Here is a 57671-nt window from a genome sequence, read left to right on the forward strand (position 1 = left end):
ATTGCTCATATCACTCAATTGTTGAGAAATATGTGCTTGTGAATACAGCTTCTAAGGGTTTATACTACTAATCGTTAAACCACTAATTTTTCAACTGCTAATCGTTATACTAGCATTTTTTTGGCGATACACACTGGTACACATTGAGGCAATCAAAATGATGTTTCTTGAACTTCATGAAGGCACGATTGGTTTGGACGATATAAAGCGTATCGTCCACAAGTTACTTGAGAACAAGGCGGTGTTTAGACAGTTAAGCCCCGAGCTTTACAGCGATTTGGCTTATATCATCACCCCGACGCTTGCAAGCGACCACAATGAAGCCAATATCCGTGCCAAATTTCGCGAAGTTGTACAAAATTTTGTGATTCAAGGCGACAATGGTCAGCCCATGCGGTTTTATCGTGATGAACAATTTAATCGCTTGTACTTTGGTGATGAAGCAGGCTGGAGAGAAGCGCAGGGTTTTGAAGCGCGGGAAATGGATGCAAGCCTGCTTCAAAAACAATTACCTAAGCTTTAAAATCAGCTTTAAAAAAAGCTGTTAACAAGAGGTTAGCAAAAGGACGGGCAAAGTGCACAAACACTTAACATCCGTCCTTCTGTTTGCTACGGTCAACTAAGTACGCTCTCGCACAATGAAGGGACGAGTCAGCAAGTCTTCATACGTGCCTTTGATGAGAATATCTTTGCTCACCTGTTGGATATTGGTATAGCCACCAAATGCCATACTGATGTCCATCTCGTTGTAGATAATTTCAAGCGCGCGGCGCACACCGTCCTCGCCATACGCCCCCAAGCCATACAAAAATGCCCGACCAATCATGGCGGCTTTTGCACCAAGGGCAATGGCTTTGAGCACCTCTTGACCTGAGCGTACGCCACTGCCCAAGAAAATCTCGCAGCTAGTGGCATGGCGTTGATGATAAAAAAATCTGCCAAGACATAATGAATTAAATTTTTAATAGTATGCCAATAATCTATATTGGCTTTTCAGCTTAACGCCATAATATCCATGATGGAAAAAGGATAATATAACGTCTTGGTAGCGGTAACTAGCACAGGTATTTTATCAGCAAATTCCAGCATCTCTTGTTCTGGTAAATCGGCAATATCAATCGACTGCCAGCGTATATCGGCAACGGCTTGTGCTTGCAGCAATAAGCTTTCAGCGATTTCACACAGATGACAGCCCACTGTGCCATATAATCGCCAAGTAGTCGGGTTAGCCATAATTTTATCGTGCGGGTTTGTCATGTTTTGCGCGTCGAAGTCGGACATATTCTGCCTTAGCATATAGCCAAAAATGCCATAATACGTTATATTTTTAGCTTAAGCCATCGCTGCTTTTGCCCCGCCGCTAGGAATACATCGTGCCTAAATCCAAACCAACTACCAAAAAAACTGCTACCAAAATGTCGTTAAAGCCCAAACGTGTCAACACAGCTTTACCACCCACCAACCGCGGTATCGGTGTTGGCGGCTGGTTCAAGCGTATTTTGCTCATTGTTATTGCCTGTTTTGTTGCGTTTCATGTCATAGTTGCCGCCTTATTGGTTGTCTGGAAAACCCAGCCTATCAACAACAGCATGTTCATGATACTGTATCGCTTGGGCAATTTTGCCCCTGTCAGTCAGACCTGGGTGGATGATAATCAAATTTCGGTGAATGTAAAACGCGCGGCGATTGCCAGCGAAGATGCCAACTTTGTCAATCACGCTGGCTTTGATGTGCAGGGCATTGAGAATGCGATTAAGAAAAATGAAAAAGCGGGAGCTATAAGCGCGGGCGGCTCAACCATTAGCCAACAGCTTGCCAAGAATTTATTTTTATACCCCAATCGCTCGTATTTTCGCAAAGGCGAAGAAGCGTTAATTACCTTGATGATTGAAAACCTGTGGACCAAAGAGCGGATTTTGCTTGCTTATCTCAATGTCGCAGAGTTTGGCAAAGGCGTGTATGGCATTGAAGCAGCCGCTCAGCACTACTACCATAAGTCGGCAGCGCATTTGACCAAGCGACAAGCCGCATCTTTGATTGCTATGCTACCTAATCCCAAATATTTTGAAGGCAACCGTAACGACCGACGTCTGCTTAACAAAACCCAAATCATTCTACGGCGCATGGGTGCGGCAGATTTGCCTGACACTGAGTAGTCAAGAAACTCATTTATCATTACACGCTTATCATTACATTGTTAACTTTACACTGTTAAAAATGCTTGACCATAAAAGGACTGTGCTATGCCAAACACTGCTAAACAAGATAGACCCAGCGAAGAGTATGTATCAGAAATTAATCCGATACTAGGCTTTAACAGTATTTGCTACCCAAACGTGTTTGAATACCAACAAAACGATAGCGAGCTGTATTTTAATCGTGAATTGTCACTGTTACAGTTCCATCAGCGGGTACTCGCCCAAGCCACCAATCCCCGCCACCCACTGCTTGAAAGACTATTTTTCTTGATCATTTTTTCATCCAATTTAGATGAATTCTTTGAAATCCGTGTCGCAGGCTTGATGCAAAAAGTACAAATGGGCGATGTGGTGAGCAGTATCGATGGTATGCGTCCCAGTAAGGTTTTGTCATATATCTCTGAAATCGCCCATCATGCGGTAGATGAGCAATACCGTATTTTGAACGATGAAATTTTGCCTGCACTGGCGGAGCAAGACATTCGCTACTTAAAACGTGATGAATTGACCCAAGAGCAAGCCGCATGGGTAAAAAAATACTTTGCCGAACAAGTCGCGCCGGTGCTGACGCCGATTAGTATTGACCCTGCGCATCCTTTTCCTAGATTGGTCAATAAAAGCTTGAATTTTATGGTGGGCTTAGAGGGCAAAGATGGCTTTGGTCGCGATATTAACATGGCAATTGTCCCTGCACCCCGAAGCTTACCGCGGGTTATTCGCTTACCCAATGAACTGACAGGCGGTAAAGAACATCATATCATGCTCACCGCAGTGATTCACGGGCATATCGAAGACTTGTTCCCTGGCATGACGGTCACTGGCTGCCACCAATTTCGTTTGACCCGTAACGCCGATTTAGATTTATCCGATGATGTCGAAGACTTGGCGAAAGCGTTGGAAGGTGAGTTAGAGAACCGACGATTTGGTGCCAAAGTGCGCTTAGAAGTGACGACCTATTGCCCACAGCCGATGGTGGATTATCTACTTGATGAGTTTGGTTTAAGCCAAGAGCAGCTATACCGTGTCAATGGTCCTGTCAATTTGACGCGCTTGTTGTTTGATTTTAAAATCCCAAATTTGCGTTATCAGTCGTTTAATCATGCCATTCCCAAAGCGTTTCGCCGTGATAGCTTGGACAAAAATGAAAATGTGTTCCATGCCATTCGTAAGCAAGATGTATTGGTGCATCACCCGTTTCATTCGTTTTCACCTGTGGTCAACATTTTGCGCCAAGCCGCCAATGACCCGCATGTATTAGCCATCAAACAAACCCTTTATCGCTCGGGGACAAATTCTGAAATTGTCCAAGCGCTGGCGGAAGCTGCGCGTAAAGGCAAAGAAGTCACCGCGGTGATTGAGCTACGCGCGCGCTTTGATGAAAAATCCAACATCGAAGTAGCAAACTTTCTGCAGCAGGCTGGGGCAGTGGTGGTGTATGGCATCGTCGGCTACAAGACCCACGCCAAGCTGATGATGATTGTACGCCGTGAGGAAGACAAAATTCGCCGCTATGTGCATGTGGGCACGGGTAACTACCATGCGGGCAATGCCAAAGCTTATACCGACTATGGTTTATTCACCGCCAATGAAGCAATCACCGAAGATGTGCATAAAATCTTTAACGAACTCACAGGCATGGGCAAGCCAGCCAAAGTGCAAAAACTACTGCATGCCCCCTTCACCTTACATGACAGACTCATGGGCTTTATTGACAACGAAATTGCCCATGCCAAAGCAGGCAAAGAGGCGCACATTATCATCAAGGTCAATGCGATGACCGAAAAATTACTGATTGACAAGCTATATGAAGCATCGCAAGCAGGCGTTAAAATCAATCTGATTATACGGTCTATGTGTTGTATTCGTCCGCAATTACCCGGCGTATCTGACAACATCACCGTGCGCTCTATCGTTGGGCGTTTTTTGGAGCACACCCGCGTGTATTATTTTGCCAATGGGCATCAAAATCCCAATGCTAATGGCAAACGCACCTACCGTTTATATTGCGCCAGTGCAGACTGGATGGAACGCAATTTGTTTAGCCGTGTTGAAGTGGCTTTCCCCATTGAAGACCCCATCGTCTTTAAACGCATTATGGAAGATTTGCACAATTACCTCAAAGACAACGTCAATGCATGGGAGCTTGATGCCAAAGGCACATGGCGAGCGATTACCCCTCGTGAAGGTGAAGCAGCATTCTCGGCACAAGATTATTTATTGACCAAAATTACCAGAAAAAGCTAATTTTGCTAGTCACGAGTTTTGAGTTAATTGCACCGCTATCTACAGAAGATGGCGGTTTTTTTGTTGATGACCGCGTTGATTTACACGCAGCGTTCAAAATTTACCGAATAGTAATAAATCTGCCAAAATTTCACACAGCTAAACACTTATCACATAGTGATAACAGCTTGTTACGCGAATACTTATCACTAACCGCCTTTATTTGCTACTATCGAACTTATAAAAGCAAAAGTATGAAAGCGATTGAATTGGCTATTTTTTTACATAAAAATTTAATCGCGCTCTGTTTAAAAGTCTTTGATTAAAATCTTTGACTTGAATTGGTACTAAAAAATCATAAGGAAAATTACCATGTCACAGAATCAAGCACAAAATCAATCACAGAATCAGTCAAGCAACCAAACCGAGATTCAAAAAGCGACAGAAAATGTGGATCCCAGTCAATTATCAGAAAATTTGGACAAGCAAAATAGCGTGAAAGGTGAGCCACAAGACTTAGACAAAAGTGAAAATACCCCGTTTATTGACGACTCATTGCGTACTGACAACCATTAAAATTTTAATTGTTAAACTTTTAAATACTAAGCTTTTAATCATTCAGTTTTGATTGACTAATTTATGCAGATCAACTGATAAAAATAATAACTTATTGAGCGATAACAATTAATTAAAGGAATAAAAAATGCAAAATCAAAATAACGTAGAAATTGTAGACCCAAAAACGGGTGTTGCTGTGACCCCGCAAGCCGTCACAGTAGAAGACAGTGTCACCCACCAATCAGGGGATGGTGTCACAACAGGCATGTCACCCTCAATGGAAACGCCTGATATTTTTGATAATACCCCACAAGCGGCGGTGAAAGTCCAATCAGCAGAAGACGTGGCGAATGGCGAATTATCGGATGAGAATGTGGCACGTATTTCTGATGAAGAAGCGCAGAAATTACAGCAAACTGCCGAAGCTAACCTCAATGCAGAAAATTCACTTCATACGTTATCAGATGGTAGTGTAGATACCGACCGAGATCACTAATTTTCGATGTGACTAAGTTAGGTCTAAGCATTTTATTGCGTTGATACCCAAAAAGGAATGACCATGAATTCACCAGAAGCACAAACCAAACACGTTAACTTAGGCGATAAGTCTGCCGAGTTCGTCGATCGTCGTAACCAACCGGGACAAGCGTTTGACGATAATGTCAATGAACATACCCTTGGTAGGGACGCGGTTGGTAATGAACAGCTAAAAAGCGACACCATTAATGAGCGCAATCTTTATGCTACCCCGGAAAATGCCCAAAAACGCACTATCAATCCTGATGGCTCTATTCCAAGCGTTGGTAGTGAGTGACAGTAAGTTGCAGTGAGTCAGTTTAAGGATTAAATTCTAATAGCTAACCATAACAGCTAACCATCCACCCCATTTGATGGTTAGCTTTTTTTTATCGTTACAGTCTACAAAAACCTCACGCAATCCAACCTTACGCAATCCAACTGGGTACCCCACTATGAAAGCGTAATTCATCATCTGGTTCATCGATAAGCTGCGCCTCTACTTGACGAAAAAACGCCACCCGCGCATCAATCGGCTCGTCACTGATACTTTGTGCCAATGCCAGATAATCTTCAAAATGACGACTTTCTGATTTTAGCAAATAGCGATAATATTTTGCCAAACGCTCATCCTCAATCACTTGTGACAGTGCCCAGAAACGTTCACACGATCGGGCTTCGATGAAAGCACCAATAATTAACGTGTCTATCATCGCTTGCGGCTCATAAGTGCGTTTATGTTTGAGCATACCTGCAGCATAGCGACCTGCAGCAATATGTTGCCATGCTTGTCCACGCTCTGCCATCAATCCCATCACTTGCTCATAATGGAGCATTTCTTCTCGAATCAGCTGAGCAAGCTTTAATTGCAGCTCAGTATGCGACATATAGCGAAAAATCAAATTCATCGCAGTGCCTGCGGCTTTTTTTTCACAATTGGCATGATCTTGGATGATAGTCGGCAAATCTGCCATCGCAGCTTTTAGCCATTTATCCGACGTCGTACTACCCAAAAACGCCAAAACAGGGGTGATATCAATGGGTTTTGGCTGATAGACAGAGTTATCGTTATCCAAGTCGATGACGGCTAATTCATCAAAACTGCCGTCCGTTTGTACTGGGTTGTTGATAAGAGCGGAATTTGACAAAGAATTACTCACTTATTGACACGTTAATAAAGTGATATTTTACCAAAAATCAGTAATAAAACCCTTGGCACAAAAATTTATATATAACGATTATTTAAAAAATAAATAGTTTTTATTTCTTTATTTTTATAAATGATGTTCGTATAATCAAATGTGAATTTTTTGCTATTTTAGACCAAAACATAAGGAAAAATGCCATGTCAGAACGCGTTCAGAAGGGTAGTCTAGCGATTGATACACAGCTTTATAACTTCATTGCCAATGAAGTTACGCCAGTCGTGGGCATCGATAACGAAAAATATTGGCAAGAATTTGAAAAAATTGTCCAAACATTCCAACCCCGTAATAAAGCATTGTTGGCAAAACGTGACGAGATTCAAACCCAAATCGATGACTGGCATGACAAAAACCCCGCTAGCAACGGTCAAATCGACAAAGCCGCTTATACCCAATTTTTAAAAGACATCAACTACATCGTCCCAGAAGGCGATGACTTTTTGGTTGAGACCCAAAACGTGGATGACGAAATCGCCCATATCGCAGGCCCACAGTTGGTGGTACCTGTACGCAATGCCCGTTATGCGCTAAACGCAGCAAATGCGCGTTGGGGCAGCTTGTATGATGCGCTATATGGTACCGATGTCATCGATGAAACCAATGGTGCAGAAAAAGGCAAAGGCTACAACCCTGTTCGTGGTGCCGAAGTGGTAAAATACGCCAAAAACTTCTTGGATGCCAACTTTGCCTTAGCTGAGGGTCAATATGCTGACGTCACCGGTTTTAAGGTTGAAGACGGTAAATTAGTGATACGCCAAGGTGACAAAACTACCTCATTAGCCCAGCCAGAAAAATTTGCAGGTTTCCTAGGCGATGCGGCAAATCCAACGGGTATTTTACTGAAAAACAACGGCCTACATGCCGAAATCCAAATCGACCCATCAGGCCATGTGGGTAAAGATGACCCTGCAGGCATCAAAGATGTCTTGATGGAAGCTGCGGTTACCACCATTCAAGACTGTGAAGACTCAGTCGCTGCCGTTGACGCTGAAGAGAAAGTAGAAGTATATCGCAACTGGTTTGGGTTGATGAAAGGCGACCTGAAAGACAGCTTTGAAAAAAATGGCAAACAAACCACTCGTACCATGAACCCCGACCGTGAATACACCGCGCCAGATGGTGGCAAAGTTACCCTGCACGGCCGTTCAGTGATGCTGATTCGTAACGTCGGTCACTTGATGACCAACCCCGCGATTTTAGTCGATTTTGACGGCCAACAAGAAGAAATTTATGAAGGTATTATGGATGCGCTAATCACCCCCCTGTGTAGCCTGCCAGATATCTTGGGTAAAAACAGCTTAAGCAATTCACGTACAGGTTCAATGTATATCGTAAAACCAAAAATGCACGGTCCAGAAGAAGTGCAATTTACAGTGGATTTATTCTCAGCGGTAGAAAAAGCGTTAGACCTACCCGAGAATACCTTAAAAGTCGGTATCATGGATGAAGAGCGCCGTACTACCGTTAACCTAAAAGAATGTATCCGTGTTGCTAAAAACCGCGTTATCTTTATTAACACAGGCTTTATGGATCGTACCGGTGATGAGATGCACACCAGTATGAAGGCGGGTCCCTTTGTCCGTAAAAACGACATGAAGAATACCGATTGGCTCAATGCTTATGAGCGTTGGAACGTAGACATGGGCGTCAAATTAGGTCTACCTGGTAAAGCGCAAATCGGTAAAGGCATGTGGGCAAAACCTGATAACATGAAAGAAATGGTTGCCACCAAGTCCAATCATCCAAAGTCAGGCGCGACTTGTGCTTGGGTACCATCGCCGACGGGCGCGACGCTTCACGCCATGCACTACCATGAAACCAACGTCATGGACGTGTTAGATAGTATCAAAGACCGCGAGCCTGCCAAGCTTGATGACATTTTGACCGTGCCACTTGCTACGGATACCAACTGGACAGATGAGCAAAAAACTGCCGAGCTTGAAAACAATATTCAAGGTATTTTAGGATATGTAGCGCGCTGGGTTGACCAAGGCGTTGGCTGTTCTAAGGTACTGGATATTGACGACGTTGCCTTGATGGAAGACCGCGCTACCTTGCGTATTTCTAGCCAGCACGTTGCCAACTGGCTAGCGCATGGGGTTGTGACGCCACAACAAGTGGATGACGTACTCAAACGTATGGCAAAAATGGTCGATGAGCAAAGCAAAGACGATCCAGCCTATATCCCAATGGCAAATGACTACAATACTTGGGCATACAATGCAGCGCGTGATCTTATCTTTAAAGGTACCGTACAACCCAGCGGATATACTGAGCCATTGTTACATCAAGCCCGTCTTAATCTCAAAGCTAACTAGATTTTAGCCATTCAAACCTATCAATCATTCAAAAAACCATCAGATTTGTAACTGGTGGTTTTTTTATGGCATAAAAATATTGCAAAATGTTTCAGAGTGAATTACTCTAATTTCACAATTAAATTTAGATTCTGTTAACTTTTTCATTGTTTTGTAACAAATTGTTGGCAAAATCTATCTATACAAAAGAATTGCTACGCATCTGTGTAGTTTCACCTAGGATACTGTGGAGAAATCCTTATGAAAAAAATCGCAATCGCTTCAGCCATCGCTTTAGCTTCAATCACTGCTGCCCATGCTGCACCAACTGTATATGGTAAAGCATTTTTAACTTTAGATTATGTTAGTACAGACTACGACGCATCTAATAAAAAAGATGAAGATACATTTAAACTTACCTCTAATCAATCACGTATCGGTTTTAAAGGTGACGACGATTTAACTGACACCACTAAACTTATTTATCAATTAGAATATCAAATCAACCCTGATGACGATAGCCAACAGTTTAAATCACGTAATACTTATGTAGGTTTAGCCCACAACACGCTCGGTACTGTACTAGCGGGTCGTCATGATACCCCATTAAAACTTGTACAAAACAAAGTTGACGTATTTAATGACACCTTATTTGATATGGCGAATGCGGGCGTTTCAGGTGAAAATCGCGCTAACAACGTATTAGCTTATCAATCACCTGCACTTGTCGGTATGCCAGTTACTTTTATGGTAGCCACTGCATTATCTGAAAATGATACAGATGGCGACGTTTTAGTGACAGCTGCGACTGATGTTGTCAAAAATGCTGACGGTACTGTTAAAACGCCTGCAAAACCTGCTGTATATCGCGATAGAAAAACTAAAGACAATGGTTATTCTGCATCATTAGCCTATGACCAAAATGGTATTTATTTAGCCGGTGCCTATGATAAAGATATGGGGGCTAACAATGTAAACACTGGCGTTATCGATAATACTTGGCGTTTGGTTGCTGGTGTAGACATGGGCAAAATGAATATGGTACAAGGTTTAACTTTGGGTGCTCTATACCAACAAAGCCAATACTACGATCAGTATAGCATCGTTAACAACAACCGTGTTAACAAAAAAGCCAGTGAAGATGAAAAATCATGGCTGATTAGTGGTAAGTATAAAATCGCTAACACACCTTGGGCAGTTAAAGCGCAGTATGTTAATACCACTGACGAAAAAGGCGTAAAAGATGCCGATGCCGATGAAATCGCAGTCGGTGGCGAATATGCATTCAATAAAGCCACAACCGGTCATATTTACGCTGGTCAAATCAGCCGTGACAATAACAAAGATGAAACTATCGTAGGTACGGGTATTGAATACAAGTTCTAATATATCTAGCTCTTAGTTTATCGTAAAAGCTAACTAATTATTTAGTTAGCTTTTTTATTTTCATTAACGCTAAAAAATTAATTAAAAAAAATATGATTTAATACTAGAAAGAATATTATGTCACTAAGATTAAAAATAAACTTACAATCACGTAAAAATTAACAAAACTATTGCAAAATATTTCAGAATTGATATTCTATAAGGGAGAAGTATGAATTTAGTAACAAAAATGATGGTAATGTAATTTATTGCTAGGATTGTTGCTAGATTTATACAATTAATAGTGCAAGCTATTAACTCAAATAAGACAATTAATTGCCTTAGTTGTCATTTTTGAGAGGTAGTGGTGCTGACAAGTCACCAGTTATCTATAATTTGTTTTTACTGATAGAGAGGACCTATGAAAAAATTACTTTTAGCCACAGCCGTCGCTACACTTTCAGTTTCTGCTGCCCATGCTGCACCTACTGTATATGGTAAAGTATTTTTGACAGCTGACTACACTGATACGAATTACGATGATAACTACCGTGCCAGTGCTACTGCAACTTCAGCACCTAATGACGAAAGTACAGTCAAACTAAACTCAAACGCATCACGTATTGGGTTTAAAGGTAGCGAGGAGTTAACTGACACTGTCAACTTGGTTTATCAGTTAGAATACGGTGTAAGCCCAGATGATGACCGTACCCAGTTTACTTCACGTAACACTTATATCGGCTTAGCACACAATACTTTAGGTACTTTAATTGCGGGTCGTCATGACACCCCATTTAAATTGGCTAAAGGCAATGCCGACGTATTCGATGCTAATGCTGATACTTTGGGTATTTATAATGCCGGTCCACGTGGGTATACCAACCTAGGTGAATACCGTGCTAACAATATGGTGGCTTATAAATCACCGACCATTGTTGGTATGCCAGTGACTTTTACAGCGGCTGTTAGCTTGTCTGAAGTTGATAAAGATACTGACAGTCCTGCTACCGAAAAAGATGAAGGTGCGAACGGTTATTCTGCTTCATTGGTTTATGATCAAAATGGTGTTTATTTAGCCGCAGGTTATGACAATAACATGGGTGTTGAAGATACAGCATGGCGTTTAGCGGGCACCGTAGACATGGGCAAAATGAACATGGTGCAGGGTCTGACCTTGGGTGCGTTATACCAAAATGCTGATTTATTCAACGAGAATGATGATGCTAAAACTTGGTTAATCTCTGGTAAATATGCTATTGCTAATACACCATGGACTGCGAAAGCGCAATATATCAACACTGATTTCGGTAATAATGATAGTTCAGAAGTTGCGGTAGGCGGCGAATACGCATTCAATAAAGCGACCACGGGTCACATTTACGCGGGTCAAATCAGCCGTGACAACTATAAAGATGACACTATCGTAGGTACGGGTATCGAATACAAATTCTAATATATCTAACTTTTAGATTGCTGTAAAAGCTAACTAATTCTTTAGTTAGCTTTTTTATTGGAAAAATGACGTTCGCTATTATCTTGACAAAAATCAACAATTATCAATTTGATTAAAAATAAATCACAAATGATATAAAAATTGTAAAAACTATTGCAAAATATTGCAAAATATTTCAAAATATTTCAAAATTGTTATCCTAGTAGTTAGAAGTATGTTTTTAGTAATTAGTAAGAAGAAATTGTAAATATATTCAAACTTTATTGCTAGATTTATACAATTAATAGTTGACGCTATTAATAGTAATCAAAGTAATAGTTTTCTTGCTTTGGTTATTCGGAGAGGTAGTGGTGCTGACAAGTCACCAGTTATCTAAAATTTGTTTTTACTGATAGAGATGTCCTATGAAAAAATTACTTTTAGCCACAGCTGTCGCTGCACTTTCAGTTTCTGCTGCCAATGCTGCTCCAACAGTTTACGGTAACGTTCTGTTAACTACTGACTATGTTGATGGTAACTTAACAGTAAAAAAAGATGGTGATAAATTAATCGATGAAGATTATAGTACCACCCAACTAAATTCTACAGGTTCAAGTAATTTGACAGGTTCACGTATCGGTTTTAAAGGTGCGGAAGCATTAACAGCTAATACTGACCTAGTGTATCAATTAGAATATGGTATTGATGTTGATGCGGACAAAGGTAAAAACTTCCGTTCACGCGATACTTATATTGGTCTATCAAACAAACAATATGGTACTTTAGTTGCTGGTCGTTTGTCTGCAATCGATGATAATATCAATTACGCAGGTCAAACTGTAAGTCTATATGACACCTATAGCACAGGTTTCAGCGTCGAAGCTGCTGATGAAGAAACAGCAGATATTTTAGGTGTTGACGAAGGCGAGACAGTAAAATTCTTGGCATTTTGGGACGGTAATCGCGCTAATAATTCCCTTGCTTACTTCTCTCCATCATATAATGGTCTTCAGTTCATGGGCATGTATGTTATGGAAGAAAAAAATTCAACTGATTTATGGACTGAATCAGAAGCATTCGGTGCAGGCTTAAAATATGAGCCAACTAACCAACCTTTCCGTGCAGGTGCTACTTATATCAAATCTAGCGACTTCAGCACTGCGCGCGTAAGTGGAGCATTTGATGTAAATGCTGCTACTACATTAGGCGCACTATATCAAGTTACAGATTTAGATGAAGATAAAAATGAGAACTTATTTACTCTAAGCGGCTCATACGCGATTCCTGCTACAAAATGGAAAGCTTACGCACAAGGCGATATGGTAAAAAACATGAGTGGTCTTGATGGCTTAGATGGTTCACGTTTTGTAGTTGGTGGTAAATATGGTTTTAATGCTGCAACAACTGGTCACCTATATACTGGTTACAGCAAAATTGAAGCTAGCGAAGATGGTTTTGATCTAGATGCAAGTGGTTTTGGTCTAGGTGCAGGTTTAGAATACAAATTCTAATATTTACTAGAATTTGCTATCAAAAAATCCACTCAGCGATGAGTGGATTTTTTTATGAGTGCGCGATTTATTGATAAAAATAATTTTTTGCTAAACCTAAGCATTTTCGAGTAAAATTCTTTTTTACCAACGAGCGAAATAGATAACATGACAAAATTCATCTTTGTAACTGGCGGTGTCGTTTCTTCACTTGGCAAAGGTATCACTGCTGCATCGGTAGCCGCGATTCTTGAGGCACGTGGTCTGAAAGTCACCATGACCAAAATGGACCCTTATATCAATATTGATCCAGGTACAATGAGCCCGTTTCAGCATGGTGAAGTATTTGTTACCGAAGATGGCGCAGAGACTGACCTTGATTTGGGCTATTACGAGCGTTTTTTGCGCCACTCAAAAATGACGCAACGCAACAATTTTACCAGTGGGCGTATTTATTCGGCAGTGATTGAGAAAGAACGTCGCGGTGATTATTTGGGCGGTACGGTACAGGTCATTCCGCATATTACCGATGAAATCAAAGCGCGTATCCGTGCCAGTGGCGAAGGCTACGATATTGCCATGATTGAAATCGGTGGTACTGTCGGTGATATTGAAAGCTTGCCATTCATGGAAGCGGTGCGTCAAATGCAAGTTGAACTTGGTCGCAACAATGCGATGCTGATGCATTTAACCCTCGTGCCTTATATCGCGAGTGCAGGCGAGAGCAAAACCAAACCAACCCAGCACTCAGTCAAAGAATTACGCAGCATTGGCTTGCAGCCTGATGTGTTAATTTGTCGTAGTGAACATGCGATTAGCGATGATAATCGCCTAAAAATTGCATCGTTTACCAATGTTGAGCAACGTGCCGTTATCCTTTGCCCAGATGCCAAATCCATTTATCAAATTCCAAGTATCCTGCATGCCCAGCATTTAGATGATTTGATTTGTGAACGCTTTGGGTTAGATACCCCAGAGGCGGACTTGAGTGATTGGCACCAGTTTACCCAAGCGTTGTTAAATACCCAAGAAACCGTCACTGTGGCGATGGTGGGTAAATACGTCGAACTGCCTGATGCCTATAAGTCAATCAATGAAGCCTTGCTACATGCGGGCGTGGCAAATAATGTCAAAGTCAATATTGACTATGTCGATGCCGAAAAACTTGAAAACGATGACAGCCTGTTTGAGCATATTAAAGCTGCCGATGCCGTACTCGTCCCTGGTGGATTCGGTGAGCGCGGCACCTTGGGTAAAATGAAAGCAATTCGCTATGCCCGCGAAAACAATGTGCCTTATTTAGGGATTTGTTTGGGTATGCAATTAGCCGTCATTGAGTTTGCGCGCAATGTATTGGGTCTTGACGCCAACTCAACAGAGTTTGATAAAAAAACCAAAGCGCCATTGATTGGTTTGATTACAGAATGGTTTGATGAAAAAGGTGAACTACAAGTGCGTAGTGACGCCTCAGATTTGGGCGGTACCATGCGTTTAGGCGCCCAAAAAGCCGAGCTTGTGGAAGACAGCAAACTGCGTCAAATCTATGGCAGCCCTGTGATTACTGAGCGTCATCGTCACCGCTATGAAATGAATGGTCGCTATATCGAACAGCTGGAAAATGCCGGTATGAAAATTTCTGGTTATTCAGCCAAACAGCATTTGGTCGAGTCAGTAGAGATTGCCAATCACCCTTGGTATATCGCGGTACAATTTCATCCAGAATTTACCAGCCAACCACGCGGTGGTCATCCATTGTTCAATAGCTTTGTTGCAGCCGCTAAACAAACCAAAAAATAGTATTTATGATGCACAAAAAACCATCTGTTACAGGTGGTTTTTTTGTTTTTGGCTGGCTTTGTATCTAGCCAATTATGCTATAGTGACAATCAATAAAAACTTTAACAACATACTGAGAGCCCTATGACCACTAACTTACCGACACCGCAATCTCACATTCAGCTTAATGATATCACCATCGGCAATGATCAACCGTTTGTGCTGTTTGGCGGCATGAATGTACTAGAAAGCAAAGATTTGGCATTTGAAATTGCTGAAAGCTATATTGAAATCTGTAAGCGTTTAAATATCGGCTATGTGTTTAAGGCAAGTTTTGATAAAGCCAATCGCTCAAGCTTGTATTCATTTCGTGGTCCAGGTCTGGAAAAAGGTATCGACTGGCTAAGCGATATCAAAAAAGCGTTCAATGTGCCCATTATCACTGACGTACACGAGCCGTACCAAGCTGAGCCTGTGGCAGCAGTGGCGGATATTATCCAGTTGCCCGCGTTTTTGAGCCGACAAACCGACTTGGTAGCAGCGATGGCAAAAACCGGTGCGATTATTAATGTCAAAAAAGCACAGTTTTTGGCACCCCATGAGATGAAACATATCATCAATAAATGCCTTGAAGCCGGTAATGATAAAATCATCTTGTGCGAGCGTGGCAGCGCGTTTGGCTATAACAATCTCGTTGTCGATATGCTTGGCTTTGACACTATGAAAAAAATGCAGGTTCCCGTGTTTTTTGATGTGACCCATAGCTTGCAGCAGCCGGGTGCAAGAGCAGACAGTGCAGGCGGTCGCCGAGAACAGATTACCACGTTAGCACGCGCTGGCATGGCAACAGGATTGGCAGGGTTATTTTTGGAAGCGCATCCAAATCCTGATGTTGCCAAATGCGATGGTCCTTGTGCGCTGCGGCTGAGCCAGCTTGAGCCGTTCTTAGCCCAGTTAAAACAGCTTGATACCTTAGTCAAAGGGTTTGAGGTGTTAGATACCCACTAATTTTTACTCGACCTTTTAACACAAATTTGCAACGCCTCGTTATTAAAATGTTATCAATCGATAACGAGGCTTTTTTTGGCTACGTTATAGTGCTAGGTTATAGAACTAGAACAATATTTTATAACCCACAGCATAAATACAGGAATAACCATGGCAATTCAAACAGTCGCGTACGATTTAAAAGGCATTCATGACCCTGCAGGCTATGAGGAAGTCATGAAAGCTTTAACCACCATCGGCGGGGTGCAGGCAGTACATCTTGAGCCTGAAAATCATCGCGTGATTGTCAGCTTTGATGATACACAGACGTCAGTTTTTGCCTTCAAAGCTGCGCTGACCAATGTGGACTATATCACCGAGCCGTTCCCGATTGAAGCACCTGCCAACCCTGCCAACAATCGCACTTTAGCGGGTGATTTGGCAAAAGATGGTAGACTTTCCTAAATCGCTTGTTCAGTGGCTACGCTCGGTGCGGCAAGCGTGCTTGATCACTGAGTCATTTTGTACGCCATCTTGCAAGCCCTTTAGAATACTACAGTTAGGCGAGCCATCTCCCAAACAACTATCGTGCCATCCTTGCAGGGCGGTTTTCATTGATTGTAACCGCTGTATTTTATCGCTTAGTTCATTGATGTGATTGCGGGTTAATGCTTTGACTTGGGCGTTGCTACGCTCTTTGTTGTCTTGTAGAGCCAATAACGCTTCAATTTGCGCTAATGAAAATCCCACATCACGGGCATGTTTGATAAATTTTAGACGCTGTAATTGGGTATCGCTAAAGACACGATAACCACTGTCGGTGCGCTGGATGGTCTGTAATAAACCGAGTTTTTCGTAATCACGAATTTGCCTAGGTGATAATTCAGTCAATTTAGCGACTTCATTAATATTCATTTTTTGCTTGACCTTGACCTAATGTTAAGGTTTATAGTAATACCACAGTGTGATAAATCAATCTTTTTTTTTAAAGAACGTAAAAAAGGAGCGTAGTATGACAACCCAAACCATCACCTTAAATATCCAAGGCATGACTTGTGGCGGCTGCGTCAAAAGCGTAACCAATGCCCTCAATCAATTGGCAGGGGTACAATCTGTCGATGTCAGCCTTGACCATAACAACGCAACCATCAGCTTTGATGACAGCCAAGTACAACAAAGCACGCTTAAAGAAGCGATTGAAGACGCTGGCTTTGACGTAGTATAACGACGCCACGCAAAGACACCATAAGAGAGACACTATCATGACTACCCAATCGATACACGCGTCAGACAACGCCCATACCGAGCAAATCATTCTTGATATCGATGGCATGACTTGTCAAGCCTGTGCCAGCCGCATCGAAAAAGTGCTCAATAAAAAGCCTGCGATAATGCAAGCCAATGTCAACTATGCCAATGAAGTGGCGCAGGTGCAGTTTGATGCCTCACAAACCAACGCCGAGCAGATTGTAGAATGGGTGAAAAAGACAGGCTATGAGGCAAAAGTACAGCCGCAGAACGCGCTATTTGCGCATGAAGCCCATGAGCAGAAAGTGCCCTACAACTTGATTGCGGTTTGGATTTGCTTGCTGCCTTTTTTGATTGGTATGGCAGGCATGATGATGGGCAGTCACGCGCTGATGCCGCCGCTATGGCTACAATTTGTGTTGGCAACTATCGTACAGTTTGGCTTGGCGACAGCGTTTTACAAAAGTGCCTGGGCGAGTATCAAAGGCGGTCTTGCCAATATGGACGTGTTGGTGGTGCTTGGCACACTGACAATTTGGGCGTATTCGACCTATAGTTGGTTGAGCTATCTGCAAACCACAGCCCAAATGGGACATGATGGAATGGCGCATAGTATGCCCCATGTGTATTTTGAAGCCAGCGTGATGGTGATTGCCTTTGTCAAAATGGGCAAGTACCTAGAAGCCCGTACCAAAAAACATAGCCTAAATAGCATCAATTTGCTATTAGCGCTCACCCCTGAGCAAGTGGAAGTTAAAAACCCCAATCCACAAAGCCAAGATGCGCAGTGGCAAACCCTGCCCCTTGAGCAAGTCACGGCCGGTCAAATTTTACGTGCTAAAGCAGGTAGTCGCATTGCCACCGATGGCATCGTCACCGCTGGCGAAGGCTGGTGTGATGAAAGCCATTTGACGGGTGAATCAGTGCCCCTGTCTAAACATATTGGCAGTACGGTGCTGGCAGGTGCCATGGTAGAAAACGGCAGCTTTGAATACCAAGTCACCGCCAAAGGCAGTCAAACACGGCTTGGCGATATGATACAAGCGCTCAACGACGCCCAAGGCAGTAAAGCCCATATCGCCCGTATCGCCGATAAAGTCGCGGGTATCTTTGTGCCGGTGGTGGTTGCCATCGCTTTGTTGACTTTTTTTGCCAATTATTGGTTCTTAGGCGCGTTTGACACGGCACTCATGCGCGCGGTGGCGGTGCTCGTGATTGCTTGCCCCTGTGCATTGGGACTGGCGACGCCGTCAGCCATCATGGCGGGCATGGGTGTGGCAGCACGCTCAGGGGTTTGGTTTAAAGATGCGCAAGCCTTAGAAGCGGCAGGTGCAATTGATACAGTAGTACTCGATAAGACAGGCACCATCACCCAAGGTAAACCCCAATTATCGGCATCGTACCTGATAGATGACAATCTAAAACTGTTTAACTTAGATAAAGCAGCTCTGCTGCAGCTCGTTGCCAGTGTCGAACGTCATGCGAACCACCCGCTTGCGACCACGCTAGTGAACTATGCTGAAGCCTACAATAAACAGACTGATACGCCTCAAAATCCAGCGACATTTACCATAAGCCATGTAGAGACAGTGCTCGGGCAGGGGATACAGGCACAGGTAGCAACTATTGGGCGGGTGAAAATCGGCACGCCAAGTTTTGCCAATCTTCAGTTGCCTGCAGCGACTACCCAAGCCAATCCCGTTTGGCAAATTGCCAGTCAAGTGGCAGTAAGTATCGATGACACCCCTGTGGCAGCCTTTGCGCTAGCTGACGAGCTCAAACCAGACAGTGTTAAGGTGATTGCGTCGCTGCAAGCCCATCATCTAGATGTGATAGTGATGAGTGGTGACAAGCAATCGGTGGTAGATTATGTGGGTGAGCAGATTAACGCCAGCAAGGCACTTGGCGAGCTGTCACCACGTGACAAAGCGCAGCGCATTGATGAATGGCAACAACAAGGCAAAAAAGTAGCAATGGTGGGGGATGGGGTGAATGATGCGCCTGCAATGGCAACGGCGACTGCAAGTTTTGCGGTAGAAGGCGCAACCGATATTGCCAAGCATAGCGCCACGGCAAGGCTAATGGGCGAGTCGCTCAAACATGTCGATTATGCGGTCACAATTGCCCGTGCAACCCTGCGTAATATCAAGCAAAACCTATTTTTTGCGTTTATCTATAACTGTCTTGGTATACCGTTAGCGGCGTTTGGTCTACTCAATCCAATGATAGCGGCAGCGGCGATGGCGCTGAGCTCGATTTCTGTACTACTCAATGCTTTGCGACTGACCCGCATGAAGGTCATTTCCTAACGGCTTATGGTTATTTTGACAACCTGTTGGGGCTGATTTTACTTGGCTATGCATTGTTATGCATGACCTACGGGCGATAGTGATAAGCTGCTAAAACCTGTTAAAATATGCTATGATAAAACCACCCCATTTGTATTTTAACAATCCCATTGTTGATTGTGACAGCCAAGGAAAAAGCCATGTACGCTGAAGAAACCACCACCAATAACCAAATCAAAGATATCATTGCCCGCGAAATTTTGGACTCACGCGGCAACCCAACCATTGAAGCCGATGTGATTTTAGCGGATGGTACTATCGGTCGTGCAGCCGCGCCATCGGGTGCATCGACAGGTTCACGTGAAGCGCTTGAGCTGCGTGATGGTGACGCATCACGCTATCTAGGTAAAGGGGTCAAAAAAGCCGTTGCCAACGTCAATAGTGAAATTCGTTCATCACTCGTTGATATGGACGTATCAAAACAACAAGACATTGACAACAAATTATTAGCGCTTGATGGCACAGAAAACAAAGAAAAATTGGGCGCCAATGCGACCTTAGCAGTATCTTTAGCAGCAGCCCGTGCCGCCGCACAATCACAAAAACTGCCACTTCATCAGTACATTGCTAACCTACGTGGGCAAACATCACTATCGATGCCGGTGCCGATGATGAACATCCTAAATGGCGGTGCCCACGCGGACAACACTGTTGATATCCAAGAGTTTATGATTGAGCCTGTTAATTTCACCAGCTTCGGTGAAGCGTTGCGTGCGGGTACAGAAGTGTTTCATAGCCTAAAATCTGTGCTAAAAAAACAAGGCTTGAACACCGCCGTCGGTGATGAAGGTGGCTTTGCACCAAACTTACGCTCAAACGAAGAAGCGATTACTGTCATCATGCAAGCGATTGAGCAAGCAGGATATACCGCAGGTAAAGACATTTACTTAGCGCTTGATTGTGCCTCATCAGAGTTTTACCATAAAAATGAGCAAGGGAACGGTCAATACGTACTTGAAGGCGAAGGTAATAAAGCCTTTAGTTCAGAAGGTTTTGCGGATTATTTAGCAGGTCTTGTGAGCCAATACCCAATTATCTCGATTGAAGATGGTTTAGATGAAAGCGATTGGGATGGCTGGGCGTACTTAACGCAAAAATTGGGCGACAAAGTACAGCTCGTGGGTGACGATTTGTTTGTGACCAACCCAAAAATCCTACAAGAAGGTATCGACAAACACATTGCCAATGCGATTTTGATTAAATTTAACCAAATCGGCACGTTATCAGAAACCTTAGACGCGATTTATCTAGCGAAGAAAAATGGCTATGCCACCGTCATCTCACACCGCTCAGGTGAGACTGAAGACAGCACCATCGCTGACTTAGCCGTGGGGACAGCTGCAGGTCAAATCAAAACAGGCTCACTGTGCCGTTCTGACCGTGTTGCCAAATATAACCAATTGCTTCGTATCGAGCAGATGGTCACTGCAAGCTACCACGGTGCTGACGAGTTTATCGGGTTACGCAACCCAAAAGCCTAACTTTAAAAGCTTAGCGCTAAAAGATTAACTCTAAAAGCTTAAGTATTAAAGCTTGATAAAGCATTGAAGTGATAAAAACCTTACCCCATGACATTGAATTTGCTACAATGCGTGGGGTAAGGTTTTTTTATGCCAAAAGTTTTTATTATTGAGTGCTGTCATGACTTATTTGCGTCAACTGTTTATGATTATTTTTGCGGTGATTGTGTTGGTATGTCTACAATACCAGTATTGGTTTGGCACCAATGGTCGGGGCGATTTGGCAGCATTAAATAAACAAATCAGCGAACAGCAATCCATCAATACCGATCAGCAAAAAGCCAATGAAGTATTGCTTGCCGATGTTAAAGACTTAAAAAACGGACTTGAAGCGGTGGAAGAACACGCTCGCTCTGATTTAGGTTTAATCAAACAAGGCGAAACTTTTGTGCAAATGTCGACCGCTAGCAGTGTGTATAGTACCGATGTGGTCACACCGACCGCCCACAACACCGCCACGTCTCACCCATAAAAGCATAAGAACTGCCAAAGTTATATTTGTCTCAATTTTTACTGTCAACTGTTTACTTTATTGTTGAAAAGACGCCATGTCAGAACTTAGCACAATACCTGCCAATTTATCTAACAACTTTACGATTGACACCGTGGTCGTCGCTGCAGGCGTTGGCAAACGCTTTGGTAGTCAAATGCCAAAACAGTACGCCCATATTAGCGGTCAGACGGTGCTCCAACACAGCATAGCGGCGCTAAGCAAAGTCCACCAGCTAAGCACTTGCTATTTGGTGATTTCTGAAGAAGATACGATTGCCAAAACACTTAACTTTAGCATGCCAATCGAGTGGGTGATAGGTGGCAAAGAGCGGATGAATTCGGTGTTTAACGCCGTGAAAACGATTTGGCAACAATATCAAAATCCCCTCAGTGACAAGGCCTTCAGTGATAAGGACAGTCATCATGCGTATGATAATCATTGGGTGCTTATTCATGATGCTGCGCGTCCTTGTGTCAATCCGAGCGATATAGAAAAATTGATCACGCAGACCACGCAGCAATTTTTGCAACAGTCACAGCAAGAGCATGGGCAGGAGCCAGCGGGTGGCTTATTAGCAGTACCGGTGCGCGATACGGTCAAACAAATCATCCATTCACAAGACCAAGTGTTGGCACAAAAAACGCTTGATCGCAGTCAGTTGTGGCTAGCACAAACCCCGCAGATTTTTCCATTGGCAACACTGTATGATTATCTAACCCAAGCCATTGAGCAAACGATTGCGTTTACTGATGAAGCCAGTTTATTTGAGCATTTTGGCAAACAGCCGTTATTGGTGGAAGGCAGTCATAGCAATATCAAACTGACGTTTCCAGAGGATTTGCAGTTTGCGCAGGTGTATTTGGCAAAACCTTAGCAAAAATGGCTTTGCAACAAATTGAGGTTACCGCTAAAAACCGCATAAGAAAAGAAGCCCATAACAAAAAAAGCGCACGAGCAAAAAACGGCAATGAGAATTTATAAAGCCACAAAAACAAAAAAGCCATACTAGATTAGCATGGCTTTTTAACTGTATTTTTTAGCGTTACCACTAAAAAAATTGGCGTCCCCACGGGGATTCGAACCCCGGTTACCGCCGTGAAAGGGCGATGTCCTAGGCCTCTAGACGATGGGGACACTAGCACGCTTAGTTTATAGCGTGACCTCGACCGCTTTCACCGTTAATGTCGAAGTGGAGCGTATAATATATATTTTTATTTTTGCCGTCAACTGTTTTTTATGTATTTTTTTATATTTTTAACAATTAGCCCATCATACGGTGACCCATGATGGTTAATAGAGCGGCATGACAAGCGCATTAGCCAACTAATGCGCTTAATTACAGTGTTTTCTAAAAAGTGTTGTCTAAAAATTTCACACCGTGCTTATGAGTGATTTTTCTGATGCGACTCAGATGTTGTATGAGCACGCGTCGTATGAGATTGCGGCGGCAGATTAGCGGCTTTATTTTTTAAGTGATAGCGAATCCAAAAATGGGTTACGATGCTAATCACAATCGATAAACTGATAAAACCTAAAATGGTCATCCAGATTTGACTATCTACTTGCATACTTGATCCTTGTGAGACAATCTAAGTTAACGCTGATTATCGATGCGCTGGCTATCAATACTTTGATTAGCTCCCATTGTTTGATTACGAATCGCATCATCGCGCTGTTTTTTCTTGAGTCGGAACGTTAGCCATAAATATGTTAATATGCCTAAGATTACGGCAGCAATCATATACATAATAATAGTAGTCCAAATACTGTTATCTACGCCCATGAAAGAGTCCTTTTTATTATTGTTAGCATTAGTGTAACAGGTCTTAACAGCTATTTTACGTCATTCACGTAATGATGTGTGGTAGCGATGTTACTGGCTATTTTCAAACACTGTAATAAGCGTCTACAAAAGCACTTTTTTTCACTTTTTCATATTTTTACGTTAAGATAATTGTCTAAAAAACGCTTTGGCAACTGACACGGTTGCAGCAAGGAAAATAATTATGAAAGTAGTCATCAGTGATGGCATCGAATACGCCCTAAATCTTAATTATCGTACCATCGATATTGAATCGACCGACTATACCAATATTGCAGCGATTGTGGTCACGATGACGGACTTGCCGCGTGTGTATCAAGATATTGAAGATTTGGGGTTTGCCATTCCGATATTTGTGGCGATTGAATATGGTGATGTAGTGCCTGATGAATGGCTACCCAATGTGTATGGTGTGCTAGAGCTGGCAGATGATCAAAAGTTTTATAACGGACAATTGGTCAATGCGGCAGCGGCGGATTACATCGCCACGCTCGATCCGCCTTTTTTCCAAGCCTTGATGGACTACACCGACTATGGCAATGCGGCGTTTGACTGTCCTGGGCACCAAGGCGGACAGTTTTTTCGTAAGCATCCTTCGGGCAGACGCTTTTATTTATACTTTGGGGAAACGCTGTTTCGTGCCGACTCCTGTAATGCCGATGTCCGTCTTGGCGATTTGCTAATTCATGAAGGACCAGCTTTTGAGGCACAAGCGCATGCGGCGAAAGTTTTTAATGCGGATAAAACCTACTTTGTGCTCAACGGTACTTCCTCTTCCAATAAAATTGCGATTGGTGCCTTAGTAGCGCATGGTGATTTGGTGCTGTTTGACCGTAACAATCACAAATCTGTGTACCAAGGCGCCTTAACCATGGCAGGTGGTACGCCTGTGTATTTAGAGACCGACCGCAATGCTTATGGTTTGATTGGCGGCATTCCTGCCCATTGTTTTGAGGAAGCCGAAATCCGTGAGCGTATTCGTGAAGTTGCGCCCGATAAAGCCGATGATGCCCGCCCATTTCGCTTGGCGGTAATTCAGCTGGGCACGTATGATGGCACTATCTATAACGCCCGCCAAGTAGTAGATCGCATCGGGCATCTGTGTGACTATATTTTGTTTGACAGTGCCTGGGTGGGTTATGAGCAGTTTATCCCGATGATGCGTGATTGCTCGCCTCTGCTGCTTGAGCTCGGTGAAAATGATCCTGGAATTTTGGTCACCCAATCGGTACACAAGCAACAAGCAGGCTTTTCTCAAGCCTCACAAATCCATAAAAAAGATAATCATATCAGCGGGCAAGCCCGTTATGTCAATCATAAACGCTTTAACAACTCGTTTATGATGCACGTATCGACCTCGCCGTTTTACCCGTTGTTTGCCTCACTTGATGTCAATGCCAAAATGCATGAAGGTAAAGCCGGTCAGCGCATGTGGCATGAGTGTGTCATCGGCGGTATCGAAGCTCGTAAAATGCTGCTAGACACTTGTAGCATGATTTTGCCATTTGTCCCGCCTACAGTAGATGGGCAAGCTTGGCAAGACTACGATACTGAAATCATTGCCCATGATATTCGTTTTTTCCGCTTTGAGGCAGGGGCGCGTTGGCATGATTTTCAGCATTATGCCGATGACCAATACTTTATCGACCCCTGTAAATTACTACTGACCACGCCAGGCATTGATATGCAAACCGGTGAGTATGAAGACACAGGGATTCCTGCCGCAATTTTGGCGCATTATCTGCGTGAAAGCTCGGTCATTCCAGAAAAAGCCGATTTAAACTCGATTTTATTCTTACTGACGCCTGCCGAAACCTTGGCAAAATTCCAGCACTTGGTCGCCCGTATTGTCAGTTTTGAAAAGCACATTCGCGAAAACAGCCCCGTCACCCAAGTGTTGCCGACACTGGCTAAAGCATATCCGCAGTACCGCAAACTGACCATCAATGAACTATGCCAACTCATGCATAACTTCTATGCCAAGCATCAGCTCAATAAACGACAAAAGCAAATGTTTGAGCGCGAACATCGCCCCAAAGTTGCTATAAGCGCGTTTGATGCCCATAACGCCTTTATCCGTAATGAGGTTGAGCTGGTTGCGCTAACAGAAATTCGCGGACGGGTGGCGATGGAAGGGGCACTACCATATCCACCAGGGGTGTACTGTATTGTACCTGGCGAAGTATGGGATGGGGCGGTGCTGGACTACTTCTTGGCATTGCAAGAAGGGGTTAATCGCTTGCCAGGCTTTGAACCAGAAGTGCAGGGCGTGTACTGGGAGTATGACGACCAAGGTAAAAAGATTGCCTACGCCTATGTGTTAAAACAGTCTCACTAAATTTGATTGACGGTTTTTGATTCATAGGCTTTCTCTTTGAGGTCTATATTTGGCGCGTTTGCAGCAGTAACCAATGGCGCAAAAATTGGTCTGTATAGATTGCTCTGTATAGATAGGTACGATGTTATTTAATTGAATGATAATCATTATTATTTACATTATCAATCTATTATTGGATAATGACGGCTCAATTTTTTAAGAGGCAGTCAAACAATGACAATGAAAGATTTTCGTATCTACATGAGGCTTGGGCACCGCTATGTTGGATTCTTTATGGTTGGCATTATGCTGGCCTATTCGCTAAGTGGCATGTTGCTGGTATTTCGCGACACTGATTTGTTAAAATCTTCAAAAACTGTCAAGCAAGTCGTGGCAACCAATCTTGATGAGAAAAATTTAGCCAAAACCTTAAAAATGAAAAACATCGATTTTAGGGAGCAGCAGGGTGATATACAGCTTTTTAAAGATGGACAGTACAATGTTAAAACCGGTGAGGTGACTTATACCAGCAAAAAACTGCCCGTGGTATTAGATAAAATGGTGAATTTTCATAAAGCGCCCTCTAAAGGTAGTATGGGTGGGCTCAATGTATTGTTTGGCATGAGTTTATTGTTTTTTGTGCTATCGAGTTTCTTTTTATTTGCCCCAAGTTCAAAAATCTTTAAACGTGGTTTGGCGTTTGTTGCCGTTGGGGCGGTGTTGTCGGTGATTTTGTTGATGTTGTAAATTACCCTAACAAAAAGTTTTTTAGCAGGGTTTTGGCGCCTTCGGTGGCAAAGGATTCTGGGTGATATTGCACCCCTTGAATCGGATAATCACGGTGGCGAATGCCCATGATTTCATCGCCTGCTAGACTGGCATCTTTGAGATTTTTATCACTATGTTGCTCACTAGACACCACGCTGGTCACTACCAAACAATCGGGGAGTGAGGCGGTGTCGACCATCAGTGAATGATAACGCATGATGTCAAGCTGCTGTGGTAAACCTTGATACACGCCTTGACCATCGTGGCGAATCGGTGACGTCTTGCCATGCATGGGCACATTGGCTCGCACTACTTGACCACCGAAAAAATGCGCAATCCCTTGCATGCCAAGACACACGCCTAGTAGCGGTGTGGTTTTGCCAAGCTCAGTAATGACGTCACCACACACACCAAAATAAGCAGGGTCATCGGGCGAACCTGGACCTGGGGAGATGATGATACGGTCAGGATTCATGGCTTGGATATCCGCTAAGCTAATCTCATCATTGCGTTTGACAACCACGTTAAAAGGTTGATTGTCTGCGGCTAAAATCTCACCAATATATTGGTATAAGTTGAAGGTAAAAGAATCGTAGTTATCAATAATTAACACTTGCATAGTCAACTCTAAAAATAGGTTTGGCGGTTATTTTAAACGTTTAAAATACTGCTGATATACATCGCTATCATACGTATCTAGTTGGCGTATCGTCATGATGGAGCAGACTTTACTGCACTGGCGCAAAATTGGACAGTACAACTTTCATCGCAGACAGTTTTCGCACAATTTCTTCATACTCATCTTCAGGATTGGAGTCATACACATTGCCACCGCAAGTTTGCGCATACGCTTTTTCGCCATTGATAAACAGCGAGCGAATCGGAATAGCAAAAATACAATCCCCATTAAAACAAAACTGACCGAGTGCGCCACCGTAAGCGCCGCGGCCATCGGGCTCTAGTGTATTTATAATTTTCATTGCTTCAATTTTGGGTGCGCCTGATAGCGTACCTGCGGGAAAATTACTGGCAAGCGCGGTGAACATATCATGATTAGGGTCAAGAATACCGACGATTTCACTGGAGATGTGCTGGACATGTGAAAAGCGCTTGATATCCATTAAGTTACGCACTTTTACCGTCCCAAAGCGTGCCACCCGCCCGATATCATTACGATGTAAGTCCACCAACATATTATGTTCGGCGATTTCTTTGCGGTCATTGAGCAAGGCGCGCGCTAATTGGCGATCTTCGGTCTCATCCTTGCCGCGCTTGGTGGTGCCCGCCAGTGGGAAGGTCTCCATCTCACCATTGCGCAATCGGAACAACAACTCAGGCGATGCGCCGATGATTTTTTGGGCGCCAAATTTGACATAGTACATATGCGGTGACGGATTGACTTCGCGCAGTTTACTATAAATTGGCATGCTATCGCCTTGGATGCGATAATGCGACTTGAAACCCACTTCACACTGGAAAATCAGCCCAGCTTTAATGTCTTCTTTGACTTTCATCACCGCTGCCGCATGTTGCTCGCGGTTCATCCCATCGCCCAAGTGCTCAGCAGTCGGCTGCGTATAGTCAGGCGAAATAGCATTCAATAATGACTTGATTTCGTCAATACGATTGCTTTGGTGGTCGGTATCGTAATAATAATAAAAAATTTCACCGGTCATCTTATCAAGGCTTAACCCATCTAAGTACACCCCGAATTTGAACGGCTCGAAATCATCACTGGTTTGAATATTCAGGGTCGGCTCAAAAAAATTGACACTATCAAATCCCAAAAAACCGACCAATCCGCCGGTATGGCTACGTGAAATCACATGCTGTGGGGTGATTTCGCGCAGTAGTTGGTAAGGATTGTCACAGGTATAATCCGTGCTTTCTCCCGTGCGATTGTTGGTGATAGTCAAAGTATGGCGGTCTTTTGCCAACACCGTCATCGCAGGGTCAAAGCCAATGGCATGATGACGTGAGATATAGCTTTCTTCGCCCAACGATTCTAGTAAAAAACAGGTAGCGTATTTGGCTTCGATGCGTTTAAAGAGTTCAAAAAAATCAATGTCTTGTGCAAGTTTAATCAGGCTTGGTTTGCTGGCAAGGGCGATTTTGGGCGGTTTGGCGTGTGTAGTCATCATAGTGTCTTAGATTTATAGTGTCTTAAATTTATAGTGTCCTAAATTTACAGTATCTTAAATTTATAGCGGCTTAAATTTACCCTATCTTAAATTTTAATCAATGTTTCAGTGTTCTAGTATGATGATACATTGTAATCAGATTACCCCCTGCTTGCAACTCTTTTATAGCATGCCAGTTATTTTCACACGGATTTTCATCGCCCTTCTAATCATCCTAAAGTATGCTACTGTGATAGGCTTATTTACGCTTGAAGCCATTGTCACAAATTTATAAGTTTAAATGACTCAGATTTGGCAATAATTGGTTGATATCATGTTGACCATACGCTTTGGCGCCCCGTGATACGGTCGCAATGCCCACCCCCAAGCGCTCAGCGATTTCGCGTTGTGGTAGCGCTTGCTGAAACAAGGCAAAAATCTGGATGCGATTGGCGATTTCTTTTTGTTCTTTTTCAGTCAGGAGCGCTGCCAAAATTTCGCGGATAAAGTCACTATCATCGGTTTGGCTCAATAGCTCAACCAAATAATCATAGGCGGATAGGGATGATGGCGAAGTGTGTGGCATAGTAGTTTTTTTGAGTAAAAGATAACAAGTAAAGCATTTCAGTGTTCTAGTATAGTGATACATTTTACGAAGTTTAGCCAGTGAACTCAATCGATTTTTATCCCTTTAGAAAACTGAATAGGTGCGACGACTGGTTACTTTTGATTACAAAAGCGCAAATAACTGAATATTTAATCAAAGCTTAGTCGACACAAAGTTGCTTTAGCGAGGTTCTATAATGTGGTTATAATAAAATTGCTTAGTTAAAAAGCTAAGTGAGTTTATTAATTATAAATAATGACTATCAATCATAATTTTTATAACCACGCCTTTATCTTTGGTTGTTGTGTAGCAGTCTTAATGGGCAATTAAGAATGCGCAGTTACGGTCAATGTCAAAGGGTAGCAGCGCGATTTAAAAGTTAATTAACGCTAATGATATTCAATACTAATCTTATTCAAAATAAGGCACTTCATTATGACAACCAACGCTAAGAACAACAGTGAATTTTTGAACAATCTGGTTTTTAAAAAGGTCGATCATCAGCCACAGCGGGCGGATTATCAATCTAATCAACCTGGCAATTCGATGCCGTTTAGCGATGCCCGTGGTAACTATCAGCGTAATATCGGCTTTAATACCGGACGTTTTAAAGACAGTAAAGTCTATATCGTCGGTGGCGGTATTGGCGGTTTGGCAGCGGCGTATTATTTTATCCGAGATGCCCATATCCCAGGCGAGAACATTACCTTTTTAGAAGAATTAGCGGTGCAAGGCGGCTCACTTGATGGCGCTGGTAATGCCAAAGACGGTTATATCATGCGGGGCGGTCGCGAGATGATTACCACCTACGAGAATTTTTGGGATATGTTCCAAGATATACCGGCGCTAGAGTTACCAGAGCCTTATTCAGTGCTTGATGAATACCGCCTGATCAATGACAATGACCCCAACTATTCTAAAGCACGGTTGATTCATAACAAAGGCCAAATCAAAGATTTTCATAAGTTTAATCTCAACAAAGCCGACCAACTTGCCATCGTCCGTTTATTACTAAAAAATCAAGACGAACTCGACAATCTCACCATTGAAGATTACTTTAGCCAGAGTTTTTTGGACAGTAATTTTTGGACGCTATGGCGTAGTATGTTTGCTTTTGAAAACTGGCACAGCTTACTTGAGTGCAAACTTTACATGCACCGGTTTTTGGAAGCCTTAGATGGCATCAAAGATATGTCGACCCTGTTATTTTCTAAATACAACCAATATGACAGCTTTGTGGTACCTGCGCAAAAATTTTTAATCAATAAAGGCGTCAAACTACAAAGTGACACGTTAGTCACAGCGGTTGATTTTGAACAGCAAGGCGACAAAAAAATCGTTAAAGGGCTGACAACTACCCAACAAGGTCAACAAGTCCATATCCCTGTACGGGACAATGATTGTGTGATTATTACCACAGGGTCAATGACGGAAGATACGCGCTATGGCACCAGTGACACTGCGCCTGATATCCATCTGGCTGATGATAAAATGGGAAAAACGAAAGGCTGGGTGCTGTGGAATGACCTTGCCAAACAATCTGCTGTGTTTGGTCGTCCAGAAAAATTTAACCGCCATGTGCCCAAATCTGCCTGGATGTCAGCAACCTTAACCTGTAAAGACTCGGCATTTTTACGCAAAATCAGCGAAAAATACTGCGTCAATCCACCGCTATCAGGCAAAACAGTCACAGGCGGTATTGTTACCATCACCGATTCCAACTGGCTTATGAGTTTTACTATTAACCGCCAACCGCAATTTCCTGACCAACCCAAAGACGTGGTGGTGATATGGGTGTATGGGCTGTTGATGGATAAAAAAGGCAACTACGTGCCAAAAACCATGCCAGAATGTACGGGGCATGAAATTGTGACGGAGCTACTATACCACCTAGATTTGCTCGAGCAAAAAGATGATATTTTAGCCAACACCATCGCCAACACCGCCTATATGCCCTATATCACTTCGATGTTTATGCCACGTGCCAAAGGTGACCGTCCACAAATTGTACCCGAAGGCTGCACCAATTTAGGTCTCATTGGTCAATTTGTTGAAACCAACAACGATGTGGTGTTCACCGTTGAAACTTCGGTACGCTCGGCGCGTGTCGCGGTGTACACCCTCACAGATAGCAACAAGCAAGTGCCTGATATCGTGCCAACCCAATACGATATTCGCAACATGCTCCGCTCTGCCAGTACACTCAACGATGACCAAGGCTTCATCGGCGAAGGTATACTACGCCGAGTGCTCGCCAATACCTATTATGAGCACATCTTGCCACCCGTCGCCAAAAAAGCGCCCAAAGACAGCTCGTTGATGCAGACGCTTGCCGAGCAATTTGAAGTAGTCAAAGCCTTTTGGCATAAAGAAGGGCAAAAAGATGAGCAAAAAGCGCAGGATAAAAAATAAGCTTTGATAAACATTTGTCATTAAAATGCAAAATCCTCCTGCCGTCAGGGGGATTTTTTATCAGCAAAATTTCCTTTGCGCCTAAAAACCCTATTTCGTAAAACGGTGGTTTCAAGTATATTAAAGGTAAAGTCACACATCATAAGGAATAAGTGATGAAACTATATACCATGAATTTCCCCCCAAATCCTCGCAAGGTCGACTTATTGTTAAAAGTCAAAGAACTTGATATCAATGATATTCATAATTTACAAGTCATCAACGTGGATATTGGCAAAAATGAGCAAAACTCACCGGAGTTTTTGGCGGTCAATCCACTGGGACTGTTGCCTGTATTAGTGCTTGATGATGGCACTGTGCTCAATGATTCACATGCCATTTGTGAGTATCTGGATAGTCGACTTGCAGGCAATGGTAAGCAAGTGATGGGCTCAGACCCTATACAGCGCGCCAAAATTACCGCGATGTCACGCAATGCGGAGTTTCACGTGCTGTATAACATGATGCTGGCTTTCCAGCATGGGCATCCATCTCGCGCGTCGGTGGGCAACCAAGTGCCTGGTATGGCAGAAGAGAGCATCAACCGCGTCAAAAAAGCATTGCCGTACTTTGACGAGCTATTATCGAGTCACAAATACTTGCTCGGTGATCGACTCACCTTCGCTGATATCGTGTTGTATGTTGGCTTGGATTTTGGGCGAGTGATGAAGTTTAATCCCAAAGATGCCAGTGTGGTGGGTGACCATGTGGCACGTTTTTATGCGCAAATGAGTGAGCGTTTTGGTAAAAAATAACGGTTGTTGATATAAAAAAGGGCAAGGTAAATGCCCTTTTTTTATCTGTAGTGGTTATTCATTGCTTTTATCCACCGTGTCTATTTACTGCTTTTATGCCTAGTTTTTTTCAATAGCGCTAGGGTTGTCATCCTGACTGATTGTTAGCCATTAATGCACTGATGCCCTCATATAGGGTGTCATTGACCGGGGTGTCAATGCCATGCTTATCACCCAATTCACGAATCATCCCTGCAAACAGATCAAGCTCACAGCGTCGCCCTGCTTTTAAATCCTGCCGCATTGATGGCATGCCTTTGGGATCCAGCGCATCCATAATCGCCAACCATTTTTTGAAATCTTCCTCAGTTAAGGTTACGCCTTCAGCGTGTGCCACTGCCATCACTTCACGCATCGCGGCTTTGAACATGTCGCGCGCTTCACCCGCTTGTTGCACGGTATCAAAGGTACCTTGATACAATGCCACGGTTTGATTGACGCCGGTATTTAACATCAACTTGCCCCACAGCTGGCGCGGCATGTCATCGCTTACTGAGTGCGGGAAATTGACTTGATTAAAGAGGGCATCGACTTGTTGCACGCGTGCGCGTTCAGCGTTATCAGTTGTCATCGCGCCAATGACCAATTGTCCATGATCGCGATAAATCAGTTGGCTACCATTTTTCATGGCGTCCATTTGCTGCGCCACACAGTACACAATGCGCTCATCACCAAAGGCGTTTGCCAATACTTTCTCGCTGGCGATACCGTTTAGGGCAGAAACAATCAGCGTATTGTCGCTAAGTTGACTTTTGATGAGCGGTAACACCTCGTTTAACTGATAAAATTTGGTACACACCATCACCAAATCGGCAGGGCTTGGGTTGGAATTAAGGCTTTCGTTTGGTGTGACATAGTTCAATATTAACGGCTCGCCATTCACCAATAAACCTTGCTGTTGGTAACGGTTGACACGGTCAGTATCAGCAACGATACGCAAGTTCTCAAAAGGCATGTTTGGGGCTAATAGACTTGCAAACAACGCCCCTAATGAGCCAAATCCAACAATGGCAATAATCGGTGAATCGTTCATCTTTTTTCCTGTTATTTTGCGACATTGATTAAAGTTGTGATAAAGTTTAGCAGAAAATATAAGGCATGATAAAAAAGGAATCACAATGAAATTATTAAAAATAGCTGTGTTCATGGGTTGGTCATGGGCTGCTTATGAAAAATCAGTAACAAACTTTGCAAGAACTCATGCCAGCATTTGAGCAAAAAATTGAAAAAATCACCCAATCATCTCAAAAAACCACCCAAATCATTAACTATAAAGCAAGTAAGAAATAATGAATCTATCCAATGTTAACGATGCTGCATCTGCACTAAACGGCGCGTATTTTGTCACAGGTACCGATACCGAAATCGGTAAAACCACCACCACCGCGCAATTGGTCAAGAATATCGCTCAGCAAGGCAAAAGTGTATATGCCATTAAGCCAGTCACCGCAGGTCTAGAAACCGATGACAACGGGCAAACATATAGCGATGATGCAAGGCGCATTAATCAATTTGCCAATGTCAAACCACCGCTGTCTGCCATTGCCCCTATCCAGCTAGCGACGCCTTGCTCACCCCATATCGCTGCCCAAATTGATGACGTGACACTTACCAACACCCAACTAGTCGATACCATCAATAACGCCATCGCAGCCTATGCTGCCGATGTGATTTTGGTTGAAGGGGCAGGCGGCTGGTTTACCCCTATTAACGAGCAAGAAACGCTTGCTGATGTGGCAGCCGCGCTCAGATACCCTGTGATTATGGTTGTCGGTATCAAGCTTGGTAGTCTTAATCATGCCATGCTAACCCTACAAGCAATTTGGCAAGCAGGGCTAAAAGTCGCTTTGGTTATTTTTAACCAATTACAGACCGACACGCCGTTTGTCGATGCGCAAATTGACTGGTTAAGTCAGCAAATTTTACGCAAGTATCCTGGGTATCAAAACCTACCACCCTTGATGGTCAAACAAGGCGTTTTAACCCATTAAATTTTTATCCAATCACATTGCTTTTTGGCATAAGTTATGGTATAAATAGCGGCTTTAAATTTACTAGCGATTTTTTGACGCTTGCTTAAAATGGTTTTGATTGACGCAAGTCAAGTGACTACCCGTGAGTAGCTAATTTTAAGTACGCCGCCAAAAGATTAATTATTGATTCAAACTGAGATACTCAACACTAGAATCGTTGAAACCCTAGCTTTTTTTAGCTTCAATGATATGCGAGATGTGCGAGTATCAGTTGTGACAGGCATGAGCAGCCCTCATGCACACCGATTAGGAGTAAGCCATGTCTCGAGTATGCCAAGTGACTGGAAAACGCCCAGCGGTAGGTAACAATGTTTCTCACGCAAACAACAAAACCCGCCGTCGTTTTCTACCAAATCTACACACCCATCGTTTTTGGGTAGAGAGCGAAAACCGCTTTGTTAAGCTTCGCTTGACTACCAAAGGTATGCGTATCATTGATAAAGTTGGTATTGACCAAGTTTTAACTGATATGCGTGCTCGTGGCGAAAAAATCTAATTTTTGCCTTTTCATATTCTTAGGGAGCAATTGCGATGCGTGATAAAATCAAATTAGTTTCAACTGCAGGTACGGGTTATTTTTACACCACGACCAAAAACAAACGTACCATGCCAAACAAAATGGAAATCAAAAAATTTGATCCAGTGGTACGTCAACATGTTGTATTCAAAGAAGCTAAAATCAAATAATTGACTAACATAGTCTATTTGACGCGCTATTTGATAAAAAGTGGGTAACTTAGGTTAACCCACTTTTTTTATGTGCAAAAATTATAAAATCGCTAAAAAATTGGCAGAAAATATCAATTGTTCCTAATCGCTACCGCGATGGATGGTAAGACGAGTGGCAAGGCATCTTGGCAGCTAAAACAGCCGAAACGGTCTACGTTATTTGTGCAGTTGGTGGCTACTTAAGGTATGGGCATCGCTAGTAGCACTGGCGGCAGTCGATGGCGCTATCACAACCGCAGGTAAGGGTTTAAGACTGTTTTCAAATTCTGGCAGTTTCTTTTTAATAGCCTCACCCATCACCAATTGCGGCTCAGACGGTTCAAACCCCATCATTTTTTCCCGTTCAGCAATGCGTTTACTGGCGGCTTCAAACGCAGGTTGAAAACGGCGAAGCTTGGGTAAGCTTTCAGCAAAAAATGCTTGTCCAAAGTATGTATATTCGGCTTCATTAGAACAGCCAAACGATGATTTGTTCGCAGCTGAGGCGGTAATCACGAGGGTATCTGGTGATTTTAACTCATTGATAAATGAGCCAGAATAACAGGCGGATACCACAATGACGCGCCATTTAATGCCAGATTTATCCAATGATTGGCGTAGCCATTTGGCATCGACATTATCGAGCGCTAGCGGTGGGTTGGACATCTCAATCACCTTGTCACCCCCATGCGAGGTCAAGGTCAAAAATAGCACATCTTCATTGACATCCATTTTTTTGGCGATACTTTGCAAAGCGCGTTCAATACTGGTTTTACTGGCAATCGGTAGCGCAGACAGGGTATTGGCATTGTTAATGAGTTCAACCGAGCGTCCTGCTGTGCCAAATTGATGGTCAAAGTATTCTTTGGTTAGCTCAATTTCTGAACGGAAAACATCTTGCTCGCCATGACCTGCGACACCCATAAAGTACCAATCATGTATAGTCGGGCGTTGCGGCTGCACGTTATTTAGCATATCAGCCAGAAGCTCAGGCTGCGCATAAAATGCCGCTTCAGTGACCACGGGTTCGACGGGGTCAGATTGAAAAATCGGCTCAGATTGCACGTTTTTTTGCCATACACTGAGTACGGCAAACGCACCTAGCATAATCAGGACACGCTCAATCCATGACCAGCGTAATTGATTGCCAAAAATCCACAGCAGCGATAATGACTGCCAGACAAACGCCAATACGAACACAATACCAATCGTATCAAACGTCCATTCAGGTAGCCAGCCCAAGTCTGAGATAAACTGAATCAGGCTTTGCACCAGCATCATAAAAGTGTCAGCACACAGCCATAAAATCGCCGGCACAAAAATCAGCATGGCATTAAAATGCCGTTTGGCAAGAATCAATCCTGCCACCAACATCACCATCGGCCACACCAAATAACTAATCAGCCCTTGTGGATTAAAATGGGTGGCATCTTCAGCCACCAACCACGAAAACAGCAAATTACTCGCCAGTGCCGTCAATCCAAACAATAAAAACTGCCATACGGTGGGCTTGACCCAATAAAACGCACGTTTGGAACCTATTAGCATGTGACCCGTGGCACGGATATTGGCGATAACGTTATGAGAAAAACGTTTGAGCGGGGTTAAATCAAGATCGGTAAGAGAAGTTGGCAAAATATCCACACTATTGAAAGGCTGATTCTAAATCGGTAGGCAAGTAGCGATAAAATAATAATACAAAATAGGCATGGGGTGTTAACAACTTTATTAATCATTCATGTTTAGAATCTTAACTATCAACACCAAAAAATCATACGGCTAAAAAATTAATTTATCTAAAATAGTGAATAAATGAATAAAATTTTCTATTAATGTAGAATTATGAAATTATTTATCATAAAAATAGATTATATGATATAATAAAATATATGGTATGATGGTATTGTAGGCTATTTTGCTTGGTTTAAGTGTGGTATATTTCATAAATAAAAGATGGTATTAAAAAGAGTTTTAGACAGATGATAGTATTTAACCAATTTAAAAAATTTTTGGCACACGATATGGCTGCGGGTATCGTGTTGGCGTTTGCCGCTGTGTTGGCGATGGTGGTAGCAAACTCTCCGATGAGTGACATATACGAGCATTTTTTGCATCTACCTATCTCGATAAAAATCGGCTCTTTTAGTATCGATCATCATTTACTACATTGGATTAACGATGGCTTGATGGTGGTGTTTTTCTTTTTAGTGGGACTTGAGCTTAAGCGGGAAATGCTAGTGGGTGAGCTATCAGAGGTCAAAAAAGTCGTCTTGCCTGCGATTGCTGCGGTCGGTGGTATGATGGTACCTGCGATTTTTTATGCCGCATTCAATTATCAGCACGCAGAGTTGATGAAAGGTTGGGCGATTCCGGCGGCGACAGATATCGCGTTTGCCTTAGGTGTGCTGACGTTACTGGGCAATCGCGTGCCCGCCGCGCTCAAAGTATTCTTGGCATCGATTGCTATTTTTGATGATATCGGTGCGATTATCATTATTGCGTTATTTTACTCATCGGGTTTGTCGATGGCGGCACTGGCTTGGGTCGGGGTATGTTTGGTGATATTGTGGCTCATGAATCGCTTTAACGTCACCCGCACCACCGCTTATATAATGATTGGCGTTTTGCTATGGGCAGCGATGCTTAAGTCGGGCATACATGCGACGCTTGCCGGTGTGCTGCTTGCGCTATTCATCCCAATGACAGACAACAAGCACCCTGAGCATTCACCCCTCGAATCGGTTGAACATGACTTGCAGGACACAGTCAGTTTTATTATTTTACCGATTTTTGCGTTTGCTAATGCGGGCATTTATCTCGGAGGTACGGGGATATCCTCGCTGTTGCATACGGTACCGCTCGGTATCGCACTAGGACTGCTGCTAGGCAAGCCGATTGGGGTGATGCTATTTAGTTGGCTTGGCGTCAAGCTTGGGTTAGCTAGCTTGCCTACCAATGTTGACTGGCGACAAGTATTTGGCGTGGGGATTTTATGTGGTATTGGCTTTACCATGAGTTTGTTTATTGGTGGGCTTGCCTTTGCGGGACTTGAGGTCAAACCGTTTGACGAACGACTTGGCATTATTTTAGGGTCATTATTGGCAGGTATGCTAGGGTATTTTTATCTTAAGAAAGTCTTACCAACCCAAGCGCTGACACAGCAGGTGAGTAACCCTGAGGATCATACCTATATTCGCTAAGCTATTTACCCAAGGGTAGTGTAACGATAAATAAACTCTACAAATGATAGCAACGAATATTGCTATCATTTTTTTATATCAATAATAAGGAAAACACCATGCTAACTAACAAGATAAAGGGTAAAAAGGCTGCATGGTTGGGCGGTGGTGTGGCAATAATTGGTCTATTGGCAAGTTGCGCCAGCGTGGCGTACCAATCGCTGCAAAATGGTAAATTAAGCGATATCAAAGAAAGCATTGATAGTGTACCCAAAAAAACGCTGACGTTAAAAGGCACATTTACCCAAAGCTTAGAGCAATCTGAATTTAATGACGGTACCACCAAATACCATGTATTTGACCCAAACAACCTGTTAGCCGACTATGCCAAAGCGCAAGGTCAAACGGGCGTGTCAATTAGTTTACCTGTCTGTATTGAAGGGCGGGTGACTGAAAAAGGACGTTACGGACATTTAGGAAAATATCCGTATGAGCTGTGGGTTGATAAAATTTGCCAGTCCTAGACCAGTCCTAGATAAGCAGCTTGTCTGACCATCCTTCATTGACGATCAGGGTCAATTTCAACCAAATCAATGGGCTGGGTATGCAGCGAACCGTCTTGAATCGCAGTTTGTAGCGGATACTTGATGCGCTCTTCGGCGATGATTTGTCGCGACACATGCTGAATCAACTGACGTAACCAACGATGGGCAGGGTGATGCTGTAATAGCGGCGACCACGCCATCGTCAATTCAAACTCTGGAATAAAAAATGGCGGCTCTTTAATCACGATATCATCATTATTTGCTTGCATGCGCGCCACCCGAGTCGGTAGTGTAGCAATTAAGTCTTTATTGGCGGTGAGCATCGCAGGCATCTGATAATGACGGGTAAAGACACTGATTTGACGTTTTTGACCGAGACGTTGTAACGCCGCATCAATTGAGCCAAGTCCACCAGATTTTTCGGGATTCACCCCAAAACCCACACCCATGCCTGTTTTAGAAACCCAAACGTGCTGAGCTTTAAGATAATTTTTGAGGTTAAAGCGATTGACATACGGACTATCAGCCGACAACAAACAACTAAAAGTATCACGCCAAATCAGCACTTGGTGAAAGCTTTGCGGTACCTCGTTAAAACGATTAATCGCCAAATCAACACGCCCTTGTTCCATATCTCGATACGACACATCTGAAGGCGTCAAAAAGTCCAAAATCACGTTTGGGGCTTCACTGCGCAGCGCTTTAACTAGCCTAGGCACCAGCGTCGCTTCGGCATAATCTGACGTCATAATCCGAAACACACGACTTGAGGTATAAGGACGAAACTCAGTACGCGGCTCTAATAACTGAGTTAAATCCGCTAACAATTCGCGTACGCGCGGCTGTAATTCAAGCGCCCGCTCCGTCGGCGTCATGCCTTCAGATGAGCGAATCAACAAGGGATCATTAAACAACTTACGCAAACGACGTAAAATATTACTCATGGCTGGTTGGGTAATGCCGAGTTGCTCAGAGGCTCTGGTGACGTTTTTTTCTCGAAGTAACACATCAAGATGCACCAAAAGGTTCAAATCCACACGTTGTAAATCCATAAATTACTGTTTGCCTAGTTAAAAGTTAAGAAAAAAAGGCTAAAACCGCTAGTTTTAACAGGGGTAAAACCTAGTGATAAAATTTAAGTTATTGATTGTATTATACTATATTTTAAATAAATACTAAAGATACGAATCATTAAATAGCTAAATTATGAATTAAAGGGTATAGTGCATTCATTCCATTATTTAAGCCAACTTAAAGCTTTATTAGTGCCAAAATAGAATTCTTAATTTTAACAGACTATTTAATATCACTGTAAGAAATATCACGTATTTTGTTAAAAAAATTGTTAGACTATTTTGGATATTTAGTTTGTGTCTTAAACATTATTCATATTTTCGGTGTTTAACGCTCGCTAAATATTGGCTTATTTAAGACTTTTACTTTTATTACAACACAACAATCATCCTAAGTTTTTTTATCCCACCGTCCTCAATAGGAGACTGCTATGTCAACTTACGTTTCAGCGATTGACCATATCCGCGAACTAAAAGCCAAATATGGTAACTGGAAAAACATCAGCGAAAATGATGCTGCGCGTTTGGTTATCCAAAACCGTTTCAAAACAGGTTTAGAAATCGCTCAATACACTGCCGACATCATGCGTCGTGATATGGCAGCTTATGATGCTGACAAATCAAAATACACCCAGTCTCTTGGTGCCTGGCATGGCTTTATCGGTCAACAAACCATGTATGCGGTAAAAAAATACTTCGGTACTACTGAACGTAAATATATCTACCTTTCAGGTTGGATGGTTGCTGCCCTTCGTTCAGAATTTGGTCCACTACCTGACCAATCTATGCACGAAAAAACCGCTGTGCCAAAATTAATCGAAGAAATCTACACTTTCTTACGTCAAGCGGACGAAAAAGTATTAAACGATTACTTCCGTGAATTAAATGCGGCGCAAGAAGCAGGTCAAGACACTAAAGCCATCTTAGACAAAATCAACAACTTTGAATCACACATCGTGCCAATCATCGCCGACATCGACGCAGGTTTTGGTAACGAAGAAGCGACTTACTTGCTCACCAAACAAATGATCCAAGCCGGTGCTTGTGCTATCCAAGTTGAAAACCAAGTATCAGATGCTAAACAATGTGGTCACCAAGATGGTAAAGTCACCGTACCACACGAAGACTTCATCGCAAAACTTAACGCGATTCGTTATGCGTTCTTAGAGCTTGGCATTGACAACGGTATCATCGTTGCCCGTACTGACTCTGAAGGTGCATCATTAACGCAAAAACTTCCTGTGTCACGTGAGCCAGGCGACCTTGCTTCACAATACTTAGACTTCTTAGAAGTTGAAGAAGTGACTTTAGAAAATGCAAGCGAGTACGATGTGCTATTAAAACGTGATGGCAAATTGGTTCGCCCAACTCGTATGCCAAACGGCTTGTACTCATTCCGCGAAGGCACCAACATTGACCGCGTAGTACTTGACTGTGTGACTGCCCTTGAAAACGGTGCTGATCTACTATGGATTGAAACACCAACGCCAGACGTCGCGCACATCAAATCAATGACCGACCGTATCGCTGCGCAAGTGCCAGACGCTAAGCTTGTTTACAACAACAGCCCATCATTCAACTGGACGCTTAACTTCCGTAAACAAGTGATCGCAAAATGGGAAAAAGAAGGCAAAGACATCTCAGCTTACGACAAAGCAAACTTAATGTCTGCTGACTACGACAACACTGAGTTGAATACTGCTGCTGATGAGCTAGCGCGCACCTTCCAAGCTGATGCATCACGTGAAGCCTGTGTATTCCACCACTTGATCACCCTACCTACTTTCCACACTGCGGCATTAAGTACGCACCAGTTGGCAAAAGGTTACTTCGGTGATAAAGGTATGCTAGCATACGTTGAAGAAGTACAACGTAAAGAACTTCGCGAAGGCGTTGCGGCAGTTAAACACCAAGCCATGGCAGGTTCTGACATCGGCGATGATCACAAAGAAATCTTCTCTGGTGAGAACGCGCTTAAAGCCGGTGGTGCGAAAAACACCGCTAACCAATTTGGTCACTAATCTGTTATGTTAAAAGTTAGTTACAAAATTTAGTATAAACCAAGACAACACCCTGCTATCTTAGTGGGGTGTTTTTTTATGCACGCAAACCTAGTAAAAGTAATATTTAAAGATAAAAATTAAGCATTAAAAAAAGGAAGAAATGATGATAGCCGTCTATGCCATTGCTCAAGTGAAAGCAGATAAAAAAAACGAATTTGAAACCGTTGTTAAAGATTTAATCAAAGCTTCAAAAAGTGATAAAGGCTGTATTTCTTATAACTGTGGCAGTGTACAGGGTCAAGAAAATACCTATACCTTTATTGAACAGTGGCAATCTATGGAAGACTTGCAAAGTCATATGAAACAACTGCACTTTAGGGAAGCAGTAGAAAAACTTTCAGCAGTGACAAGCCAAGCGCTTGATGTCAATGTTATGACTTTAATGGACTAAAAGCCCGATTAAATTGTCTGCATAATTTCTTGATAGCGAAGTTGGAATTCTTTGATAAAATCAAGGGTGGTTTGAATACCCATAAACAAAATAATATACGGGTTTAAACTATTTTCGTTCGACAGCTCAACCGCTTTATCACTTGGATATTCACTGATAAGTAACATGTCTTGCTGGCGCTGGGCTTGGATATCCGCAAGTTGTTGCTCAAAGCTTGGCTCCGCGAGCACATAACTACTGGAGTCATAGGATTTGATATCACTTAAATATTGAATACAAATCGACTCCAAATCTGCCCAGCGATAAGTTTCGGTTTCACGCACCAAATTTTCAATACTATTGACCAATTCATCCAAAGCTTGATAATAGTACCAAATCAACGGCTTGCGCGGGTCATCGGTCAAGCGTGCCGAGGCATTAAATAAGTGCTGTAAATTAGTAAATGCTAGCGTTTCGGGAATAGGCTCATGAATACCAATAAGCTGCTGAGGGACTTTGGCGTCAGGCGCCGCGGGCAAATCAGGCGAGCGGTTTAAATTAGCGCGACCCTCACGGTCAGATTGCGCCACTGGGGTTTGCTCTGATTCTATGCCCAGCAGTTGATTAACCCGGTTTAGATAAGTATTCATGTTAAGCGTAATCAAACTATCATGACTGTGCAGGCGCGCGAAGGCATAAGAGATTTCTTTTCTTGCTTCATAGGCGTCCATCAGATTACTCATGTTTTCTTCACGCTGATAAGTAATCGCATTTAAAAACAAACCTGCAGACACCACCCCAATGGTCGCTTCAATCATCACAAACGCCCGTGTAAAGGTATTGGTTGGGGTAATATCGCCAAACCCAGTGGTGGTCACCGTGATGGTACTAAAATACATGGCTTCCAAAAAGCCCACGTTTTCATGGTTAAACTGCATATTTGGCAAGGTACTGTACAAAAAGCCAAATAGCGGAATCAGCGTCAAATAGATAGTGCCATACACAGCAGGCGGCAACGAAAAAATATCATTGCCCACGATAGGTTTGGCAAGCTTATTGAGGGTAAAGGTTTGCGGCGTGTTACGGGTTGATATGGTTGGTTTAGTGGGCTTTTGCGCAAGTGGTTTCATAAGCTGCCTAATTTTTTTTGCTTTAGACTAGCATACCCATTCAAAAAGAAACATAGTATTGTAGTAACCCCTCATGGACCACAGGATAAAAGGCTCAAACCAAAAATGCCACTATTGGGATAAAAATGAAAAAAGCCAACTTACTTATTATCGAATCAAAGAAAGCTAGGTAGGTAAGGGATTAACACTGATTTATGCTAATGAATGATGCCAAACATATCGATAACGCCGCTATTCATCTTTAAAATAGGGTTGCAATAAAATAGGGTTGCAATAAATACAACCCTATTAAACCTAGTGAAAAAGTTACGGCCACTATCAACTAGCTATAGTAAAAGAAATTAAAAACTACCACAAATCCACATAAAGTAGAAGAATAGCTTATCGATATCATCAAGTCGCCAATCTTGTCTTAACCTTTTAACCCAAGCCCAAATATGTTCAATGGGATTGAGGTCAGGACTGTAAGGCGGCAACCAAAGAATTGTATGACCTGCTTGCTCGATAAGATTTTTAATATCTTCTCGAATGTGAAATCTAGCGTTATCCATTACAATCAAGCTATGTGGTGACAATGCAGGTAATAACAGATTTTTTGTCCAATGATAAAAGACATCAGCGTTAATATTAAAATCGTATAGCCCTACAGCAAACAGCTGATTACCATGAATAGCTCCAATCGCATTGGTGGTACTTTTTAGCTGCCAGTTGTAGCTATCAAAGCATTTTTGTCCCCTTGGTGCATAAGCATAAGGGCGATAGCTACTAGTTTTAAAGCCACATTCATCAAGGTAGATAATAGGTCGGTTGCTGCTTTGATAGTCTGCCAGTTGCTCGATAAACACTTGACGTTTTATTTCATCTGCCTGTGGGTGTTTAAGTATCTTTTTTTTGAGTGATTTTAAGCCGCTTTAAGGCTATCCCAATCGCTCTTTGAGTGCAGTTGAAACGTACGGCTCGCTCTCGTTGGTAGCTATCAGGGTATTTTTCGACATCTTGCTTGAGTAAAGCCATGTCGATTTTGCCTTTACGAGTTTTAACCACTTTACGTTCTGGTTGTTTTTTCCAGTTTTGTAAAGTGCGTGTGCTGATATTAAATTCTTGGGCAAGGCTACGAATGCTTCTTCCTGCTTCGTGCTTGTCCAGTATCATTTGTCGGTAGTCGGTTGAGTATGCCATTTTGTTATTGTAGCACTTCTATATTTCTTTAACTATAGATTAACTTGTTATGCGTTATGAGAAGTCTAAAAATAAGCAGTGTAACATTAGTGCTGACCTAGCAAATCTTTTTTCATCTCAAGTGATATAGGATTATCGCCTAACCAAGCACGAAGAATAGCTTGGTCAAAGCCTTCTTCTTTGATATAAGGAAGATCGCCAACCTCATCATAATTTAAACGAACGCCATGCTCTGGCGAAAACTCAATCGTAAACATTGCCCCTTCTTTGATGGTGTTGGTTTTAAACAACTCACCGAACACCTCATCAATCACTGAGGCGATTTTTTGATATTCTTCTTCGCTACTATTCGCTCTGATGCCGTCTTTGAAGGCATTTTCCAGTAATGAGCCTTTGATATTGCGGCGAGATACCATGCGCAATTGCTTGGCATAGCGTGAAGTAATGGCTGTTTCGGCATCTTCAGTCATTTCACCCAAGTATAAGGCAATATCATAGATACCAATCATAAATTTACTGCGAGCGCTAATACCATTTCGCACACAGATTTGACCATCTAGTTTTAGGGTAGGGGGAAATAGGGTTTCAAGATCGTTGGTTTTTCCTTTAAATAAAATCATCCTAGCATCCTTATCGTTCCTTGACGTTTTTTTGTCCCTGGATAATGTCGCAATATCCTTATCTCGTTTCATTGTGTAAATATTGGGGCAAAATGTAAAGTATTATCAATGAACAGCAAGTCATAGAGCGATGATTGGTTAAAAAAAGGGTTAGACGACAACGTACTAACCCTTATTGCTAAATTTATGCCTCCAACAAACCTACGCTGGTAACAAACTTAGGCTTGCAACATCGGTTTTAAGAATCGCCCCGTATGCGAGCGCGCGTTTTGCGCCACGTCCTCTGGCGTGCCCTCAGCGATAATCTCACCACCGCCCGAACCGCCCTCAGGGCCCAAATCGACAATCCAGTCGGCTGTCTTAATCACATCGAGATTATGCTCAATCACCACCACGGTATTGCCTCGGTCACGTAGCGTATGCAAGATGTCTAAGAGCTTGGCGATATCATGGAAATGCAAACCTGTCGTCGGCTCATCGAGCACATACAAGGTCTGACCGGTATCACGTTTAGACAACTCTTTGGCAAGTTTCACCCGTTGCGCCTCACCACCCGACAAGGTTGGTGCAGACTGACCCAAACGAATATAACCCAAGCCGACTTCTTGTAGCGCTTGCAAACGGCGGTAAATTGCCGGAATCGCCTCAAAAAATTCCGCCGCATCTTCCACCGTCATATTGAGCACGTCATTGATATTTTTGCCCTTATAGGTGATTTCCAGGGTTTCACGGTTGTAGCGTTTGCCTTGACACGCATCGCAAGGCACATACATATCAGGCAAAAAGTGCATCTCAACCTTAATCAAACCATCGCCTTGGCAGGTTTCACAGCGCCCGCCTTTCACGTTGAAGCTAAAGCGCCCTGCTTGATAGCCACGAGCTTTGGACTCGGGTACTTGGGCGAATAGGTCACGAATCGGACTAAATACCCCCGTGTAAGTCGCAGGATTGGAGCGAGGGGTACGCCCAATCGGGCTTTGGTCGATATCGACGACTTTATCTAAATGTTCTAGCCCAGTGATACTGTCAAACTCTTCGGCAACGTGAGTAGTGGCGTTATTGAGCTGTGTGGTCGCTAGTGGCAATAAGGTGCGGTTGATTAAGGTCGATTTACCTGAACCCGACACGCCTGTGATGGCAGTAAATACACCAATCGGCAAGTTTAAGGTCACGTTTTTAAGGTTATTACCTTTTGCCCCTGTTAAAGTCAGCATCAAAGGTTTGGCTTCGACTTTACCTTTTTTGGCTTTTTCTTTTTTCTCGCTTTCCGCTTTTTTCGCTTGGTTTTTGGTTAAGGGAATGGCGGAGTCTTGCATTTTTTCATATTTATCGTCATTGGCGATTTTGGCTCGGTGACGCACGGTTGGCACTGCGATTTTCTTTTTGCCTGATAAATATTGACCCGTTAATGATTCGGGATTTTTGGCAATGTCTTTTGCCGTTCCTTCTGCAATAATACTGCCACCATGTACACCAGCGCCCACGCCCACATCGATGATATGGTCGGCTAGACGAATGGCATCTTCGTCATGCTCGACGACAATCACGGTATTGCCCAAATCACGCAAGCGAGTCAACGTTTGCAGCAAGCGATCATTGTCACGTTGGTGCAAGCCGATTGATGGCTCATCGAGTACATACATCACGCCCATCAAGCCCGCCCCGATTTGGCTAGCAAGGCGTATCCGCTGAGCTTCACCGCCCGATAGGGTTTCGGCAGAGCGGGCAAGGGTAAGATAATCCAAGCCCACACTCACCAAAAATTCCAACCGCTCACGGATTTCTTTGATAATTTTGGCGGCGATTTCGCCTTTTGCACCCTCAAGTTTTAATTGCTCGTAATATGCCATCGCTTCGCCAATCGATAGCTTAACCATTTCGGCAACGGTCCGGTCGCTGACTTCGACATGGCGAGCGATTTCGTTCAAGCGTGAGCCGTGACAAGCATCGCAGGTGGCATCGGCAAGGTATTTGGCAAGCTCATCTCGCACGATGTTGCTTTGCGTGGTGCGGTAACGGCGCTCCATATACGGCAACACCCCTTCAAATGGCACGGTTTTGGTAGATTTGCGACCCCGTTCATCAACAAAGTTAAAAGTCATTTTGTCTTTACCAGAGCCGTGTAAAATGACATCTTTGTGCTTTTTATCCAGTTGTTGCCAAGGCGCTTCCATATCAATACCGTAATGCTCGGCAACGGTGGTCAGCAAGCCAAAATAGTAGGCATGGCGTTTATCCCAGCCTTGAATCGCCCCTTGGTTGAGCGATTTTTCAGGATGCCCGATGATTTTTTCGGCAGCAAAATATTGGCGTTTGCCCAAGCCATCACACACGGGACACGCGCCATAGGGGTTGTTAAAACTAAACAATTTTGGTTCAAGCTCAGCAACCGAGCGATCGCAGACAGGGCAGCTATGTTTGGCGGACAAAATTTTATCCTCAAACTCAGCGTCCATGTCATGCAAGATAGCAATGTCGCTACCGAGTCGTAAGGCGGTCTCCAAACTTTCGGCAACCCGATTCCCCAAGTCATCCCGCACTTTGAAGCGGTCAACCACCACATCAATGGTGTGTTTAAAGGTTTTGGCAAGCGGTGGCACATCGTCAATATCATAAATTTCGCCATCGACCCGCAGCCGCACAAAGCCTTGCCCTTTTAGCTGTTCCATCAACTGGATATGCTCGCCTTTGCGGTCATCGACGACGCGCGCGAGAATCATCAACTTGGTATCTTCGGGCAATGCCATGACGGTATCGACCATTTCGGTGACAGTTTGCGCGACCATCGGCAGGTGGTGTTCTGGGCACATGGGCGTGCCAACACGGGCATACAGCAGACGCAAATAGTCATAAATCTCGGTAATGGTACCTACCGTGGAGCGGGGATTATGGTTGGTGGATTTTTGCTCGATGGCGATGGCAGGTGACAGCCCTTCGATGCTATCGACTTCAGGCTTTTCCATTTGTGATAAAAACTGGCGTGCGTAAGCCGATAAGCTCTCGACGTAGCGGCGTTGTCCTTCGGCGTATAGGGTGTCAAAGGCTAGGCTGGATTTGCCTGAGCCTGATAAGCCTGTGATGACGACGAGTTTGTCGCGAGGGATGTCGATGTCGATGTTTTTGAGATTGTGGGTGCGTGCCCCACGGATTTTGATTGCTTCGTGCTGTGCCATTCTGGGATTCTTCTATTTATTTGTGTGAGTTTTTTGGGGAAATATTGGGATTTAATGGGGGGGGAGTGGGATGGTTTCAAGATTCTCTTACTCAAACTAAAAATATTAATTATATAAAACTTTTACTTTAAATATAGTTTTAACTAAAGTAAATTATAGAAATTTGTTCTGTTGGTAATTTATATTTACATATGAAAAATTTAACTTTTAAAGTCATTTTGATTTCTTTCCTAATTTCTTTAGGCATATTTTTTGTTATTAGCTATTTTTCTTTTCTTTCTTACCAAACCTCAATGACTAGGGTTTTAAATATTGAAAAAGGGATTATTGGAGAATTTTTACCTTATAAAATCTCTACAGCCATGACGAATCATGAATCTAAACAAACTATCCAGAGTATGATTGATTCTAATAAAAAAGTTTTCAATATTGTCATCACAGATTGTCCTCTTTTATCAGATGATTGTGGGAATCAGAAAATTTTATACACCCAGAATAATTTTAACGATACCACCTTACTGAAAGGAGAAACTTGGTTTCCTCTACGAAATCCACCGCCACTTTATAATGAAAAGTTATTACAAAGTTATAAATCAGGCAGTTTTGCAGACAAACAAACCACTAATGAGGGTGAAGTAATCGGCAGGGTTTACGTTCTTGAACGCCAAGATATGAAGCAAAGAACACTACTAAACACTCTAGCCTTTAGAATGACAAAATGGATCGAAAGATTGCAGACTGGTAAGTTTTCAAACGATGCCTACATGTATGATAAAAATGCTGGATTATCTCTATTGTTATTTTTTATTTTATGTAGCATTGGCTGGTTACAAAATAAGAGGATGAATGAGAAACTAGAGAGCACTAAATCAATTGCTCAACTCAAAAGTGAAAATGAACATTTAATTGAAGAAAAATCAACTTTATCATCTGATATTAATAATCTTAGAGATTTCAAAGACAAACAACAACTTGAATTGAGTGAGATTTCAAACGCAAGAAAAGTTCTATTAAACAAACTTCAAGAGTTAGCAGAAAAGTTTCAAGCTTTAGAGCAAAACAAAAAAAATCAAGAGTTTGAGTTAGTAAAAATCAAAGAAGAAACGAGTAAATTGATTAAGGAACATGAAGTTTTAGTAGATAAATATACATTTATTTCAAATTATGCAATGGCAAATAAATTCTTATTAGAAAGTGAATTTACCGCTCCAATTAATAATGAACTACAAAAACTAAATTTAATTATTGAAGCTCTCGCACAAAGGCTTCATTTTGATACCAAAGATGCTTTGCATGATATAAATAAAGCTCCTTTACTAAGAGATGAAAACTTAACTAATGAACACGATTTAACGAAGCTATACGTTGGTTTAGTTGATTCGAGAAATACAATTAATTGGACTACGGATAATATTAGACATTTGACGAATCTAGGTATCAGTACATTTGATATTTATGAAGAGATAAAAGATTTTTACAGCAAGCTACCACCCGCAGCAAATTTAAAAGATATTGAAATCACCTTAAGCCGAGTAGGATCAGAGCCTTTAATTATTGAAGCAAATCCTTTCCATATTAGAGCCATAGTAAAAAACGCCCTCTATAATTCAACATATGCCTTAAATAAACTAAAAAGAAAAATGAGGCGTAGCGTGGAGGCTTTTAAGGGAAAAATTGCAATAGAATGTGGCAACTATGATGATAATTATGTTTATATAAAAATCATCGATAATGCAGGAGGCGTTCCTGAAGAGTTTATGGAAAAACTTTATGATTCTTCTCAAAAAGTAAATCCAGATAGCGATAAATTAAGCGGTAATGGTAGTTTAATTGTGACTTCCTATTTATTAATGTATAGAGCAAAGGTATTAAAGAAAAACATCGAAAATGGTTTTGAAGTAATTTTTTTATTTAAAAAGACTAAGAAGGCATAAAGCATGAGAAATGTAATTTTATTAGATGACCAAAAAGAGATAACAAATGAGTTTGCTAGCTACATTCGTGAAATAGGCTTAATTCCTTATGAATGTCAAACAATAGATGAAGCTTTAGAGGTCATTGATACTTTTAAAGATAAAGATGAGGCAGTGGAGTTGTTTGTATTTGATCATGATTTAGGGATGGGCGATACCAGTCTCAACTTAATAAAAACTCTAGAAGATGAAGGCTATACTGATTATCAAAATCATTTTATCGTTGCAACAGGTTTAGACAGCGATGATGTAACATATGATTATGCTAAATATGGCTCAATGGGGCATTTGATTAAACCTATTCATAAAGCTCAATTCTTACAAACTGTTAAACACGTATTAAAAAGAATTGAATACGCCACAACACAGAGAGAAGATTGGCAATCTGCCTATGAACTTTTAGAAAGTGAAGGATTACTTGATTCTATTGATGACTTAAAGAAGAATAATGAAGAAATCAATAATCAATATGTTGCTTTAAAAGAAGTTTATGATAAGTTAGTAGAAGATTTAAAAGATAAAAAAGGCGAAGATATTGCCAAAGCCTATGAATCTGCCAGTAACTCAATTAACCGTATTTCTGGTGGGTTTGATCTAATTTTTGATATCAATCAAAACTTAAAACTTAGTGACAAGTTCACTGAGGATGCCAAAGAAGTTTACAGTACTAATAAAATTTTATTCTTTAGCCTTCTAAATTATATGAAACGCATTGATGAAGCTCCCTTAGCATATCGTATCAAATACCTAACGAGCACAAAAGGCTTATATGAGTATAGAACTGGTAGAGACTATCGTCTTTATTTTACCAAAACAGATGACAAAATCCAGTTAGAACGTTTTGGTCATAAAAACGTACAAGAAAAAATTATTGAAACGTACCGATAATCATGTACTTATTAATTAATCGCTCAACCGAGCGATTTTTTATTTTTTATAAAATGCTTAAACCTTGCTATACTTTAATAAAGGAATATTTAATAGCATTTGAGAAAATAAAAATGGCAACCCTAACTGATGAACAAACCGATTTTTTAAAAAGCCACCACATCCCACTTGAAAAAACCTTTGATGCGAGCGGACTATCGAGCAAAGAATACAAAGCCAAAATGAAAGAAAATGGCGCGCTCGTTGCTTACGGTGTGCCGCCCTGCCCAAAAGGTCACACCCTCAAAAACAAACAAGCCAACTGCCTACAATGCAACCCCCAAGCCATTGCATCGCTCAAACGCCAAGCCACCCCAGGGGAGGTCTATATCGCCGTCTCACCCAGTCAACTGCTTGCCAAAATCAGCCTTGTTGAAAACGCGAGCAATATCATCCAGCAATTAAATAGCGAAAATCATGCCGAAATCAACGATTGGGCATTAGCGATGACAGGTCGCACCGATTCCATCGGACAAATGGAAAACCACTTGCAGCAGCGTCTTGCTGATTACCAAGTACCCAGAAAACTCACTGCCGATGGCAAAACCACCAAAGCCTCGGGCGTGTACGACGTCGATGTGCATGATGCGCTTGAAGTGATGAATGAAATGCCTTTTATCTTAAGCGAAATTGATAACGCCGTGATGGATGATTTTCACGCCCGCTATAGCGACAAACAGCTTCGCGAGCAGCAGCAAACTGAGCAGTTAGCCATCGAAGAGGCGGCGCGTAAACAAGCAGAACTTGCCGAACAAGCGCGACAAAAACAGGCTAAGCTTGAAGAACAGCGCCAACTACAACAACAAGCCAAACAGCAAAAATTGGCACAAAAACAACAACGCCAACAGCAATTTGAAGCCAAAAAAGCGCAAAAACAACAAAAAATCGCCACCCAAGTGAAGCATAGCTCGTTAGATGGCACGCTAGTGGCTATCCCAAAATCATCATCTATCAAACAGTCACCGCAAGGATTTTTTGACAACCAAAAAAATGTGATGTGGCTGATGATTGCTATCGCGGTGATTTTAGCCATCATGGTAACCGCTTACGCAATGCTAAAATAATGGGGCTGAAACAATAAAGCCAAAATAATGGGGCTAAAATAATTTTTATTGCCAATAAATTCTCTGTGATAAAAATTAGGCATATAATAAGCCGTTTTTGGCAAAATTTTGTGAGCCACAATGTCAGTGAAATCAACGTCAGTAAAATCAACGTCAGTAAAATCAACGTCGAGAAATATGAGTCACAACTCCTCCATGAATGCATCCGAAAAGAAAGCGATTGCCGGGTTGGGCGGTATCTTTGCCTTGCGCATGCTCGGACTATTCATGATTGTGCCTGTGTTTGCAGTGTATGGAACACAATATGCACACGCCACGCCGTTTTTGATTGGATTGGCGATTGGTATCTATGGCTTAGGGCAGGCGATTTTTCAGATTCCCATGAGTTTTTTGGCGGACAAATATCCGCGTAAACCGATTATCATTGCAGGGTTATTGGTGTTTGCGCTCGGGGGAGCGATTTGCGCCTTATCAACAGACATCTATATGGTGATATTGGGGCGTTTGATTGCCGGCAGTGGCGCGGTTTCAGCAGTGGTGATGGCACTACTCGCGGATGTGACCCGTGAAGAGCATCGCACCAAAGCGATGGCAACCATGGGGCTGACCATTGCCATGTCGGTAATGGTCGCATTTGGGCTCGGTCCGATTTTGACGCATGTGCTCGATATTTCAGGCTTGTTTTGGGTGACAGTGGCGTCCGCTATTTTCGCCATTGGCTTACTGTGGATTGTGCCCACCCCAAATCGGGTACTAAAGCACAATCTCAATAATCACTCAGTTAAAGCACAGTTTGCTGAAGTATTAAAAATTGCCGATATTAACCGGTTGCACTTGGCGATTTTTGCGCTGCATCTGTCAATGACAGCGATGTTTACCTTATTGCCGCACCAGTTTCATGATGTGCTCGGCTTGACGGTGGCGCAGCAAGGTTTTGTGTATTTGCCGCTACTATTATTGGGCTTTATCATTGCGGTTCCACTGATTATCATCGCAGAAAAAAAACGGCAAATGCGCGCCGTGTTTTTGGCGTCTTTAGCGACCTTGGTGGCGGGATTGGTATTTTTGGCGGTGGCTAGTCAGACCATTGTGGGTTTAATTATTGGGCTTGCGGTTTATTACATTGGCTTTAATAGCCTTGAGGCGACCATTCCGTCTTGGATTTCCAAACGCGCGCCCGTTGCCAACAAAGCGACGGCAATGGGTATTAACTCATCTGCACAGTTTTTGGGTGCTTTTGTGGGCGGTGCCATGGGCGGTATTTTGCTGACCAAACCGATGTGGTTGTCATGGACGGTGCTCGCCATCGTGACCGTCATTGCGTTATTGTTTATCTTGCCGATTGCCGCCCCACCGTATTTGACCAGCCTAACGATTACCCTGCCAATAGGTATCGACACGACTGCATGGTCACAGCAAATTTTGGCGATTGACGGCGTGGATGAGATAGTGATGATGCCAAAAGAAAACATTGCTTATCTCAAACTGGATAAAGAAAAATTGACCGATGACACGCGACAGTATTTGTCACATCTTACCGGTCAGACGCTAGCAATTTGATGCAAAGTTTAGTAAAGTAATGGCATTGTACTTGCGCTAAATCTGCAAAGATTTGGCTAAAAACACTATAGCGTTATTGAGAAATTCATTAAGAAAGTTATCAAAAAAATCATCAAGGAAATTCTATGCGCGGCGTAAATAAAGTAATCATTGTAGGCAACCTTGGTTCAGATCCTGAAGTCAAACAATTTGCCAATGGCGGTAGCGTGACGCGTATCGCCGTGGCGACAAGTGAGCAGTGGAACGACAAACAAACAGGTGAGCGCCGTGAGCAAACCGAATGGCACCGTATTTCATTGTTTAATAAACTCGGTGAAATTGCAGCGCAATACCTGCGTAAAGGTAGCCAAGTCTATATCGAAGGTAGCCTTCGCACCAGTAAATACACCGACCAAAATGGCGTAGAGCGCTATGCCACAGAGATTCGTGCCGACCAAATGCAAATGCTTGGTACCGCAGGTGGCGTTCAAGGCGGTATTGCTAATAACAACAATGCCGGCACAACCTACCAAAACCAGCCTCAAGGTGGTTATAATCAAGTTGGCTACAACCAAGCACCCAATCATTTTGGCGGCTATCCAAACCAAAATAATGCCCAAACTAATAACCAAGCTGCGCCACAAGCGGGTCAAAATGCAGGATTTGGCAATAATCCATTTATGAATGGCAACCAAGCGCCACAAGGGGTAAATACAGGCAATAATCAGCCTGCCCAAAATCCCCAACAAAACCCTGCCATGGCAATGCCAAAACCAGGCGCAGTTGATGATGATATCCCGTTCTAGACTTTAATTTTTACTAGGTTTAAAAAAAATCCTTGCACAGTCACACTGTCGCAGGGATTTTTTATGCCGTTTTTTCTGATCGTAGCCTGCTAGTAAGTTGCAGCGTCTAAGATGCAGATTTAAGTTACAGGGTTTAAGGCGCAGGGTTCGGGTGTAAGGTCTGCACCGCTTCGATATCAGCCAATACCTCTTGGGACAATACCAAGTCTACGGACGCGATATTGCTGGCTAGCTGCTCAATGGTGGTTGCCCCAATGATGTTGGCAGTCACAAACGAGCGGCTATTGACAAACGCCAGTGCCATTTGTGCCATATCTAGATGATGTTTTTTAGCGACTTCGGCATAGGCTTGGGTGGCTTGTTGCGCTTGCTCATTCAAATAACGGGTAAAATGGCTATAAAGGCTCAGGCGACTATTGGCAGGCTTGTTACCGCCCAAATATTTGCCTGATAACACCCCAAACGCTAGCGGTGAGTAGGCAAGTAGCCCAATTTGCTCGCGGTGACTGATTTCTGCCAGTCCCACTTCATACAAGCGATTGAGTAGACTATATGGATTTTGTATGGTGATAGGTCTAGCAAGCCCATGTTTATCGGCTTCTGCTAAGTAGCGCATGACGCCCCAAGGGGTATCATTGGATAGCCCATAAGCGCGTATTCGACCTTTGCTGATTTCATCATTGAGGGCTTCGATGGTTTCCAAAAATGGCGTCAATTCTTTGGTGTCTTGCTGCGCCATACTTTCTGTATAGCCGCGTTGACCAAAAAAGTTGGTCTGACGCTCTGGCCAGTGTAGCTGATAAATATCGATATGGTCGGTTTGCAAACGCTGTAGATTGCTATCTAATGCCGCACGAATGGTTTTTTTATCAAACTTGGTATTGCCATCGCGCAAAAAGTCATTGCGAGAGATTTTACTCGCCAATACGACACCATTTCTTTTGCCTGTCTTGGCAAACCAGCTACCCATAAAGCGCTCGGTATCACCCTGTTTGTCTTTATCAGGGGGTGACGGATACATCTCAGCGGTATCCCAAAAGTTCACACCTTGGGCAAGGGCATAATCCATTTGTTCATGGGCATCCTGCTCGCTGTTTTGCTGTCCCCAGGTCATGGTGCCTAAGCAAATTTTGGAGACGCTATCGCCCAGTTGTGGCAATGTATCAAATTGCATGCTATTTTCCTTGTGTTTTGCATTATAGTTTTAACCGGCTTGGTGAGGTGATTGTAGCAAACTCATGGTGATAAAGTCGGTTGCAAATTGTAGTAAGTGCGGCAGGTAGCCGCAATAAACAGTCCGCCCAAAACAAGCCTGACAAAATTTTGATTTTTTATGGATTGACATTACAACGCAATAAAAATCAGTTATGATAAAGCGTTTCATTTTAGTTAGAAAAATATTCGAGTGTTGGCGCAGAGCGGGTTCAAAATTTTGCGCTAATGGCAATTTTTATCCTGCATGAATTATTTGATTGTTGATTAATCTGCTTGTGGATTGCGTCACTTTATCGGTGTCAAAAATCATTGTAAAAAGGTATTCAAGTTTGGCAAGTGTCAATTCATTACGTCCGACAAAACTATGGTGGCTGGTAGGTCTGGTTTTGCTTTGCTTAAGCTTGTTGATTCAGCTACCTGCAGCGTGGTTGCTGCAAAAATTTGCCCCAAACAACCCTTACTTGCAGCAAATATCCGGCAACCTTTGGCAAGGTCAAGCCAATTGGCAAATCAATGCGCGCCCCAATACGCCGCTGGCGGGTAGTGTCGATTGGCGCTGGCAACCGTGGCATTTATTGATGGGCAAACTGGGTATGGCAGTCGATATCCGCTCTGGCAAAACCGACTTGCAAGGGGTGGTCAAATTCAACAAAACTAGCTGGCAAGCCAATGATTTCAACGGCAAAATCAGCCATGACACATTGGCGCAGTTGGTCAGTTGGCAATTACCCGACACACCGATTACCATCAAAGAAGTGTCAATTGAAAAAAATAAGCAAGGTTATCAAACCGCCAAAGGCAGCATGAATTGGGCAGGCGGTGATTTGGGGTATCCCACAGGCGGCAAAACCTACCTCATCAAACTCCCCACCATGCAAGGCAACTTAAGCGCAGATAAAGCCAGTGTGCAGCCAGCAGACAACAATGGTGCCAATAGTAGCAACAAGGCAGCGCAAGGTAAAAGCTTGCATTTAGCCCTTACTACACCGCAAGCCGAGCGATTGGGGGATTTTTATCTTGACCAAGATAATATGCTCGATGTGTCATTGACCCAGCGGCTGCTCAAAAATATGCCAGCGTACCAAGGCAAAGGGGCTGATGACAGTGTGGTGGTGTCCATTCGCCAACCTTTGACCAGTATGGGTAATTAGAGACGCAGCGATGATAGCAGATATGATAAAAGCGACCCAGCGCCCCTCGTTGAGCCGTAAAACAACGACTGGTAAATTTGTGCCGATGGCGGTGGTAGAAAAACTGTATCCTTGGTTGCTATTGGCAGCTATTTTTTGGTTGGTGTGGCAATTAAGTCAAGCAATTTGGCTGGTGGTTGCACCGCCCAAAGCCCCCGCACTCACCCCAGTACCCATGCAGACGAACTTGGTCGCGCAATCTGCCAATAGCAATGCGTTGGATTTTTTTGCGCAGCCAACTGCCCCACAAGCGCCGGCAGCGACACCCCCAGATATTAAAGTGGTGGGCGTGACCATTGCCACCCCAGAGAGTCAATCGTATGCAATTTTGACCACCAATGGTAAAACC

At 42.9% G+C, this 57671-nt stretch carries 53 protein-coding genes, 1 tRNA gene and 1 pseudogene (1 of these 55 running past the window's edge); 36 read left to right on the forward strand and 19 right to left on the reverse strand.

The window, feature by feature from the left end:
- Positions 1–157 precede the first annotated feature (157 nt).
- A complete protein-coding gene (locus tag RTN07_RS08810; protein ID WP_312177503.1) occupies positions 158–523 on the forward strand; it encodes a hypothetical protein in 366 nt (121 codons plus the stop codon).
- A 96-nt stretch (positions 524–619) separates the two neighbouring features.
- Here the strand turns inward: RTN07_RS08810 and RTN07_RS08815 are convergent.
- Both RTN07_RS08815 and RTN07_RS08820 read right to left on the reverse strand, forming a co-directional pair.
- Positions 620–901 (reverse strand): annotated as a pseudogene (locus tag RTN07_RS08815) (alpha-hydroxy-acid oxidizing protein); the annotation flags it as partial.
- Between the two features lie 92 nt (positions 902–993).
- Entirely contained in the window at positions 994–1281 is a 288-nt protein-coding gene (locus RTN07_RS08820) for a glutaredoxin family protein (protein WP_312177506.1), read from the reverse strand.
- Positions 1282–1373: 92 nt separating this feature from the next.
- On the opposite strand from RTN07_RS08820, the gene mtgA reads away from it, so the two are divergent.
- The 5 genes from mtgA to RTN07_RS08845 all read left to right on the forward strand — a co-directional run bounded on the left by mtgA (position 1374) and on the right by RTN07_RS08845 (position 5793).
- Positions 1374–2156, forward strand: a complete 783-nt coding sequence (gene mtgA / locus RTN07_RS08825) for a monofunctional biosynthetic peptidoglycan transglycosylase (protein WP_312177508.1) — start codon at positions 1374–1376, stop codon at positions 2154–2156.
- An 87-nt stretch (positions 2157–2243) separates the two neighbouring features.
- Positions 2244–4442 carry a polyphosphate kinase 1 gene (gene ppk1 / locus RTN07_RS08830; RefSeq protein ID WP_312177511.1) on the forward strand — a complete coding sequence of 733 codons (2199 nt, stop codon included), beginning with the start codon at positions 2244–2246 and terminating at the stop codon, positions 4440–4442.
- Between the two features lie 351 nt (positions 4443–4793).
- Entirely contained in the window at positions 4794–4997 is a 204-nt protein-coding gene (locus RTN07_RS08835; RefSeq protein WP_312177513.1) for a hypothetical protein, read from the forward strand.
- Positions 4998–5124: 127 nt separating this feature from the next.
- Positions 5125–5475: a hypothetical protein gene (locus tag RTN07_RS08840; RefSeq protein ID WP_312177516.1), complete on the forward strand. Its 351-nt coding sequence runs from the start codon at positions 5125–5127 to the stop codon at positions 5473–5475.
- A gap of 63 nt (positions 5476–5538) precedes the next feature.
- The gene (locus tag RTN07_RS08845) at positions 5539–5793 is read left to right on the forward strand and encodes a hypothetical protein (protein ID WP_312177519.1); all 255 of its coding nucleotides are present in this window, start codon (positions 5539–5541) and stop codon (positions 5791–5793) included.
- A gap of 130 nt (positions 5794–5923) precedes the next feature.
- Here the strand turns inward: RTN07_RS08845 and RTN07_RS08850 are convergent, their stop codons facing one another.
- Positions 5924–6571, reverse strand: a complete 648-nt coding sequence (locus RTN07_RS08850; protein ID WP_282441370.1) for a MiaE family protein — start codon at positions 6569–6571, stop codon at positions 5924–5926.
- 269 nt (positions 6572–6840) lie between these two features.
- Between RTN07_RS08850 and RTN07_RS08855 the strand changes: the two genes are divergently transcribed.
- The 7 genes from RTN07_RS08855 (at position 6841) to RTN07_RS08885 (ending at position 16512) form a co-directional block, all read left to right on the forward strand.
- Positions 6841–9018 carry a malate synthase G gene (locus RTN07_RS08855; protein WP_312177521.1) on the forward strand — a complete coding sequence of 726 codons (2178 nt, stop codon included), beginning with the start codon at positions 6841–6843 and terminating at the stop codon, positions 9016–9018.
- Between the two features lie 240 nt (positions 9019–9258).
- On the forward strand, positions 9259–10383 hold the full coding sequence (locus RTN07_RS08860) for a porin (RefSeq protein WP_312177523.1): 1125 nt from the start codon (positions 9259–9261) through the stop codon (positions 10381–10383).
- 400 nt (positions 10384–10783) lie between these two features.
- On the forward strand, positions 10784–11815 hold the full coding sequence (locus RTN07_RS08865) for a porin (RefSeq protein ID WP_138018784.1): 1032 nt from the start codon (positions 10784–10786) through the stop codon (positions 11813–11815).
- Positions 11816–12219: 404 nt separating this feature from the next.
- Complete coding sequence (locus tag RTN07_RS08870; RefSeq protein ID WP_138018785.1) at positions 12220–13305, forward strand: porin; 1086 nt, start codon at positions 12220–12222, stop codon at positions 13303–13305.
- A gap of 147 nt (positions 13306–13452) precedes the next feature.
- Positions 13453–15081, forward strand: a complete 1629-nt coding sequence (locus RTN07_RS08875; RefSeq protein ID WP_312177526.1) for a CTP synthase — start codon at positions 13453–13455, stop codon at positions 15079–15081.
- A 123-nt stretch (positions 15082–15204) separates the two neighbouring features.
- Entirely contained in the window at positions 15205–16068 is an 864-nt protein-coding gene (gene kdsA / locus RTN07_RS08880) for a 3-deoxy-8-phosphooctulonate synthase (protein ID WP_099807605.1), read from the forward strand.
- Positions 16069–16218: 150 nt separating this feature from the next.
- Positions 16219–16512 (forward strand): heavy-metal-associated domain-containing protein, encoded by a 294-nt coding sequence (locus tag RTN07_RS08885; RefSeq protein WP_007116109.1) that lies wholly within the window; start codon positions 16219–16221, stop codon positions 16510–16512.
- A 9-nt stretch (positions 16513–16521) separates the two neighbouring features.
- Here RTN07_RS08885 and RTN07_RS08890 read toward each other — a convergent pair whose 3' ends face one another.
- A complete protein-coding gene (locus RTN07_RS08890; protein ID WP_312177529.1) occupies positions 16522–16962 on the reverse strand; it encodes a MerR family DNA-binding protein in 441 nt (146 codons plus the stop codon).
- Positions 16963–17059: 97 nt separating this feature from the next.
- Here RTN07_RS08890 and RTN07_RS08895 point away from each other — a divergent pair, with 97 nt between their 5' ends.
- The 5 genes from RTN07_RS08895 (at position 17060) to ispD (ending at position 22530) form a co-directional block, all read left to right on the forward strand.
- Positions 17060–17272 (forward strand): heavy-metal-associated domain-containing protein, encoded by a 213-nt coding sequence (locus RTN07_RS08895; protein WP_312177531.1) that lies wholly within the window; start codon positions 17060–17062, stop codon positions 17270–17272.
- 37 nt (positions 17273–17309) lie between these two features.
- Positions 17310–19604, forward strand: a complete 2295-nt coding sequence (locus RTN07_RS08900) for a heavy metal translocating P-type ATPase (protein WP_312177534.1) — start codon at positions 17310–17312, stop codon at positions 19602–19604.
- A gap of 179 nt (positions 19605–19783) precedes the next feature.
- A complete protein-coding gene (eno, locus tag RTN07_RS08905; protein ID WP_065262635.1) occupies positions 19784–21124 on the forward strand; it encodes a phosphopyruvate hydratase in 1341 nt (446 codons plus the stop codon).
- A gap of 160 nt (positions 21125–21284) precedes the next feature.
- Complete coding sequence (locus RTN07_RS08910) at positions 21285–21635, forward strand: septum formation initiator family protein (protein WP_159675891.1); 351 nt, start codon at positions 21285–21287, stop codon at positions 21633–21635.
- Positions 21636–21711: 76 nt separating this feature from the next.
- Positions 21712–22530 (forward strand): 2-C-methyl-D-erythritol 4-phosphate cytidylyltransferase, encoded by an 819-nt coding sequence (ispD, locus tag RTN07_RS08915; protein WP_312177537.1) that lies wholly within the window; start codon positions 21712–21714, stop codon positions 22528–22530.
- 184 nt (positions 22531–22714) lie between these two features.
- On the opposite strand, the gene RTN07_RS08920 is transcribed toward ispD, so the two are convergent.
- From RTN07_RS08920 to RTN07_RS08930, 3 genes are all read right to left on the reverse strand, one after another.
- A tRNA-Glu gene (locus RTN07_RS08920) sits at positions 22715–22790 on the reverse strand.
- A gap of 248 nt (positions 22791–23038) precedes the next feature.
- Positions 23039–23224, reverse strand: coding sequence for a hypothetical protein (locus tag RTN07_RS08925; RefSeq protein WP_007116100.1), 186 nt, complete (start codon positions 23222–23224; stop codon positions 23039–23041).
- Between the two features lie 26 nt (positions 23225–23250).
- Positions 23251–23439 (reverse strand): hypothetical protein, encoded by a 189-nt coding sequence (locus RTN07_RS08930; protein ID WP_007116099.1) that lies wholly within the window; start codon positions 23437–23439, stop codon positions 23251–23253.
- Between the two features lie 223 nt (positions 23440–23662).
- Between RTN07_RS08930 and speC the strand changes: the two genes are divergently transcribed.
- Together speC and RTN07_RS08940 are read left to right on the forward strand one after the other, a co-directional pair.
- Complete coding sequence (gene speC, locus RTN07_RS08935; protein ID WP_312177540.1) at positions 23663–25816, forward strand: ornithine decarboxylase; 2154 nt, start codon at positions 23663–23665, stop codon at positions 25814–25816.
- Between the two features lie 213 nt (positions 25817–26029).
- On the forward strand, positions 26030–26542 hold the full coding sequence (locus RTN07_RS08940) for a hypothetical protein (RefSeq protein WP_312177542.1): 513 nt from the start codon (positions 26030–26032) through the stop codon (positions 26540–26542).
- Position 26543: 1 nt separating this feature from the next.
- On the opposite strand, the gene RTN07_RS08945 is transcribed toward RTN07_RS08940, so the two are convergent.
- The 3 genes from RTN07_RS08945 to RTN07_RS08955 all read right to left on the reverse strand — a co-directional run bounded on the left by RTN07_RS08945 (position 26544) and on the right by RTN07_RS08955 (position 29269).
- On the reverse strand, positions 26544–27182 hold the full coding sequence (locus RTN07_RS08945; RefSeq protein WP_312177545.1) for an anthranilate synthase component II: 639 nt from the start codon (positions 27180–27182) through the stop codon (positions 26544–26546).
- A gap of 109 nt (positions 27183–27291) precedes the next feature.
- A complete protein-coding gene (locus RTN07_RS08950) occupies positions 27292–28704 on the reverse strand; it encodes an anthranilate synthase component I family protein (protein ID WP_144918350.1) in 1413 nt (470 codons plus the stop codon).
- Positions 28705–28972: 268 nt separating this feature from the next.
- On the reverse strand, positions 28973–29269 hold the full coding sequence (locus RTN07_RS08955; RefSeq protein WP_282842295.1) for a Trp family transcriptional regulator: 297 nt from the start codon (positions 29267–29269) through the stop codon (positions 28973–28975).
- 456 nt (positions 29270–29725) lie between these two features.
- On the opposite strand from RTN07_RS08955, the gene RTN07_RS08960 reads away from it, so the two are divergent.
- The gene (locus RTN07_RS08960) at positions 29726–31702 is read left to right on the forward strand and encodes an oleate hydratase (RefSeq protein WP_312177549.1); all 1977 of its coding nucleotides are present in this window, start codon (positions 29726–29728) and stop codon (positions 31700–31702) included.
- A gap of 155 nt (positions 31703–31857) precedes the next feature.
- Entirely contained in the window at positions 31858–32496 is a 639-nt protein-coding gene (locus RTN07_RS08965) for a glutathione S-transferase family protein (RefSeq protein ID WP_115304599.1), read from the forward strand.
- Positions 32497–32623: 127 nt separating this feature from the next.
- Here the strand turns inward: RTN07_RS08965 and RTN07_RS08970 are convergent, their stop codons facing one another.
- Complete coding sequence (locus tag RTN07_RS08970; protein WP_312177553.1) at positions 32624–33568, reverse strand: ketopantoate reductase family protein; 945 nt, start codon at positions 33566–33568, stop codon at positions 32624–32626.
- A gap of 256 nt (positions 33569–33824) precedes the next feature.
- Between RTN07_RS08970 and bioD the strand changes: the two genes are divergently transcribed.
- From bioD to rpmG, 3 genes are all read left to right on the forward strand, one after another.
- A complete protein-coding gene (gene bioD / locus RTN07_RS08975) occupies positions 33825–34526 on the forward strand; it encodes a dethiobiotin synthase (RefSeq protein WP_312177556.1) in 702 nt (233 codons plus the stop codon).
- A 301-nt stretch (positions 34527–34827) separates the two neighbouring features.
- Positions 34828–35064: a 50S ribosomal protein L28 gene (gene rpmB, locus RTN07_RS08980; RefSeq protein ID WP_007116088.1), complete on the forward strand. Its 237-nt coding sequence runs from the start codon at positions 34828–34830 to the stop codon at positions 35062–35064.
- Positions 35065–35099: 35 nt separating this feature from the next.
- Positions 35100–35255 carry a 50S ribosomal protein L33 gene (gene rpmG / locus RTN07_RS08985; RefSeq protein ID WP_007116087.1) on the forward strand — a complete coding sequence of 52 codons (156 nt, stop codon included), beginning with the start codon at positions 35100–35102 and terminating at the stop codon, positions 35253–35255.
- 198 nt (positions 35256–35453) lie between these two features.
- Here the strand turns inward: rpmG and RTN07_RS08990 are convergent, their stop codons facing one another.
- Positions 35454–36911 carry a C13 family peptidase gene (locus tag RTN07_RS08990; RefSeq protein ID WP_312177558.1) on the reverse strand — a complete coding sequence of 486 codons (1458 nt, stop codon included), beginning with the start codon at positions 36909–36911 and terminating at the stop codon, positions 35454–35456.
- Positions 36912–37258: 347 nt separating this feature from the next.
- On the opposite strand from RTN07_RS08990, the gene nhaA reads away from it, so the two are divergent.
- Together nhaA and RTN07_RS09000 are read left to right on the forward strand one after the other, a co-directional pair.
- Positions 37259–38476 carry a Na+/H+ antiporter NhaA gene (gene nhaA / locus RTN07_RS08995; protein WP_409455557.1) on the forward strand — a complete coding sequence of 406 codons (1218 nt, stop codon included), beginning with the start codon at positions 37259–37261 and terminating at the stop codon, positions 38474–38476.
- Between the two features lie 98 nt (positions 38477–38574).
- The gene (locus RTN07_RS09000; protein ID WP_007116084.1) at positions 38575–38979 is read left to right on the forward strand and encodes a tellurite resistance TerB family protein; all 405 of its coding nucleotides are present in this window, start codon (positions 38575–38577) and stop codon (positions 38977–38979) included.
- A 35-nt stretch (positions 38980–39014) separates the two neighbouring features.
- Here the strand turns inward: RTN07_RS09000 and RTN07_RS09005 are convergent, their stop codons facing one another.
- The gene (locus RTN07_RS09005; protein WP_007116083.1) at positions 39015–40052 is read right to left on the reverse strand and encodes a LysR family transcriptional regulator; all 1038 of its coding nucleotides are present in this window, start codon (positions 40050–40052) and stop codon (positions 39015–39017) included.
- A 452-nt stretch (positions 40053–40504) separates the two neighbouring features.
- On the opposite strand from RTN07_RS09005, the gene RTN07_RS09010 reads away from it, so the two are divergent.
- On the forward strand, positions 40505–42094 hold the full coding sequence (locus tag RTN07_RS09010; RefSeq protein ID WP_312177561.1) for an isocitrate lyase: 1590 nt from the start codon (positions 40505–40507) through the stop codon (positions 42092–42094).
- 145 nt (positions 42095–42239) lie between these two features.
- Complete coding sequence (locus RTN07_RS09015) at positions 42240–42527, forward strand: putative quinol monooxygenase (protein ID WP_312177564.1); 288 nt, start codon at positions 42240–42242, stop codon at positions 42525–42527.
- 8 nt (positions 42528–42535) lie between these two features.
- Here the strand turns inward: RTN07_RS09015 and RTN07_RS09020 are convergent, their stop codons facing one another.
- The 5 genes from RTN07_RS09020 to uvrA all read right to left on the reverse strand — a co-directional run bounded on the left by RTN07_RS09020 (position 42536) and on the right by uvrA (position 48608).
- Complete coding sequence (locus RTN07_RS09020) at positions 42536–43636, reverse strand: potassium channel family protein (RefSeq protein ID WP_312177567.1); 1101 nt, start codon at positions 43634–43636, stop codon at positions 42536–42538.
- A 341-nt stretch (positions 43637–43977) separates the two neighbouring features.
- On the reverse strand, positions 43978–44481 hold the full coding sequence (locus RTN07_RS09025) for an IS630 family transposase (RefSeq protein WP_007115010.1): 504 nt from the start codon (positions 44479–44481) through the stop codon (positions 43978–43980).
- Between the two features lie 31 nt (positions 44482–44512).
- Entirely contained in the window at positions 44513–44815 is a 303-nt protein-coding gene (locus RTN07_RS09030; RefSeq protein ID WP_065253243.1) for an IS630 transposase-related protein, read from the reverse strand.
- Between the two features lie 86 nt (positions 44816–44901).
- A complete protein-coding gene (locus RTN07_RS09035) occupies positions 44902–45435 on the reverse strand; it encodes a chalcone isomerase family protein (protein WP_312177572.1) in 534 nt (177 codons plus the stop codon).
- A gap of 218 nt (positions 45436–45653) precedes the next feature.
- Positions 45654–48608 (reverse strand): excinuclease ABC subunit UvrA, encoded by a 2955-nt coding sequence (uvrA, locus tag RTN07_RS09040; protein ID WP_312177575.1) that lies wholly within the window; start codon positions 48606–48608, stop codon positions 45654–45656.
- Between the two features lie 191 nt (positions 48609–48799).
- Between uvrA and RTN07_RS09045 the strand changes: the two genes are divergently transcribed.
- The 5 genes from RTN07_RS09045 (at position 48800) to ssb (ending at position 54917) form a co-directional block, all read left to right on the forward strand.
- Positions 48800–50542: a hypothetical protein gene (locus tag RTN07_RS09045; protein WP_312177578.1), complete on the forward strand. Its 1743-nt coding sequence runs from the start codon at positions 48800–48802 to the stop codon at positions 50540–50542.
- A gap of 3 nt (positions 50543–50545) precedes the next feature.
- Entirely contained in the window at positions 50546–51469 is a 924-nt protein-coding gene (locus RTN07_RS09050; RefSeq protein ID WP_312177581.1) for a hypothetical protein, read from the forward strand.
- Positions 51470–51582: 113 nt separating this feature from the next.
- Positions 51583–52572, forward strand: a complete 990-nt coding sequence (locus RTN07_RS09055) for a hypothetical protein (protein WP_312177583.1) — start codon at positions 51583–51585, stop codon at positions 52570–52572.
- Positions 52573–52767: 195 nt separating this feature from the next.
- Positions 52768–54132 carry an MFS transporter gene (locus tag RTN07_RS09060; RefSeq protein ID WP_312177636.1) on the forward strand — a complete coding sequence of 455 codons (1365 nt, stop codon included), beginning with the start codon at positions 52768–52770 and terminating at the stop codon, positions 54130–54132.
- Between the two features lie 125 nt (positions 54133–54257).
- Positions 54258–54917 carry a single-stranded DNA-binding protein gene (ssb, locus tag RTN07_RS09065; protein ID WP_312177585.1) on the forward strand — a complete coding sequence of 220 codons (660 nt, stop codon included), beginning with the start codon at positions 54258–54260 and terminating at the stop codon, positions 54915–54917.
- Between the two features lie 133 nt (positions 54918–55050).
- On the opposite strand, the gene RTN07_RS09070 is transcribed toward ssb, so the two are convergent.
- Positions 55051–56091 (reverse strand): NADP(H)-dependent aldo-keto reductase, encoded by a 1041-nt coding sequence (locus RTN07_RS09070; RefSeq protein WP_159675913.1) that lies wholly within the window; start codon positions 56089–56091, stop codon positions 55051–55053.
- A 370-nt stretch (positions 56092–56461) separates the two neighbouring features.
- Here RTN07_RS09070 and gspN point away from each other — a divergent pair, with 370 nt between their 5' ends.
- The gene (gene gspN, locus RTN07_RS09075; RefSeq protein WP_312177589.1) at positions 56462–57283 is read left to right on the forward strand and encodes a type II secretion system protein N; all 822 of its coding nucleotides are present in this window, start codon (positions 56462–56464) and stop codon (positions 57281–57283) included.
- A gap of 22 nt (positions 57284–57305) precedes the next feature.
- Positions 57306–57671 carry the beginning of a type II secretion system protein N gene (locus RTN07_RS09080; protein WP_312177591.1) on the forward strand. The gene runs 648 nt beyond the window's last position, so the window shows 366 of its 1014 coding nt (coding positions 1–366); the start codon lies at positions 57306–57308; the stop codon falls past the right edge of the window.

This window comes from Moraxella sp. CTOTU46934 (assembly GCF_031979465.1).
Taxonomy (GTDB): domain Bacteria; phylum Pseudomonadota; class Gammaproteobacteria; order Pseudomonadales; family Moraxellaceae; genus Faucicola; species Faucicola tetraodonis.

Excerpts from the sequence above, each read along its gene's own strand:
- RTN07_RS08810 (WP_312177503.1), top strand. The coding sequence starts at position 158 with ATGATGTTTCTTGAACTTCATGAAGGCACGATTGGTTTGGACGATATA.
- RTN07_RS08820 (WP_312177506.1), bottom strand. The coding sequence starts at position 1,281 with ATGTCCGACTTCGACGCGCAAAACATGACAAACCCGCACGATAAAATT.
- ppk1 (WP_312177511.1), top strand. The coding sequence starts at position 2,244 with ATGCCAAACACTGCTAAACAAGATAGACCCAGCGAAGAGTATGTATCA.
- RTN07_RS08835 (WP_312177513.1), top strand. The coding sequence starts at position 4,794 with ATGTCACAGAATCAAGCACAAAATCAATCACAGAATCAGTCAAGCAAC.
- RTN07_RS08840 (WP_312177516.1), top strand. The coding sequence starts at position 5,125 with ATGCAAAATCAAAATAACGTAGAAATTGTAGACCCAAAAACGGGTGTT.
- RTN07_RS08845 (WP_312177519.1), top strand. The coding sequence starts at position 5,539 with ATGAATTCACCAGAAGCACAAACCAAACACGTTAACTTAGGCGATAAG.
- RTN07_RS08855 (WP_312177521.1), top strand. The coding sequence starts at position 6,841 with ATGTCAGAACGCGTTCAGAAGGGTAGTCTAGCGATTGATACACAGCTT.
- RTN07_RS08860 (WP_312177523.1), top strand. The coding sequence starts at position 9,259 with ATGAAAAAAATCGCAATCGCTTCAGCCATCGCTTTAGCTTCAATCACT.
- RTN07_RS08865 (WP_138018784.1), top strand. The coding sequence starts at position 10,784 with ATGAAAAAATTACTTTTAGCCACAGCCGTCGCTACACTTTCAGTTTCT.
- RTN07_RS08870 (WP_138018785.1), top strand. The coding sequence starts at position 12,220 with ATGAAAAAATTACTTTTAGCCACAGCTGTCGCTGCACTTTCAGTTTCT.
- RTN07_RS08875 (WP_312177526.1), top strand. The coding sequence starts at position 13,453 with ATGACAAAATTCATCTTTGTAACTGGCGGTGTCGTTTCTTCACTTGGC.
- kdsA (WP_099807605.1), top strand. The coding sequence starts at position 15,205 with ATGACCACTAACTTACCGACACCGCAATCTCACATTCAGCTTAATGAT.
- RTN07_RS08885 (WP_007116109.1), top strand. The coding sequence starts at position 16,219 with ATGGCAATTCAAACAGTCGCGTACGATTTAAAAGGCATTCATGACCCT.
- RTN07_RS08890 (WP_312177529.1), bottom strand. The coding sequence starts at position 16,962 with ATGAATATTAATGAAGTCGCTAAATTGACTGAATTATCACCTAGGCAA.
- RTN07_RS08895 (WP_312177531.1), top strand. The coding sequence starts at position 17,060 with ATGACAACCCAAACCATCACCTTAAATATCCAAGGCATGACTTGTGGC.
- RTN07_RS08900 (WP_312177534.1), top strand. The coding sequence starts at position 17,310 with ATGACTACCCAATCGATACACGCGTCAGACAACGCCCATACCGAGCAA.
- eno (WP_065262635.1), top strand. The coding sequence starts at position 19,784 with ATGTACGCTGAAGAAACCACCACCAATAACCAAATCAAAGATATCATT.
- RTN07_RS08910 (WP_159675891.1), top strand. The coding sequence starts at position 21,285 with ATGACTTATTTGCGTCAACTGTTTATGATTATTTTTGCGGTGATTGTG.
- ispD (WP_312177537.1), top strand. The coding sequence starts at position 21,712 with ATGTCAGAACTTAGCACAATACCTGCCAATTTATCTAACAACTTTACG.
- RTN07_RS08925 (WP_007116100.1), bottom strand. The coding sequence starts at position 23,224 with ATGCAAGTAGATAGTCAAATCTGGATGACCATTTTAGGTTTTATCAGT.
- RTN07_RS08930 (WP_007116099.1), bottom strand. The coding sequence starts at position 23,439 with ATGGGCGTAGATAACAGTATTTGGACTACTATTATTATGTATATGATT.
- speC (WP_312177540.1), top strand. The coding sequence starts at position 23,663 with ATGAAAGTAGTCATCAGTGATGGCATCGAATACGCCCTAAATCTTAAT.
- RTN07_RS08940 (WP_312177542.1), top strand. The coding sequence starts at position 26,030 with ATGACAATGAAAGATTTTCGTATCTACATGAGGCTTGGGCACCGCTAT.
- RTN07_RS08945 (WP_312177545.1), bottom strand. The coding sequence starts at position 27,182 with ATGCAAGTGTTAATTATTGATAACTACGATTCTTTTACCTTCAACTTA.
- RTN07_RS08950 (WP_144918350.1), bottom strand. The coding sequence starts at position 28,704 with ATGATGACTACACACGCCAAACCGCCCAAAATCGCCCTTGCCAGCAAA.
- RTN07_RS08955 (WP_282842295.1), bottom strand. The coding sequence starts at position 29,269 with ATGCCACACACTTCGCCATCATCCCTATCCGCCTATGATTATTTGGTT.
- RTN07_RS08960 (WP_312177549.1), top strand. The coding sequence starts at position 29,726 with ATGACAACCAACGCTAAGAACAACAGTGAATTTTTGAACAATCTGGTT.
- RTN07_RS08965 (WP_115304599.1), top strand. The coding sequence starts at position 31,858 with ATGAAACTATATACCATGAATTTCCCCCCAAATCCTCGCAAGGTCGAC.
- RTN07_RS08970 (WP_312177553.1), bottom strand. The coding sequence starts at position 33,568 with ATGAACGATTCACCGATTATTGCCATTGTTGGATTTGGCTCATTAGGG.
- bioD (WP_312177556.1), top strand. The coding sequence starts at position 33,825 with ATGAATCTATCCAATGTTAACGATGCTGCATCTGCACTAAACGGCGCG.
- rpmB (WP_007116088.1), top strand. The coding sequence starts at position 34,828 with ATGTCTCGAGTATGCCAAGTGACTGGAAAACGCCCAGCGGTAGGTAAC.
- rpmG (WP_007116087.1), top strand. The coding sequence starts at position 35,100 with ATGCGTGATAAAATCAAATTAGTTTCAACTGCAGGTACGGGTTATTTT.
- RTN07_RS09000 (WP_007116084.1), top strand. The coding sequence starts at position 38,575 with ATGCTAACTAACAAGATAAAGGGTAAAAAGGCTGCATGGTTGGGCGGT.
- RTN07_RS09005 (WP_007116083.1), bottom strand. The coding sequence starts at position 40,052 with ATGGATTTACAACGTGTGGATTTGAACCTTTTGGTGCATCTTGATGTG.
- RTN07_RS09010 (WP_312177561.1), top strand. The coding sequence starts at position 40,505 with ATGTCAACTTACGTTTCAGCGATTGACCATATCCGCGAACTAAAAGCC.
- RTN07_RS09015 (WP_312177564.1), top strand. The coding sequence starts at position 42,240 with ATGATAGCCGTCTATGCCATTGCTCAAGTGAAAGCAGATAAAAAAAAC.
- RTN07_RS09020 (WP_312177567.1), bottom strand. The coding sequence starts at position 43,636 with ATGAAACCACTTGCGCAAAAGCCCACTAAACCAACCATATCAACCCGT.
- RTN07_RS09030 (WP_065253243.1), bottom strand. The coding sequence starts at position 44,815 with ATGGCATACTCAACCGACTACCGACAAATGATACTGGACAAGCACGAA.
- RTN07_RS09035 (WP_312177572.1), bottom strand. The coding sequence starts at position 45,435 with ATGATTTTATTTAAAGGAAAAACCAACGATCTTGAAACCCTATTTCCC.
- uvrA (WP_312177575.1), bottom strand. The coding sequence starts at position 48,608 with ATGGCACAGCACGAAGCAATCAAAATCCGTGGGGCACGCACCCACAAT.
- RTN07_RS09045 (WP_312177578.1), top strand. The coding sequence starts at position 48,800 with ATGAAAAATTTAACTTTTAAAGTCATTTTGATTTCTTTCCTAATTTCT.
- RTN07_RS09050 (WP_312177581.1), top strand. The coding sequence starts at position 50,546 with ATGAGAAATGTAATTTTATTAGATGACCAAAAAGAGATAACAAATGAG.
- RTN07_RS09055 (WP_312177583.1), top strand. The coding sequence starts at position 51,583 with ATGGCAACCCTAACTGATGAACAAACCGATTTTTTAAAAAGCCACCAC.
- RTN07_RS09060 (WP_312177636.1), top strand. The coding sequence starts at position 52,768 with ATGAATGCATCCGAAAAGAAAGCGATTGCCGGGTTGGGCGGTATCTTT.
- ssb (WP_312177585.1), top strand. The coding sequence starts at position 54,258 with ATGCGCGGCGTAAATAAAGTAATCATTGTAGGCAACCTTGGTTCAGAT.
- RTN07_RS09070 (WP_159675913.1), bottom strand. The coding sequence starts at position 56,091 with ATGCAATTTGATACATTGCCACAACTGGGCGATAGCGTCTCCAAAATT.